This is a genomic window from Streptomyces spinoverrucosus (genome assembly GCF_006539505.1).
GTDB classification, from domain to species: Bacteria; Actinomycetota; Actinomycetes; order Streptomycetales; family Streptomycetaceae; genus Streptomyces; species Streptomyces spinoverrucosus.
The window spans coordinates 1-56,850 of record NZ_BJND01000006.1 but is presented as its reverse complement, the minus strand read 5'-3'; the positions used below and the strand labels follow the sequence as shown (position 1 = coordinate 56,850).

At 71.1% G+C, this 56,850-nt stretch carries 51 protein-coding genes and 1 pseudogene (1 of these 52 only partly in view); 32 read left to right on the top strand and 20 right to left on the bottom strand.

What is annotated here, in order from left to right:
* The 7 genes from SSP24_RS04410 to SSP24_RS04380 form a co-directional block, all read right to left on the bottom strand.
* On the bottom strand, positions 1 to 834 hold the 5' portion of the coding sequence (locus SSP24_RS04410) for an ABC transporter ATP-binding protein (protein WP_141307436.1). Its footprint begins 303 nt before the window's first position; 834 of the gene's 1,137 nt are visible here — the first part of the coding sequence; its start codon is at positions 832 to 834; its stop codon lies off the left edge, out of view.
* 18 nt (positions 835 to 852) lie between these two features.
* Entirely contained in the window at positions 853 to 2,655 is a 1,803-nt protein-coding gene (locus SSP24_RS04405) for an ABC transporter permease (protein WP_141307435.1), read from the bottom strand.
* Between the two features lie 6 nt (positions 2,656 to 2,661).
* On the bottom strand, positions 2,662 to 3,771 hold the full coding sequence (locus SSP24_RS04400) for an ABC transporter substrate-binding protein (protein WP_141307434.1): 1,110 nt from the start codon (positions 3,769 to 3,771) through the stop codon (positions 2,662 to 2,664).
* A gap of 43 nt (positions 3,772 to 3,814) precedes the next feature.
* Complete coding sequence (locus tag SSP24_RS04395; protein ID WP_141307433.1) at positions 3,815 to 4,918, bottom strand: ABC transporter substrate-binding protein; 1,104 nt, start codon at positions 4,916 to 4,918, stop codon at positions 3,815 to 3,817.
* Between the two features lie 230 nt (positions 4,919 to 5,148).
* On the bottom strand, positions 5,149 to 6,753 hold the full coding sequence (locus tag SSP24_RS04390; protein WP_141307432.1) for an ethanolamine ammonia-lyase reactivating factor EutA: 1,605 nt from the start codon (positions 6,751 to 6,753) through the stop codon (positions 5,149 to 5,151).
* Between the two features lie 40 nt (positions 6,754 to 6,793).
* Positions 6,794 to 7,912, bottom strand: coding sequence for a cupin domain-containing protein (locus SSP24_RS04385; protein ID WP_141307431.1), 1,119 nt, complete (start codon positions 7,910 to 7,912; stop codon positions 6,794 to 6,796).
* 100 nt (positions 7,913 to 8,012) lie between these two features.
* Complete coding sequence (locus SSP24_RS04380; protein WP_141307430.1) at positions 8,013 to 8,777, bottom strand: 2,3-bisphosphoglycerate-dependent phosphoglycerate mutase; 765 nt, start codon at positions 8,775 to 8,777, stop codon at positions 8,013 to 8,015.
* A gap of 149 nt (positions 8,778 to 8,926) precedes the next feature.
* On the opposite strand from SSP24_RS04380, the gene SSP24_RS04375 reads away from it, so the two are divergent.
* From SSP24_RS04375 to SSP24_RS04355, 5 genes are all read left to right on the top strand, one after another.
* Complete coding sequence (locus SSP24_RS04375; protein ID WP_444546196.1) at positions 8,927 to 9,241, top strand: 2Fe-2S iron-sulfur cluster-binding protein; 315 nt, start codon at positions 8,927 to 8,929, stop codon at positions 9,239 to 9,241.
* A gap of 77 nt (positions 9,242 to 9,318) precedes the next feature.
* Entirely contained in the window at positions 9,319 to 10,605 is a 1,287-nt protein-coding gene (locus SSP24_RS04370; RefSeq protein ID WP_141307428.1) for an aromatic ring-hydroxylating dioxygenase subunit alpha, read from the top strand.
* A gap of 1 nt (position 10,606) precedes the next feature.
* Positions 10,607 to 11,098: a 3-methyl-2-oxobutanoate hydroxymethyltransferase gene (locus SSP24_RS04365; RefSeq protein ID WP_141307427.1), complete on the top strand. Its 492-nt coding sequence runs from the start codon at positions 10,607 to 10,609 to the stop codon at positions 11,096 to 11,098.
* 11 nt (positions 11,099 to 11,109) lie between these two features.
* Positions 11,110 to 11,943, top strand: a complete 834-nt coding sequence (locus SSP24_RS04360; protein ID WP_141307426.1) for a 3-methyl-2-oxobutanoate hydroxymethyltransferase — start codon at positions 11,110 to 11,112, stop codon at positions 11,941 to 11,943.
* Positions 11,944 to 11,980: 37 nt separating this feature from the next.
* Positions 11,981 to 12,835, top strand: coding sequence for an alpha/beta fold hydrolase (locus SSP24_RS04355; protein WP_141307425.1), 855 nt, complete (start codon positions 11,981 to 11,983; stop codon positions 12,833 to 12,835).
* Between the two features lie 27 nt (positions 12,836 to 12,862).
* On the opposite strand, the gene rpiB is transcribed toward SSP24_RS04355, so the two are convergent.
* Positions 12,863 to 13,300, bottom strand: a complete 438-nt coding sequence (rpiB, locus tag SSP24_RS04350) for a ribose 5-phosphate isomerase B (RefSeq protein WP_174864589.1) — start codon at positions 13,298 to 13,300, stop codon at positions 12,863 to 12,865.
* 31 nt (positions 13,301 to 13,331) lie between these two features.
* Positions 13,332 to 14,276 (bottom strand): substrate-binding domain-containing protein, encoded by a 945-nt coding sequence (locus SSP24_RS04345; RefSeq protein ID WP_141307424.1) that lies wholly within the window; start codon positions 14,274 to 14,276, stop codon positions 13,332 to 13,334.
* Between the two features lie 81 nt (positions 14,277 to 14,357).
* Here SSP24_RS04345 and SSP24_RS04340 point away from each other — a divergent pair, with 81 nt between their 5' ends.
* The 4 genes from SSP24_RS04340 to SSP24_RS04325 are packed head-to-tail and all read left to right on the top strand — an operon-like array spanning position 14,358 to position 18,178.
* Complete coding sequence (locus SSP24_RS04340) at positions 14,358 to 15,473, top strand: zinc-dependent alcohol dehydrogenase (protein ID WP_141307423.1); 1,116 nt, start codon at positions 14,358 to 14,360, stop codon at positions 15,471 to 15,473.
* Positions 15,470 to 16,159, top strand: a complete 690-nt coding sequence (locus SSP24_RS04335) for a 4-carboxy-4-hydroxy-2-oxoadipate aldolase/oxaloacetate decarboxylase (RefSeq protein ID WP_141307422.1) — start codon at positions 15,470 to 15,472, stop codon at positions 16,157 to 16,159. The genes SSP24_RS04340 and SSP24_RS04335 overlap by 4 nt, the downstream gene beginning before the upstream one ends.
* Positions 16,156 to 17,178 (top strand): amidohydrolase family protein, encoded by a 1,023-nt coding sequence (locus SSP24_RS04330; protein ID WP_141307421.1) that lies wholly within the window; start codon positions 16,156 to 16,158, stop codon positions 17,176 to 17,178. The genes SSP24_RS04335 and SSP24_RS04330 overlap by 4 nt, the downstream gene beginning before the upstream one ends.
* 7 nt (positions 17,179 to 17,185) lie before the next feature.
* Positions 17,186 to 18,178: a substrate-binding domain-containing protein gene (locus SSP24_RS04325; protein ID WP_141307420.1), complete on the top strand. Its 993-nt coding sequence runs from the start codon at positions 17,186 to 17,188 to the stop codon at positions 18,176 to 18,178.
* A gap of 51 nt (positions 18,179 to 18,229) precedes the next feature.
* Here SSP24_RS04325 and SSP24_RS04320 read toward each other — a convergent pair whose 3' ends face one another.
* Complete coding sequence (locus SSP24_RS04320; protein WP_141307419.1) at positions 18,230 to 19,498, bottom strand: NAD(P)/FAD-dependent oxidoreductase; 1,269 nt, start codon at positions 19,496 to 19,498, stop codon at positions 18,230 to 18,232.
* A gap of 264 nt (positions 19,499 to 19,762) precedes the next feature.
* Between SSP24_RS04320 and SSP24_RS04315 the strand changes: the two genes are divergently transcribed.
* A complete protein-coding gene (locus tag SSP24_RS04315) occupies positions 19,763 to 20,785 on the top strand; it encodes a hypothetical protein (RefSeq protein ID WP_141307418.1) in 1,023 nt (340 codons plus the stop codon).
* A gap of 28 nt (positions 20,786 to 20,813) precedes the next feature.
* Here SSP24_RS04315 and SSP24_RS04310 read toward each other — a convergent pair whose 3' ends face one another.
* The 3 genes from SSP24_RS04310 to SSP24_RS04300 form a co-directional block, all read right to left on the bottom strand.
* The gene (locus SSP24_RS04310; protein WP_229864773.1) at positions 20,814 to 23,618 is read right to left on the bottom strand and encodes a helix-turn-helix transcriptional regulator; all 2,805 of its coding nucleotides are present in this window, start codon (positions 23,616 to 23,618) and stop codon (positions 20,814 to 20,816) included.
* 356 nt (positions 23,619 to 23,974) lie between these two features.
* On the bottom strand, positions 23,975 to 24,811 hold the full coding sequence (locus tag SSP24_RS04305) for an alpha/beta fold hydrolase (RefSeq protein WP_141307416.1): 837 nt from the start codon (positions 24,809 to 24,811) through the stop codon (positions 23,975 to 23,977).
* A 128-nt stretch (positions 24,812 to 24,939) separates the two neighbouring features.
* Entirely contained in the window at positions 24,940 to 25,350 is a 411-nt protein-coding gene (locus tag SSP24_RS04300) for a RidA family protein (protein ID WP_141307415.1), read from the bottom strand.
* Positions 25,351 to 25,497: 147 nt separating this feature from the next.
* On the opposite strand from SSP24_RS04300, the gene SSP24_RS04295 reads away from it, so the two are divergent.
* Positions 25,498 to 25,995 (top strand): MarR family winged helix-turn-helix transcriptional regulator, encoded by a 498-nt coding sequence (locus SSP24_RS04295; RefSeq protein WP_141307414.1) that lies wholly within the window; start codon positions 25,498 to 25,500, stop codon positions 25,993 to 25,995.
* A gap of 258 nt (positions 25,996 to 26,253) precedes the next feature.
* Here the strand turns inward: SSP24_RS04295 and SSP24_RS04290 are convergent, their stop codons facing one another.
* Positions 26,254 to 27,216 (bottom strand): alpha/beta hydrolase, encoded by a 963-nt coding sequence (locus SSP24_RS04290; RefSeq protein ID WP_167529506.1) that lies wholly within the window; start codon positions 27,214 to 27,216, stop codon positions 26,254 to 26,256.
* A 239-nt stretch (positions 27,217 to 27,455) separates the two neighbouring features.
* Here SSP24_RS04290 and SSP24_RS04285 point away from each other — a divergent pair, with 239 nt between their 5' ends.
* Complete coding sequence (locus SSP24_RS04285; RefSeq protein WP_141307412.1) at positions 27,456 to 28,133, top strand: TetR/AcrR family transcriptional regulator; 678 nt, start codon at positions 27,456 to 27,458, stop codon at positions 28,131 to 28,133.
* Here SSP24_RS04285 and SSP24_RS04280 read toward each other — a convergent pair.
* Both SSP24_RS04280 and SSP24_RS04275 read right to left on the bottom strand, forming a co-directional pair.
* A complete protein-coding gene (locus tag SSP24_RS04280) occupies positions 28,040 to 29,182 on the bottom strand; it encodes an endonuclease/exonuclease/phosphatase family protein (RefSeq protein WP_308439576.1) in 1,143 nt (380 codons plus the stop codon). The genes SSP24_RS04285 and SSP24_RS04280 overlap by 94 nt on opposite strands.
* A gap of 77 nt (positions 29,183 to 29,259) precedes the next feature.
* A complete protein-coding gene (locus SSP24_RS04275) occupies positions 29,260 to 30,330 on the bottom strand; it encodes a glycerophosphodiester phosphodiesterase family protein (RefSeq protein WP_141307411.1) in 1,071 nt (356 codons plus the stop codon).
* Between the two features lie 218 nt (positions 30,331 to 30,548).
* Here SSP24_RS04275 and SSP24_RS04270 point away from each other — a divergent pair, with 218 nt between their 5' ends.
* The 11 genes from SSP24_RS04270 (at position 30,549) to SSP24_RS04220 (ending at position 43,673) form a co-directional block, all read left to right on the top strand.
* Positions 30,549 to 31,250 (top strand): nucleotidyltransferase domain-containing protein, encoded by a 702-nt coding sequence (locus SSP24_RS04270; protein ID WP_141307410.1) that lies wholly within the window; start codon positions 30,549 to 30,551, stop codon positions 31,248 to 31,250.
* A gap of 321 nt (positions 31,251 to 31,571) precedes the next feature.
* Positions 31,572 to 33,611: an elongation factor G gene (gene fusA, locus SSP24_RS04265; RefSeq protein ID WP_141307409.1), complete on the top strand. Its 2,040-nt coding sequence runs from the start codon at positions 31,572 to 31,574 to the stop codon at positions 33,609 to 33,611.
* Between the two features lie 197 nt (positions 33,612 to 33,808).
* Positions 33,809 to 35,128, top strand: a complete 1,320-nt coding sequence (locus SSP24_RS04260) for an ABC transporter substrate-binding protein (protein ID WP_141307408.1) — start codon at positions 33,809 to 33,811, stop codon at positions 35,126 to 35,128.
* 5 nt (positions 35,129 to 35,133) lie between these two features.
* On the top strand, positions 35,134 to 36,135 hold the full coding sequence (locus SSP24_RS04255; RefSeq protein ID WP_141307407.1) for a carbohydrate ABC transporter permease: 1,002 nt from the start codon (positions 35,134 to 35,136) through the stop codon (positions 36,133 to 36,135).
* 11 nt (positions 36,136 to 36,146) lie between these two features.
* Positions 36,147 to 36,986: a carbohydrate ABC transporter permease gene (locus SSP24_RS04250; protein ID WP_141307450.1), complete on the top strand. Its 840-nt coding sequence runs from the start codon at positions 36,147 to 36,149 to the stop codon at positions 36,984 to 36,986.
* A gap of 23 nt (positions 36,987 to 37,009) precedes the next feature.
* Entirely contained in the window at positions 37,010 to 38,374 is a 1,365-nt protein-coding gene (locus SSP24_RS04245; RefSeq protein WP_141307406.1) for a GH1 family beta-glucosidase, read from the top strand.
* Positions 38,340 to 38,606, top strand: a complete 267-nt coding sequence (locus SSP24_RS45250) for a hypothetical protein (RefSeq protein WP_141307405.1) — start codon at positions 38,340 to 38,342, stop codon at positions 38,604 to 38,606. Before SSP24_RS04245 ends, SSP24_RS45250 begins: the two co-directional genes overlap by 35 nt.
* A 7-nt stretch (positions 38,607 to 38,613) precedes the next feature.
* Positions 38,614 to 39,150, top strand: coding sequence for a GNAT family N-acetyltransferase (locus SSP24_RS04235; RefSeq protein WP_174864588.1), 537 nt, complete (start codon positions 38,614 to 38,616; stop codon positions 39,148 to 39,150).
* A 3-nt stretch (positions 39,151 to 39,153) separates the two neighbouring features.
* Positions 39,154 to 40,647 (top strand): ABC transporter substrate-binding protein, encoded by a 1,494-nt coding sequence (locus SSP24_RS04230; protein ID WP_141307403.1) that lies wholly within the window; start codon positions 39,154 to 39,156, stop codon positions 40,645 to 40,647.
* A gap of 3 nt (positions 40,648 to 40,650) precedes the next feature.
* The gene (locus tag SSP24_RS04225) at positions 40,651 to 42,462 is read left to right on the top strand and encodes an ABC transporter permease subunit (RefSeq protein ID WP_141307402.1); all 1,812 of its coding nucleotides are present in this window, start codon (positions 40,651 to 40,653) and stop codon (positions 42,460 to 42,462) included.
* Complete coding sequence (locus SSP24_RS04220) at positions 42,459 to 43,673, top strand: MDR family MFS transporter (protein ID WP_141307401.1); 1,215 nt, start codon at positions 42,459 to 42,461, stop codon at positions 43,671 to 43,673. Before SSP24_RS04225 ends, SSP24_RS04220 begins: the two co-directional genes overlap by 4 nt.
* A gap of 375 nt (positions 43,674 to 44,048) precedes the next feature.
* Here SSP24_RS04220 and SSP24_RS04215 read toward each other — a convergent pair whose 3' ends face one another.
* Positions 44,049 to 44,966, bottom strand: a complete 918-nt coding sequence (locus SSP24_RS04215; protein ID WP_141307400.1) for a CDP-alcohol phosphatidyltransferase family protein — start codon at positions 44,964 to 44,966, stop codon at positions 44,049 to 44,051.
* 109 nt (positions 44,967 to 45,075) lie between these two features.
* Here SSP24_RS04215 and SSP24_RS04210 point away from each other — a divergent pair, with 109 nt between their 5' ends.
* The 5 genes and pseudogenes from SSP24_RS04210 to SSP24_RS04190 all read left to right on the top strand — a co-directional run.
* Positions 45,076 to 46,056: a zinc-dependent alcohol dehydrogenase gene (locus tag SSP24_RS04210; RefSeq protein WP_141307399.1), complete on the top strand. Its 981-nt coding sequence runs from the start codon at positions 45,076 to 45,078 to the stop codon at positions 46,054 to 46,056.
* A 125-nt stretch (positions 46,057 to 46,181) separates the two neighbouring features.
* Complete coding sequence (locus SSP24_RS04205) at positions 46,182 to 46,580, top strand: 6-pyruvoyl trahydropterin synthase family protein (RefSeq protein WP_141307398.1); 399 nt, start codon at positions 46,182 to 46,184, stop codon at positions 46,578 to 46,580.
* Positions 46,581 to 46,651: 71 nt separating this feature from the next.
* Positions 46,652 to 47,749: a glycosyltransferase family 4 protein gene (locus tag SSP24_RS04200; protein WP_174864590.1), complete on the top strand. Its 1,098-nt coding sequence runs from the start codon at positions 46,652 to 46,654 to the stop codon at positions 47,747 to 47,749.
* Between the two features lie 314 nt (positions 47,750 to 48,063).
* Complete coding sequence (locus SSP24_RS04195; RefSeq protein WP_141307449.1) at positions 48,064 to 49,008, top strand: class I SAM-dependent methyltransferase; 945 nt, start codon at positions 48,064 to 48,066, stop codon at positions 49,006 to 49,008.
* Positions 49,005 to 49,934: pseudogene (locus SSP24_RS04190) on the top strand (lysylphosphatidylglycerol synthase transmembrane domain-containing protein); the annotation flags it as partial. The gene SSP24_RS04195 and the pseudogene SSP24_RS04190, both read left to right, overlap by 4 nt.
* Positions 49,935 to 50,215: 281 nt before the next feature.
* Here SSP24_RS04190 and SSP24_RS04185 read toward each other — a convergent pair.
* The gene (locus SSP24_RS04185) at positions 50,216 to 51,004 is read right to left on the bottom strand and encodes a creatininase family protein (protein WP_141307396.1); all 789 of its coding nucleotides are present in this window, start codon (positions 51,002 to 51,004) and stop codon (positions 50,216 to 50,218) included.
* Positions 51,005 to 51,042: 38 nt separating this feature from the next.
* Here SSP24_RS04185 and ribA point away from each other — a divergent pair, with 38 nt between their 5' ends.
* The 4 genes from ribA to SSP24_RS04165 all read left to right on the top strand — a co-directional run bounded on the left by ribA (position 51,043) and on the right by SSP24_RS04165 (position 55,146).
* A complete protein-coding gene (gene ribA / locus SSP24_RS04180) occupies positions 51,043 to 51,702 on the top strand; it encodes a GTP cyclohydrolase II (RefSeq protein ID WP_141307395.1) in 660 nt (219 codons plus the stop codon).
* Between the two features lie 99 nt (positions 51,703 to 51,801).
* Positions 51,802 to 52,947, top strand: coding sequence for an NAD(P)/FAD-dependent oxidoreductase (locus SSP24_RS04175; RefSeq protein WP_141307394.1), 1,146 nt, complete (start codon positions 51,802 to 51,804; stop codon positions 52,945 to 52,947).
* Complete coding sequence (locus tag SSP24_RS04170; protein ID WP_141307393.1) at positions 52,944 to 54,005, top strand: saccharopine dehydrogenase; 1,062 nt, start codon at positions 52,944 to 52,946, stop codon at positions 54,003 to 54,005. Before SSP24_RS04175 ends, SSP24_RS04170 begins: the two co-directional genes overlap by 4 nt.
* Positions 53,998 to 55,146, top strand: coding sequence for a saccharopine dehydrogenase family protein (locus SSP24_RS04165; protein WP_141307392.1), 1,149 nt, complete (start codon positions 53,998 to 54,000; stop codon positions 55,144 to 55,146). The genes SSP24_RS04170 and SSP24_RS04165 overlap by 8 nt, the downstream gene beginning before the upstream one ends.
* Here the strand turns inward: SSP24_RS04165 and SSP24_RS04160 are convergent.
* Both SSP24_RS04160 and SSP24_RS04155 read right to left on the bottom strand, forming a co-directional pair.
* Positions 55,133 to 56,368, bottom strand: coding sequence for a serine hydrolase domain-containing protein (locus SSP24_RS04160; RefSeq protein WP_141307391.1), 1,236 nt, complete (start codon positions 56,366 to 56,368; stop codon positions 55,133 to 55,135). The genes SSP24_RS04165 and SSP24_RS04160 overlap by 14 nt on opposite strands.
* A gap of 67 nt (positions 56,369 to 56,435) precedes the next feature.
* Positions 56,436 to 56,850, bottom strand: a 415-nt coding sequence (locus tag SSP24_RS04155; RefSeq protein ID WP_141307390.1) for an MFS transporter, incomplete at its 5' end; no start/stop codon positions are given.

Below are 56,850 nucleotides of genomic sequence, written 5' to 3'. Positions count from 1 at the left end.
GTCGACCCGCACCTCGCGGCCGTCCACCGAGACCACCTTCGCCTCCATGAAGTTGGAGGTGCCGATGAACTCGGCCACGAAACGGGTCGCGGGCTTGGTGTAGATCTCGCGGGGCTTGCCGATCTGCTCGATACGGCCCTGGTTCATCACCGCGATCCGGTTCGACATCACCAGCGCCTCGGACTGGTCGTGCGTCACATAGATCGCGGTGAGGTTCAACTCCCGCTGCAGCCGCTTGAGTTCGAACCGCATCGTCTCGCGCAGCTTGGCGTCCAGGTTGGACAGCGGCTCGTCCAGCAGCATCAGCTCCGGCCGGGTCACCAGGGCGCGGCCCAGGGCGAGGCGCTGCTGCTGGCCGCCGGAGAGCTTGGTGGCGGGCCGGGAGGCGTAGGCACCGAGCTCGATCACGTCCAGGACCTGCTCGACGCGTTCCTCGATCTCCCTGCGCCCCGGCCGCTTGGTGCGGGGCAACACCTCCAGCGGGAACGACACGTTCTTGAAGACCGTCATGTGCGGCCAGATGGCGTACGACTGGAAGACCATGCCGAGCCCGCGCCGGTTGGCGCGCATGTTGATGCCCTGTTCGGCGTCGAACAGGACGCGTCCGCCGAGCGTCACGCGTCCCTCCGTCGGGCGTTCCAGGCCCGCGACGGAGCGCAGGGTGGTGGTCTTGCCGCAGCCGGAGGGGCCGAGCAGCGTGAACAGTTCCCCGTCGTGCACCTCGAAATCGACCCCACCGACGGCGTACACGCGCGTGCCCTCGTTCCCGGGCCGTCTGGACCTGCGTCCCGCCGTGTCGTCGTAGCTCTTCTTGAGGGATTCGACCGTCAACATCGCTGAAGGTCCCTTCGATCAGTTCGCGGAGTCGTTCTGCAGCCCGAAGCGGGCACCCAGGCGGTAGGCAATGGAGACGAGCAGGACGAGCAGCAGGACCATGCAGACGCCCAGGGCGGCGAGCGTGGTGAACTGGCCGTTCTCGAACTGCTCCCAGATCAGCACGGACAGCACTTCCTTGCCCGGGCTGTAGAGCAGGATCGTGCTGGACAGCTCGCGGAAGGACACGACGAGGATGTAGACCCAGCCGGCCAGGATGCCGCCGCTCATCAGCGGCAGCAGCACCCGCCGGAAGGTCTGGAACCAGGAGGCGCCGGACACATGGGCCGACTCCTCCAGTTCGGGCGACATCTGAGTCATCGCCGCCGACGAGTACTGCATGCCGTACGGCAGGTAGCGCGTGCAGTACGACACCAGCAGGATCAGCAGTGTGCCGTAGATCGGCAGCGGCATCCGCAGGTAGACGAAGGACAGCGCGAGGCCCAGGACCAGCCCGGGGATGACGATGGGCGTGAAGGCCAGCAGGTCCAGCAGCCGACGGCCGGGCGCCTTGGTGCGCAGGACGACCCAGGACACGATCGCGGTGAGGATCATCACCGCGGTCGCGGCGCCGATCCCGACGATGAGCGAGTTCTTCAGCGCCGTGAAGGCGAGCGGCATCTCGAACACCGTGCGGTAGTTGGCCAGCGTCATCTCGCTGAGCGTCTTGCGGCTCGGCGCGGCGTAGTACTTCAGCAGCGAGGCGTAGACGAGCACGGCGACCGGCAGGACGACGGTGATCAGGAAGTAGAGGATCACGCCCGCGCCGACGAACGGCCGGGCGCGGCCCAGTTCGACCGGGCGGGGCCGGAAGGCCTTGCCGGTCACCGTCTGGAAGTTGCGCGAGGAGCGCCGCAGCCAGCTGGACAGCAGCACGCCCGCCGCGGCGATGAGGAGCAGCCCGATGGCGTAGGCGCCGGCAGCCCCGTAGTCGACGGGGTAGGCGCGCAGTACGAAGTAGATCCGGCTGGTGAAGACGTAGATGCCGTTCTGCAGGCCGAGCAGGCCGGGCACCTCGAAGCTCTCCAGGGACTGTACGAACATCAGCAGCGCCGCGGAGATCATCGCCGGACGCAGCAGCGGCATCGTCACCCGCCGCAGGACGGTCAGCCGGTTCGCGCCCGACATGGCGGCGGACTCCTCCAGGGAGGGGTCCATCGCGCGGAACGCGGCGACCATGAGCAGGAAGGCGACCGGCGCCAGGTGCAGGCCCTGCACCCAGATCATGCCCCACACGCTGTAGATGTTGACCGGCGAGGTGCCGAACAGCGGCTGGAACACCAGGGAGTTGAGGATGCCGCTGGACGGGTCGCCGAGGAAGATCCACGAGGTGGCGTACAGGATGCCGGGGACGATGAGCGGCACCAGTGACGCCGCGAAGAACAGTCCCTTGAACGGGGTGTCAGTCCGCACCTGGATGTAGGCCAGCACGGTGCCGAGCACGAGCGCGAGCGCGGCCGAACCGAGCGCGAACCACAGCGAGTTGAGCAGCATCTCGCGGGACTGCGAGTTGCCTCCGTAGGCCCGGGAGAACGCGTCGAGGGAGACGCCGGTGCCGTCGGCGCTGAGGAAGGTGTCGTGGATCAGATATCCCAGCGGTACGACCGCGAGGTAGCCGACGATGACGACGGCGCCGCCGACCAGCAGGCCCTGCAGGGACAGCGGGCGCCTCAGCAGCCGGGCGAGCCGGCCCGGGCCGCCCGCCTCGGCGGGTCCGGTGACCGCGTCGGACCGGGGCTCGGGGCTGTCGTCACGGGAGGCGGTGGTGGGTACGAGGGTCATCGGTTCTCACTCCCCGACGGTGGCGGCGCCGCGGAGCAGCGCGTCGTACTTCTTGTCCCATTCGCCGTGGTCCTTGCTCAGCCCCTCCACGTCGAACGGGGCCAGGGTGAGGCCGTCGAGGCTCTTGTCGCCGGGGACCTTCGTCGACGGCGTCAGGCCGAGCTCGACCAGCTCCTTCTGGCCGTCGGTGAGCAGCCAGTCGTAGAACAGCCAGGCCGTGGCCGGGTGCTGCGCGCCCTTGACCATGGCGACGCCGTTGGGCCGGGCGAAGGCGGGGATCTTCGAGACCCCGCTGCTGGGCAGGTGGGTGACGGGGGCGCCCTGCTGTGCGGCGCGGACCGTGATGTAGGTGTAGTTCATCGCCTCCATGGGCGTCTGGCCGGCGGTGAGGAACTGCATCATCGTCGTGTGGCCCTTGGCGACCTTGGCGTTGCCGACGATGTCCTTCCACAGCTTGTCCACCTCGGCCTGCGACTTGCCGTGGTCCAGCCAGTACTTGGTGACGTTCTCGAACCAGTCGCTGTCGCTGACCTCCAGGGTCAGCTTGCCCTTGTACTTGGGCAGCGCCAGGTCCTCCCAGCTGTGCGGCTCGTCGGCGGGTTTGATCAGGTCGGTGTTCCAGGCGGGCTGGAATACGTTGAGCCGGCTCGCGGTCCAGTGCTCGAACTTGCCGGTCGGGTCCACCTTGTCCAGCGCGGAGCCGTTGAACTGTGCCAGCACCCCGTTGTCGGACAGGGCCGACATCTCCAGGAAGTTGGTCTCCACCACGTCGGCGCCCGCCTTGCCGGCCTGGGCCTCCTGCAGGGTCCGCTGGAGCACGGTCTCGGAGTTGCCGCGGAAGACGCTGACGCGGATGCCGTACTTCTTCTCGAAGGCCTGCGCGATCGGGGTGGCGATGTCCGCGGTCATCGAGGTGTAGAGGGACAGCGTGCCGCCCTCCTGTTTCGCCAGCTCCTCGGCCCTGGCGCGCTGCTGATCCTTGGGCAGACCGGCCAGCTGCGTGTAGACGCCGTCCGCCTTGTCGTTGGCGGCGGTGGTGACGGCACCGCCGCATCCGGTGGTGACGGCCGCGACCAGCAGTCCGGCCAGGGCGTATGTGCTGTGACGGGTGCTCATGCGGTGCTCTCCTGGAAGAGATGCGAGAAGGGGGAGTGTGTGGTCAGCCCGCCGCCCGGACGCCGCGCAACAGGGCATCGTAGGCGGCGTTCCACTTCTGGTGGTCGGTCTCTGCGGTCTTCGAGAGGCTGTATGTGCCGGTGCCGACCGGGATCGGGTCCTTGAAGCCCGGCACGTCCTTCGCCGCGGGGATCCGCAGGGACTCGGCGATGATCTTCTGTCCTTCGCTGAGGACCCAGTCGGTCCACAGCAGCGCGGTGGCGGGGTGCCGCGGCCGGGCCATCAGGCCCACCCCGTTCGGGCGGAGGATCACCGGCTCCACGGCGGGCCGCCAGGCCACGGGCGCGCCCTTGTCGGTGGCCTTGTCGACGGTGTGGCTGTAGACGGACAGGGCCACGGCGAACTGGCCCGCGCTGAGCAGTTCGCCCTGAACCGTGTGTCCCTTGGTGACCTTGACGTTGGCGGCGATCTTCTTGAACAGGTCGTCGACGGCCGAGGAGCTCATGCCTTTCTCCTCGGTCAGGTACGTGTGCATCGACGCGTACCAGTCCCAGTCGCCGACCTCGACGGACAGCCTGCCCTTCCACTTGGGGTCCGCGAAGTCGGTGAAGTCCCGGGGTTCCTCACCCTTCTTGACCTCGTTGGTGTTCCAGCCCACGACGAAGGCGTTGAACCGTTCGGCCGTCCAGCCGCCGAGGTTCTTCGCGGAGTCCTTCAGACCGGCCTTGGCGGGGCCGTCATAGGGGTGGAGCAGGTGCTGTGCGTCGAGCGCCCGCAGTTCGAGGTCGTTGGTGTCGATCACGTCGTTCTGCGGCTTGCCGGCCTGGTTCTCCTGGAGCGCCCGTTGCAGCACGGTCTCGGAGTTGGCCCGGAAGGCATGGACCTTGATGCCCGGGTAGGCCTTCTGGAATCCGTCGACCAGGTCCTGGATGTCGGTGTTGGAGGTGTACAGGTCGAGCACGCCGCCCTCGCTCTTGGCGTCGGCGAGCAGCTTGGTCGTGCGCTCCTCGCCGGTGAGCTTCTCGTAGGCGGCGTAGGGGTTGGTGTCGGGGGCGGAGCCGGCGGCGGTCGTGGTCGGCGAGGTGCCGCAGCCGGTGAGGAGAAGACCGGCGGTCAGGAGGCCGGCGGTAAGAGCACCTTGACGCATCGCACACTCCTTGGACGAAGCGGACGGCTCGTGGACGGGACGGAAGAGCGCGGAGCGTGGGGAGGGTGCGGTACGCGCCCGGCGGCGAGCGCGTGTGATCCGCGGGGCCCGGCGAGGCCATGAGCCGTTGGCCGGAATTCGGTCCCTGCATAAAACAGCAGGATCGGCCTTATGGTCTAACCATGGGGCGCGAGATTTACAGTTCTGTTACGCGGCGAGGCCGTCCGGGTTCATCCGGCCGTGCCGGTGTCGGCGCGCCGCTGCCGTGGATCCTGCTCGAAGACCAGGGACTTGATGGTGACCGGCACCGTGTTCGACGGAAAACGGACCCGCCCGATGTCGACGTAGTCGAAGTCCCGCAGGCTCAGCCCGTCGATGACGAGCAGCTCCCCGGAGAGGCCGAGCTCCTCGCGCAGCAGCCGGCCGAGCGTCATGGCGATGTCCCCGTCGAGCACGACGTACAGCGGTCTGCCCTGTGCCGTCCGGTCGGCGACCGCGTCCCGGATGCCCCGGGCGAACGCCAGCACCCGGTCGTGGCCCGGTGGTCCGCTCCAGGACAGCGCGAGGGCGATGTCCGTGCCGGTCCGGTCGACGTCGAGGGCGACCAGGTGCCGCCGGATCGCCGACTCGACCGCCTTCGAGTCGACCGTCTCCACGAGGTCGTAGCAGGGCCTGAGAACCTGGAGGTTGCGGCGCGGCAGCAGCGCGTCCGGGTCGGAGACGAACCCGGTGTTGCCGCTCAGCTGGACGCTGTACTCCGACGCCCCCAGCGCCGTGGCGCGGATGCACGCACCCGCGGGCAGCAGGGGGTATGGCAACGCGCCGGCGTCCACCCGCCGGCGCAGCGCCCGGCCCAGCGCCCGGCCCAGGTCGCCGAAGTCGGCGTCCTCGCGGCCGTAGACGTACTCCGCGACCCCGCCGGAGAACATCACGCCGTCGATCGGGCCGGGGTCCGGCAGCGGATCGGTGAGGTAGAGCTCGCGGACGCGGCGGGGCGGCGGATCGGCGGTGACCGCCTCGATCAGCAGATCCGCCATCGACTCGGCCACCCGCTCCAGCTCGCCGGGGCGGACGGTGTCACCGGTCTTCCAGGTGAACCCGGCGCGGGCGGCGTGCGCGCTCCCGGCCGGATCGAGCCGCACGATGCGGCCCGCCCCGTCCACCACCTGCAGCCGGCCGCCGATGTGCACGGCGGCCGTCGCGGTGACCCGGCCCCGGTCCAGCACGGCGAGTTTCGTGGTCCCGCCGCCGATGTCGACGTTGAGGATGCGTCGCCCGGTGTCGTACGACGCCTGTGCCGCCCCCGACCCGTAGGCCGCCAGCATCGCCTCCATGTGGTGGCCGGCGCTCGCGTTCACCAACTCGCCCCCGCGCTCGGCCAGCACGCCCGCGATGGCCTCCGCGTTGCGGCGGCGCAGGGCCTCGCCGGTGAGGATCACCACCCCGGTGTCCACGTCGGCCGGGTCGACGCCCGCGTCCCGGTACGCCGTGTCGATGATCGAGCCGAGCCCGGCCGCGTCGATGTACTCGTCGCTCGCGTACGGGGTGAGCTCGACCGGCGAGAGGTGCAGGGTCTCCCGGCGCACCACGAGGTAGCGGCTCGTCAGGTCCTCGCCGATGCGCCGCAGGCGCAGCCGCGAGAAGACGACTTGGGTGCCGGAGGAGCCGATGTCCATCCCGACGCTGTGCAGGGTGACGTTGTCCTGCTGCCAGATCGGGTTGTCCTCCAGCGTGCCCGGCGCGTCCTCGTCGTGCACATGGTCGTGGTCGGGGAGGTACGCCGAGTGGACCGTGCGCACCCCGTCGTGCTGGTCGTGTTTTCCGGTGTGCGGCACGGCTCGCGCTCCTTCACGGACTTGGGTCTCGGGCGGCTGACTACTTCGGCTCGGGCGGGAGCGTGGCGAACTCCGCCTCGTAGACGGCGTCCATCCGTGGCTCCATCCCGTGCTTGGCCAGCGCCTCGCGGAACGTCTCGCGCACATACGGCGACTCGTCGGCGTAGTCGATCTGGTCGCCGCCGATGCGCCGGCTGATCCAGGCCTTGGGCACGCCCTGGGCGTTGCGCAGCGAGACCGTCTCGTGCTTGAAGGCGAGGTAACGGCTCGGCTCGGGGCCGGTGTTGAAGTGCTGGTGGAACCACATGTTCGGCGGCACGATCAGGGTGCCGGGCCCCCACTCGTAGCGGCGGGGCTCCTCGCCCTCCGGCCACATCAGGCTGTATCCCTCGCCGGACAGGATGATGACGTGGGCGCCGGGCCCGTGCCGGTGGCCCTTCTTGTACGTGGCCGTGGGGAACTGCGAGATGTGGCTGTTCATCGACCCCCGGGCCATCGCGAACCGGATGTGTCCGCCGCCCGCGCCCCGTTCCTTCGCCTCGATCAGCGGCAGGTTGACCGCGTCCGCGACGAAGTTCGTGTCGAGCAGCAGGCCCTTCTGCTCGCCCTTGGGGGAGAAGTAGTCGGGCTCGCCGTCGAAGCGGTCGGGGAAGTCCCTGGAGGTGTTGAAGACGAAGTCGACGTCGTCGTAGAGGTTGATGACGGGAGGCATGTTCGTCGACGACACGAAGCGCGCCGCCTTTCGGCCCGAGCCGTTGAAGTGCTGGTGGTGGGCGTTGAGCGGGATGGCGAACATCGAACCGGCCTGCCACTCGAAGGTGACCGAGGCGCCGGTGTCGTTCCACACCTTCGTCGAGCCCTGGCCGTCGAGGATCAGGATCATCTCCTCGAACAGCTGCCGCTGCGGGGCGAGCCTGCCGCCCGCCGGGATCTCGCACACGTAGCAGTCGTTGGAGGTGCGCGTGGCCTCGTGGTTGATGAACACGCCGCGGCCGCCGCGCCGTTCCCAGGGCTTCAGCTCGACCGTGCGCAGGTCGGGGACGTAGTGGGCGGCGATGATGTCCAGGCCCTCGGCGGCGACCCAGCGGGTGTACGGGGAGTCCTTCTCCGTGGCGAACTTCGCCGCCAGGGTGTCGTTGACGATCGCATCCTTGGCCATGCGGTGGCCCTTCCTGGTCGGCTCTTGCGGCACTGCGTGCGCTGACAGGAGGCGGAGGTGGTGGGGATTGGTAGAACCATAAGTCCACCACTGGTGGCCGTCAACGAGTCGGTCGGAGCCGTCTGTTTCCCTGTTCGGCCACCTCCGCGGCGGCCGTCGCGGCGGCCCGCGGGTCCAGGTAGCGGCCGCCCCGCACCTGTGGCGCCAGGTCCTCGTCCAGGTCGTAGCGCAGCGGAATGCCCGTGGGGATGTTCAGTCTCAGCAGCTCCTGGTCGTCCAGCCGGTCGAGGTGGGCGACGAGCGCCCGCAGCGAGTTGCTGTGCGCGACCACCAGCGTGGTCCGGCCCGCGCGCAGGTCCGGTACGACGGCGTCGTACCAGTGGGGCAGCAGGCGGGCGGTGACATCGGCCAGCGACTCGGTGCGCGGCAGCAGGCCGGGGGGCAGGTCCGCGTACCGGGCGTCCCGCGACACGTCACCGGCGGTGCCGTCCGCGACCGGCGGCGGGGCGGCGTGGTAGGAGCGGCGCCAGAGCCGGAACCGCTCCTCGCCGTACTCGTGCAGTACGTCGCTCTTCTCCCGGCCCTGCAGCGCGCCGTAGTGCCGCTCGTTGAGCCGCCAGCTCCGGGTGACCGGGGCCTCGGGGCGGTCGGCCGCCGCCATGGCCAGCGTGGCGGTGCGCTGCGCCCGGGTCAGGGCGGAGGTGTGCACCGCGTCGGGCCGCAGCCCGGCCGTGCGCAGCAACTGGCCGCTGCGGCGGGCCTGCTGTTCGCCGTGCGGGGTGAGGTCGACGTCGACCCAGCCGGTGAACAGGTTCTTCGCGTTCCACGCGCTCTCGCCGTGGCGGAGAAGGATCAGCGTTGGCATGCGGCCGATTGTGACTCCTCGCCCCGTCTCTTGCTCCGTGTTCGGAGCATCTGGTCTAATGGACAGACCATCGATCGGAGTGCGGCCCACGGCGTGCCCGTCCACGGTGGATTCGCCGATCGCGAGAGGAAGTTGGGACCTTGCCCAAGGTGATCTTCGTCGGCAGTGACGGTCCCGAATACACCGTCGACGCGACGGTCGGGGACTCGGTCATGGCGGCCGCGGTGAAGAACGGCGTACCCGGGATCGTGGCCGAGTGCGGCGGCAACCAGTCCTGCGCCACCTGCCACGTCTGGGTGCGTGAGGAGTTCGCCCCGCTCGTCGGGCCGCCCGGCGAGATGGAGGACGACCTGCTCGACCTGGCCGTGGCCGAGCGGCGGGAGACCAGCCGGCTGTCCTGCCAGATCCGCGTCACCCCCGAACTCGGCGGCCTCACCGTCGACATCCCTCCGGAGCAGCCCTGAACCCGGCGCCCGGACGCACCGCTTCGCACCGATGCCCCTGACCCGTCGGCGGGTCAGTACCTGAAAGGGAGACGGCTGTGCTCAGAAAAGAACTCAACGAGCTGCTCACTCGGACGGGCCCGGGGACGCCGATGGGCGAGCTGTTCCGGCAGTACTGGATCCCCGCGCTGCTCGCCGAGGAACTCCCGGAGAACGACTGCCCGCCCGTCCGCGTCAAGCTCCTGTCGGAGCGCATGGTCGCCTTCCGCGACAGCGAGGGGCGCTACGGCCTCATCGACGAGTTCTGCGCCCACCGGGGTGCCTCGCTGTGGTTCGGCCGCAACGAGGGGTCCGGGCTGCGCTGCCCCTACCACGGCTGGAAGTACGACGTGACCGGCCAGTGCGTGGAGGTCCCCTCGGAGGCCGACAACAGCAGCTTCTGCGAGAACGTGCAGCTCACCTCGTACCCGCTGGTGAAGATCGGGGACGTGCTGTGGACCTACATGGGGGACGCGGCCACCCGGCCTCTGCTGCCGGAGTTCGAATGGGTGCACGTCCCGCCGGAGCAGACCTACACTTCCAAGCGCTGGCAGCAGTGCAACTGGCTGCAGGCCTTCGAAGGCGGCATCGACTCCAGCCACGTCACCTTCCTGCACTCCGGCGGACTGAAGAACGACCCGCTCTTCAAGGGCGCCAAGGGCAACGAGTACAACCTCAACGACACCAAGCCCTTCTTCGAGGTCGCCGACAGCGACGGCGGCCTGTTCGTGGGGGCGCGGCGCAACGCCGAAGAGGGCAAGTACTACTGGCGGATCACGCCGTGGGTGATGCCGGCGTTCACGATGGTCCCGCCGCGCGGCGACCACCCGGTGCACGGCCACTTCTGGGTGCCGATCGACGACGAGAACTGCTGGACGTACTCCTTCGACTACCACCCGGTGCGCGCCCTCACCGAGGCGGAGCGGCAGGCGATGATCGACGGCCACGGCGTGCACAGCAAGAACATCCCCGGCACCTACCGGCCCGTGGCCAACATGGACAACGACTACCTGATCGACCGCGAGGCGCAAAAGCGCGGCGAGACCTACTCCGGCGTGGCCGGGATCGCCATGCAGGACGCCTCCCTCCAGGAGAGCATGGGCCCCATCGTCGACCGCTCCAGGGAGCGGCTGGTGCCGGCCGACAGCGGGATCATCAAGGCACGGCAGAAGCTGCGCAAGGCCGCGATCGCGCTGCGCGACGAGGGCGTGACGCCGCCCGGGGTGGACCCCGCGCACCACCGGGTGCGGTCGGCGGCGGTGGTGCTGCCGCAGGCCGAGTCCTTCCTGGACTCCTGCCGCGACGCGGTCAAGGTCACCCCCGGCGTGCCACAGGCCTCGGTGTGACATGACGACGGCCACCCTGCATCTCAGCGAGAGCGCCCGCGCGGCCTCGGCGAGCGAGTCCCGGTTCCGGATCGACGTACCGATCGCCCCGGCGCGGGCCGCCCGCGTCGTCGCGCTGGACGAGCGGGCGGCCTCGGTCGCCCGCCGTCTGGCCGAACGGCCCTGGGCGCACGCCCGCTTCTACACCGGCGGCGGCGTCCGGGACGGCGGCGGTCTGCTGCACGAACTCGACGGCGCGGCGGCCCCGCTCGACGAGGTGCTCACCGGAAGCGACGTGGTCGTCGTCCTCGCCACCGAGGACGGCGGCCGGGCCGCGGCGGCCGCGATCGGCCGTTTCTGCAGCCGTCACGGCATCACCACCGCCGGCGTGGTTCTGGGCGACGGCTTCGAGGCCGACGACGCGGTCGCCGCGCTGCGGCCGTACGCGCGCGTGCTGCTGCTGTCCGCCGACGAGAGCGACGCCTTCGAACTGCTCACCGCTCTCAGGGTCTAGGAGGCCGGCCCATGCCGGACAAGGTCACGCTGCGCGAGCTGCGGCGTATGAAGGACGAGGGACGCAAGATCGTCGGTGTCGTCGCCTGGGACCACCAGATGGCGCGCATCGTGGACCGGGCCGGGGTCGACCTCGTCTCCGTCGGTGACACGGTGGGCGTCAACCTGTGGGGGCACAGCAACCCCTTCGAGGTGACGACGGAGGAGATGGTCATCGTCGCCCGGGCGGTCCGCCGCGGCGTCCAACGTGCCCTGGTCAGCGTCGACTTCCCCTTCGGCCCGCTCCAGGAGGGCACGGACAGCGCGGTCAGGGCGGCGATCCGGTTCGTCAAGGAGACCGGCGTCGACATGGTCAAGCTCGACGCCGCCGCCGACTTCCCCGAGGCGGTCACGGCGATCACCCGCGCGGGCATCCCGGTGTTCGCCCAGTTCGGGATCACCCCGCAGACCGCGCTGCGCTACGGCGTCGAGTACCGCGCGATCCCCACCGCCGCCGACCAGATGCCGGTGGAGATGAAGGACGCCCTGGTGGCGGAGGCCAAGCGGCTGGAGGAGGCCGGTGCCGCGCTGCTGAACTTCACCAACTCCGGGCCGGTGGTGGGCGCGGCGGTCGCCGAGGCCGTCTCCGTCCCCGTCGTCGGCGGGTTCGGCGGCGGGCCCTGGCTCGACGGGCGGATGCGCATGGCGCACGCGGCCATCGGCTACGCGGCCTCCGCCCTCGACGATCCGCCGGACACCTATGCCAACGTCGCCCGGATCGCGCTCGACGCGATCACGGCCTACGCCGCGGACGTGCGAGCGGCACGCCAGGTCGCCGGCGGTGTGCCCGTCCTGCCGGCGACCTGACCACCGGGCGACACGACACCACGAGAGGAACACGGCCATGCCCACCGCCGTCGTCGACGGGATCCCCACCCGCTACGAGGTCACCGGCTCGGGACCGCCCCTGCTGATGTTCTCGCCCGGCGGTTTCGACTCCAGTCTGGAGGGCTGGCGGACGGTGGGCGTCCACCGCCGCCTGCGCCTGCTCGACCACCTGACCGAGGAGTTCACGTGCGTGACCTTCGACCGGCGCGAGTCCGGCCGGTCGGGGGGACGGCTGGAGAGGCTCTCCTGGGCGCACTACGTCCGCCAAGGTGTCGGGCTGCTCGACCACCTCGGCATCGAACGGGCCCATCTGATGGGCGGCTGCGTCGGCTGCTCCACCGCCGCCGCCCTCGCCGTGGCCCACCCCGAGCGCGTCCTGAGCATGGTGCTGTACTCGCCGGCCGGGGGCGTGAAGTACCGGATGAAGCAGCACGAACGGTTCGCACGCCATCTCGCCTACGCGGACGAGCACAGCCTGGAGCAGGTCGTGACCCTGGCGCGGACCTCGGACGCCGGCTTCACCAAGGACCCCCGCGTCGGCCCCTGGGCCCAGGTGATCCGTACGAGCCCGGAGTTCGCCGACGCCTACGCACGCAGCGACTCCGGCCGCTACCGCGCGACGGTGACCGGCACGGCGCGACTGCTGTTCGACCGGGACACGGTGCCTGGCCCCGAGCCGGAGGACCTGCTGCGGCTCGACGTACCGGCGCTCATCGTCCCCGGACAGGACACCTCGCACGCCCCGTCGGCGGCCCGGTACCTCCAGGAGTGCCTGCCGGACAACGAGTACTGGGACGTGCCCGTCGCGGAACAGACGGAGGAGTCCGCGCCGGCGCGGGTGCTGGAGTTCCTGGCCGGGGTGCGGCAGTAGCGCCACCCCGGTCCGGGCCGGGGCCGGTCACCGCTCCAGCGCGGAGATCTGTTCCAGGCGCCTCGCGTGCACCCCGCCGTTGAACGGGGTGCTCAGCCATGCCCCGACGATCTCCTCGGCCGCCTCCGGCGCCAGGACCTTCGCCGCGAGGACGAGGACGTTGGAGTCGTTGTTGCCGCGGGAGATCCGGGTGCTCCACAGGTCGTGGCAGAGCCCCGCCCGGATCCCGCGGATCTTGTTGCAGGCGATGGTCTCCCCGAGCCCGCTCCCGCCGAGGACGATGCCGCGGTCGGCGGCGCCGTCGGCGACCCGGCGGCAGACGTCCACGCACAGCGGCGGGTAGTCGACGGTGTCGTCGGTGTGGCTGCCACGGTCGTCCACGGTGTGTCCGTGCGCCGTCAGCCAGGAGATGAGCCGGGCCTTGAGGGCGAATCCGTTGTGGTCGGCGGCGATGGCGATACGCATGCGGGTCCCTTCGGCAGACGGGGTGCGGCGTTCAGCCGGTCAGCGTGCGCGTGGTCTCGGCGAACAACGCGTCGAGCGGCAGCGGCCGTTGAAGGATCCGCTGGTCCACGGCATGGCGCACGAGCTCCTCCAGCACGGCCCGATTGGGCTCGATGCCGTACGGCAGCGGATCCGCGCCGGTGATCTCCATGACCCGCTGGTGCATGAGGTCCGTGGCGGTGGGGGAGCCGACGGCTCCGCGCAGACGATCCACGTAGAGCTGCTTGGCGCGGGCGAAGGCGTCGAAGACGTCCGCCCCCAGCTCGGGCCGCTCGGCGAGGAGTTCGTCCCGGATCACGATGAGATGGTTGATCGGATACAGCCGGCGCTCGCGCAGCGCGGTGAAGCCCGCCTCCGCCGCGTCGGGGATCAGCGGGGCGAGGGCCCGCGAGATGGGCCTGGGGCCGATCAGCGCGGCCAGCTCGCCGCTGAGCACCATCTCCTCCAGCGAGCGCCCCGGTTCCATCGGTACGACGTTCGTCGGCGGCCGGTACGCGGCCACGTGCTCGTCGCCCGACAGCACCCAGGTCACCTTGCCGAGGTCGACGCCGTACTCCTGTTGCAGGACCGCCCGCGCCCACACGCCGGTGGTCACCGTGTATCCCCGGCTGACCCCGACTCTGCGGCCCTGAAGCTCCTTGGGGCCGCGCACGTCCGAGGACGGGTCGTGGAAGATCGCGCCGTGGTGGAAGCCCCGAACCAGGAACGCGGGCACCGCCGTGAACGGCGCGCCGTGCGCCTTGGCCACCAGATAGGTGGTCAGCGCCATCTCACTGACGTCGAACTCCAGCCCGCGCACCATGCGCCGGAACGCGTCGACGAGCACGGGCACTTCCTCGAACGCGAAACGGAAGGTGTGGGGCGTCACCGCCCCCGTCTTGAGCGCCTCGTTGTTGCCCTGGGTGCGGGTCACTGTCCGGAGCTGAGGTACGGCCATGCCCCGAAAGGTAGCATGGTCAGTCCATAAGTCCATAGACTGTCACCTCGGCTGGACAGCCCGAACGTGAGGAGACACGTCATGGCGGAACAGGTGCTGGCTGCGGTCAGAACGGCGCCCGGCCGGACCGAACTTCGGGAGTTCCCGGTGCCGGACATACCCGACGACGGAGCCCTGCTGAAGGTGGAGGTCGCCGGGATCTGCGGCACCGACGTGAAGATGTACGGCAAGCCGCCGTTCCCCGATCCGGTGATCATGGGCCACGAGAACGTGGGCGTCATCGCGAAGGCGGGCCGCACATTCACCGAGCGCAAGGGCCTCGCCGAGGGAGACCGCGTCTTCGTCGAGCACTACGTCGGCTGCTACCGCTGCGAGTGGTGCCACCAGGGCGAGTACCGGCACTGCGAGGCCACCGACTGGCGTACGAACCCGGACGCCCGCCGCTACGGCTACACCTCCGCCGACCACCCCTACCACTTGTGGGGCGGCTTCGCGCAGTACCTCTACCTGCCGTGGAACTCGGTGACGCACCGGGTGCCCGACGGCGTCTCGGCCGAACTCGCCGGGCTCGTCACGCCGTTGTCGAACGGCATCGAGTGGGCGCTGGTCACGGCGGGCGTCGGCTACGCCTCCACCGTCCTGATCCAGGGCCCCGGACAGCAGGGCCTGTCCCAGGTCGTCGCCTGCAAGCAGGCGGGCGCCTCGCTCATCATCGTCACCGGCACCACGCGCGACGCCGCACGCCTCGCCCTGGCCCGCGAGCTGGGCGCCGACCACGTCATCGACGTGACGCAGCAGGACGCACTGGCCCGCGTCATGGACCTCACCGGCGGGCGGGGCGTCGACGTCGTCCTGGACTGCACCGCCGGCGCCGGTACGGCCCCCGTGCTGCTCGGCATCGACGCGCTCAAGCGACGCGAGGGCACCATCGTGGTCCAGGGCGAACTGGCCGCCTTCCCCGACTTCCCGATGAAGAAGCTCACGGAGAAGTCGATCGCCCTCAGAAGCGCCCGCGGCCACAGCTACCGCTCCTGCGAACTCGCCCTCGACCAGCTGGCGTCGGGCCGCTTCCCGCTGGAGAAGCTCAGCACCCACAGCTTCCCGCTCGCCGAGGCCGACCGCGCCATCCGCACCGTCGGCGGCGAGACCGGCGAGGACGCCGTGCACGTGTCCCTGCTGCCCTGGGCGGCCGCATGAGCGTCGTCGTCCGCAACCCGCCGCGCGCCGACCGGGCGACCGTCGACGCCCTCGCCGGATTCGGCGTCGCCACCGTCCACGAGGCACAGGGCCGCACCGGGCTCCTCGATCCCGCGCTGCGACCCGTGTGGCCGGGCGCGCACATCGCCGGCACCGCCGTCACCGTCAGCGTGCCGCCCGGCGACAACTGGATGATCCATGTCGCGGTGGAGCAGTGCCGCGAGGGAGACGTCCTCGTCGTGGCGCCCACCTCCCCGTCCGAGGCCGGCTACTTCGGCGACCTGCTCGCCACCGCGGTCGCCGCACGCGGGGTGCGCGGAGTGGTCATCGACGCCGGCTGCCGTGACGTCGCCGATCTGCGGCGGATGGGCTTCCCGGTCTGGGCGCGGCACATCAGCGCGTTCGGGACGGTGAAGGAGACCCTCGGTGACGTCAACACCCCGATCGTCTGCGCCGGACAGTACGTGGTGCCGGGTGATGTGATCGTCGCCGACGACGACGGTGTGGTGGTCGTGCCCCGGCGCGACGCGGCCACCGTGCTGGCCGCCTCCCGGGCGCGGGAGGAGAAGGAGGCCGCCAACCGCAAGCGTTACGAGAGCGGTGAGCTCAGCCTCGACGTGGCGGCGATGCGCGAGCGGCTCGCCCGCAAGGGCCTGACCTACGTCGACCAGGAGCCGACCGAATGATCATTGACGTGCACGGCCACTACACCACGACGCCGCCACAGCACCAGGCCTTCCGTGACGCGCAGTTGGCCCGCCTGGCCGATCCGTCCCGGCCCGCCCCGGGACCCGCGGACATCAGTGACGAGGCAATCCGTGAGAGCGTCGAGGCCAACCAGCTCAAGCTGCTGCGGGAGCGCGGCGGCGACCTGATGCTCTTCTCACCGAAGGCGTCCGGCATGGAACACCACGTCCCCGACCCCGCCACCGCCCGGGAGTGGGCCCGGGCGAGCAACGATCTCGTCCACCGGGTCGTCGAGCTGTACCCCCGGCACTTCGCGGCCGTCTGCCAGCTGCCGCAGACCCCGGGCGGCACGCTCGACGCCGCCGTCGCCGAACTGCGCCGCTGCGTCGAGGGACTCGGCTTCGTCGGCTGCAACCTCAACCCCGACCCGTCCGGCGGCCACTGGACCTCGCCGCCGCTCACCCACCCGTACTGGTTCCCCCTGTACGAGGCGATGGCCGAACTGGACGTCCCCGCGATGATCCACGTCTCGGCGTCCTGCAACCCCAACTTCCACGCCCTCGGCGCCCACTATCTCAACGCCGACACCTCGGCGTTCATGCAGTTCGTCGAGGGCGACCTGTTCGCCCGCTTCCCGACGCTGCGGTTCGTGATCCCGCACGGCGGCGGGGCCGTGCCGTACCACTGGGGCCGCTACCGCGGGCTCGCCGTACGACTGGGCCGGCCCGACCCGGCCGAGTACCTCATGAACAACGTCTTCTTCGACACCTGCGTCTACCACCAGCCCGGCATCGACCTGCTCCACCGGGTCGTCGGCGCCGACAACATCCTGTTCGCCTCGGAGATGCTGGGCGCCGTGCGCGGCGGCGACCCGGAGACCGGCATCGCCTGGGACGACACCAAACAGTACGTCGACCGGGCCGGGCTCACCGACGAGCAGCGGCACAAGGTCTTCGAGGCCAACGCCCGGCGCGTCTATCCGCGTCTGGACGCACGACTGACCGCACAAGGCAGATAGGACGGCCATGGCCCGACTGCACCTCACTTTCGCCTGCGGCGACTACGACCGCACGCGCGCCCTGGAGGAGGGCACCGTCCGCCCCGACGGCATCGACCTGACGTATCTGCGGCTGCCCGTCGAGGAGACCTTCTTCCGGATGATGCGGCACCAGGAGTTCGAGGTGGCGGAGATGTCGCTGTCCTCGTACGTCGTGTCGCTGCGCACCGAGCCCCGGCCGTTCGTGGCCCTGCCGGTCTTCACCTCCCGCATGTTCCGGCACGGCTCGCTGTACTGCCACGCCGACGCGGGCATCTCGTCCCCGGAGGACCTGCGGGGCAAGCGGATCGGCACCCCGGAGTACCAGCTGACCGCCTGTGTGTGGATGCGGGGCATCCTGGCCGACCGGCACGGGGTGCCGGTCGACTCGGTCAGCTACTTCACCGGCGGGCAGGAGACGCCCGGGCGCATCGAGAAGGCGGGCGTCGACCTGCCGGACTCGCTGCGCATCAGCCGTATCCCCGAGGACCGCACACTCGCCCGCATGCTCGCCGAGGGTGAGATCGACGCGCTGTGCACACCACGGGTGCCGAGCCCGTTCGTCGCCGGGGACCCGCGGGTGCGCCGGGTGTTCCCGGACGTGGTCGCCGCCGAGAAGGAGTACTACGCGGCGACCGGCATCTTCCCGATCATGCACGTGGTGGTGATTCGGCGGGACGTCCACGACCGCCACCGCTGGGTCGCGCAGTCCCTGTACAAGGCACTGCTGGCGGCCAAGGACGCGGCCCACCGGAACCTGTACGACACCTCGGCACTGCGCTTCATGCTGCCCTGGCTGACCCCGCAACTGGAGGAGGCCCGCGCCCTGTTGGGCACGGACTACTGGTCCTACGGCCTCGACGCCAACCGCGGCACGCTGGCGACGTTCCTGCGCTACCACCACGAGCAGGGGCTGTCCGCACGGTTGTGGCAGCCCGAGGAACTGTTCGCCCCCGAGTCGCTGGAGTCGGCCGTCATCTGACGCCCCGTCGACCACATGGCCCAGGCATGCGGGCCGGGGCCATGTGGTCGGTCAGGCAGAGCCCACCGCGTCCTGGCGCGCGGCCAGCAGGGACTTCAGGGGCGTGCCGAGGTCGCCCGCGAGGCCGGGCCGGACGGTGGCGCCCTGCGTGAGGGCCTTGCGCACCGCCATGTAGTCGCCGGGGTTGTTGACCGCGTCGATCGCCAGGAGCTCGCCCTGCCGGTAGTAGAGGACGGAGAACCGCTCGCTGTCCGGCTCGCCCCGCACGACGTACTCGTCGTAGCCGGTCGACAACCCGGCGATCTGGAGCTTCAGATCCCCCTGGTACGACCAGAACCAGGGCACCGTCCGCGTCGGCGCGGGTCTGCCGAGCAGGGCGGCGGCGGCCACGGAGGCCTGGGCGACGGCGTTCTGCACGGACTCCAGCCGCACCCTGCCCTCGCCCGTGACGGGGTGCGGTTGCACGGTGCAGTCGCCCGCCGCCCAGACGCGGGGGTTGCTCGTGCGGGCGTATCCGTCGACCACGATGCCCTGCTCGCACTCGAGCCCCAGCTGCTCGGCCAGTTCGGTACGGGGGAGTACGCCGACGGCGACGAGCACGAGATCGGCCGGCAGTACGCTCGCGTCGGTGAGCCGCACCGCACGGACGCGACCGGAGGTGCCGTCGAACCCGGCGACGGCGGCCGACAGCAGCACTCGGACGCCGCGGCGCGCATGGGCGCGCCGGTAGAACTCCGACACGACGGGCGCCACGACCCGGGAGATCAACCGGTCGGCCGCCTCGACCACGGTGACGTCCTTGCCGGCCGCGCGGGCCACCGCCGCGGCCTCCAGCCCGATGAAGCCGCCGCCGACGACGACGATCCGCGAGGCCGCGGCGAGTCGGGCGCGGAGGACGGCGGCGTCGTCGCGGTCCCGCAGGTAGCAGATGCCGTCCAGGTCCGAGCCGGGAACGGCGAGTCGCCGGGGTGCCGCCCCGACGGTGAGGGCCAGCCGGTCGAAGGGCAGTGCGCGTCCAGTCGCGGTCGTCGCGGCACCGGAGCCGGGTCGGCCCGAGGGGGACAGCGTCACTTCGGTGATCCGCTCACCGTTCACGAGCTGGATCCCGGTGTCGGCGTAGTAGGACGGGGTACGGAAGGCCAGGGACTCGGCGTCCGTGTCACCGGCGAGGAACGCCTTGGACAGCGGCGGCCGCTGATAGGGCGGATGGACCTCCTCGCCCACCAGGGTGATCGGTTCGGTGTCTCCCCACTGCCGCAGAGAGACGGCTAGTTGAAGACCCGCCTGACTGGCGCCGACGATGAGCGTTCCGCCCGCCATTGCGTGGCTCCTCTCGACTACCCCGAAAAATGTCATACCATTATACCAGCACTAGGTCCTCCCCTGGTCGAGTCCGCTTGACGGCGGGCTCGCTCTGACCTGACGTCACGTCAATTCTCGCTGTGATGGGGCGAGTTGCGTGCCTTCGGCGGCTTGCTCGAGCCGGTGTGCACTCCTGGGCGGCACACCCTATGCTCTGCTGCGGTCGGCAGCTTGTTGTGCCGTCAACTATCTCTACGACGCCACGATCCAGGAGACAGCACCATGAACCGTCCGAGAACGACGATCAAGCAGATGCGGACAGCCGTGGGCGTCCTGAGCCTGCTGCTCTTCGCCCAGACGGCGTTCTGGCTCGTGTACGACATCGCCGACCGCGGCCCGCTCGGCGCATGGGAGCTGTGGAGCTCCGGCTCCGGCTCGGGGCTGGCGGCGACGACCTCGCTCGATCTGGGGCTGGCGGCGCTGCAGTTGGCGGCCGGCTGGGCGGCGCTGGCGCGGCTGCGCGGCGTCGGAGGTCTGCTCGTGGTCTCGTGCGTCTCGACCGTCGCGTTCCGGCTGCCGGTGGTCTGGTACATGGTCCTCGACTCCCCGTCCGACCCGTGGTTCGGCGCGCTGCGCGGGCCGTCGCTCACCGCGGTCGGCGTCACCTGCCTCCTCGCCGTCGCGGTCGCTCTCGTCCTTGGCGTTCTGCTGCTGCGCGGGCGCCGCCTGGAGGCCGAGGCCCGCGCCGCGGCCGACCTGGCGGACGGCGGCGCCGGCCGGCCGGCGAAGGTCACGGCCGCGGCCTCGAGCGCGCTGGTCGCCGTACTGAACGTCTTCTACATCACCCGAAACGCGGTGACCGCCGTCCAGGTCGGCCCCGGCGCGCTGACGGACCTGCTCGTAGGCAGGGGCACCGGACGCTCGGTGCTCGGCGTGTCGTCGCCCTGGCAGTGGACCTGCCTGACCGTGCTGTGCGGGATGGGCATGCTGCTCGCCGGCCGGCGTCGGCCGGTCGCGACGGGCGTCTCGCTCGGCCTGGCCCTGCTCATGATGCCGCCCGCCTTCAGCGAGCTGTGGGGGTACCTCGTCGCGCAGACCGTGCCGCAGACGGCGGTGGACGTCACCCAGAACCTGCTGGAGCTGGTCGGTTCGGCGGCCGTGGTCGCCCTCATCGTGACGGACGGGCTCCGGGACCGTCAGGAGCGGCGGCTCGCCCCCACGCCGGACCCGCGCCCCGAGGACCCGACGCCCGACGAGGACTCCGCCGCCGGCACGCGCGGCACCCTGGCGTCGACCGACGCGTAGCAGGCCGCCCGTACCAGGCCCAGGGCGTTCAGGGGGCCGACTCGCCGGCCTCTCGCGCCGTGAGGGCATCCCTGAGCGCCGCTCGGGAGCCGATGCCGAGCTTGCGGTAGATCTGGTACAGGTGGGCGCCGACCGTGCGGTGGGATATGAAGTGCCGCTCCGCTATCTGCTTGTTCGTCAGGCCGGACGCGGCGAGCTGTGCGATCTCACGTTCCTGCGGCGTGAGTTCTCGCCCTCCGCGTTCCTCGCTCTTCGGCACCTGCCAACCGACGGCACGCAACTCCTTGGCCGCCCGCTCCCCCCACGCCCGGGAGCCCAACTGCTCGAAAGTCTTCAGCGCGGCGACGAGCGGGCTCCTGCTCTCCGTCGTCGCACGCGCCCGGCGCAGCCGCTCACCCTGCGCCAGCTGCACGCGCGCCATGTCGAAGGGCCACCGGTCCGCGCCCGGCGTCCCCAGCGCCTTCTCGAAGAGCCGCGCCGCCGCGTCGTCGTCCTCGACGGACAGGGCGGCACAACCACCGGCCAGCAACGCGAGCCGTGGCGAGAAGGCCCCGACGCGCGCCTCGTGCAGGGCACGCACATGGTCGATCGCCTCCGCCCGGCGCTTGGTGCGCACGGCGGACTCCACCAGGTCGAACACCACCCACAGCGCGTGCGGCGCGTACGCCGCCAGGCTGCCCGCGGGACTGATCGCCGTCGCATGGTGGAACGCCGCTTCGAAGTCACCGTCCGCGATGCTCGCGACGGCACGCACATGCTGGGCGAAGTGGATGGCCGACCGCACACCGCGCGGGGTCGCCCACTTCGTCATCCGGTCGGCCAGCGCGCGGGCCGTGTGGGTGTCCCCACGCGACGCGGTCACCATTCCCTTGTTGTAGTGGAAGTACCAGGCGAGGAAGCTGTATCCGGACGTCTCGCACAGCTGCAGGCCTTCGTCGGCCAGTTCCGCGACCTCGTCCCATCTGCCCGAGTGGTAGCCGTCGAGGCACAGATGCACCAGGCCGCAGAGGTGCCTGCGCGCCGGGCCGCCGTCCCGCCCCTGCCGGACGATACGCCAGGAAGGCTCGCGCACGACCGACAGCCGGTCCGGGTAGATCGACGCGGTGCCGATCCGCACGATCCGGGCGGGATCGCTCTCCTCCACGACGGTGTTGAGGATCAGATCGAGTTGTTCCAGCGCCGCCGTGCCGGTGCGAGCGGGATCCGCGACGGTCTGGCTGGCGACGGTCAACACGGGCGGAGCTTCCGGGCGGAGCCGGGAGAGCGCGGCGTGGAAGGGTGGCCACAGCTCTTCTTCGCCGCCGTAGAAGCACAGCAGAAGCAGCAGGTGCATCGCGTCGACGAGGGCGACGTTTCCGACGTCGTAGTGGTGAGTTTCGTCTTCGATGGCACCGACCAGCAGCCGGTGGGCCGTGGCCACGTCACCGTCGCCGTTCAGCAGGAGCTGGACCGCGGTCGCGGCGGAGTGCAGTGACCTGGCGTGCTTCGGGTCCGCTCGCCGCGCGTCCTCCAGCAGTTCCGACGCGCTGCGCAGCGCTCCGGTCGCTTCGGCGCCGATGTAGGCGGCTTCCCCCAGCCTGCGGGCTCGGTCCGCGCCCAGCGGGCTGAGGTCCGCGGCCCGGGTGAGCGCGGCGATCGCCGCCTCGGCGTCTCCACGCTTCAGGATGCGACGCGCGGCCTGCTCCAGTTGCAGGGCCACCTGCTCGTCGGGTTCGAGTGTCGCTTCCCCGAGATGCCAGGCCCGGCGTTGCGGTTCGTTGGTCAGTACCTGAGCCAGGGCACGGTGGGCGGCACGGCGCTGGCTTCCGGTCGAAGCCTCGACGACGACCGAACTGATCAAGGGGTGCCGGAAGACCAGCCGTCGTACCCCCTCGTCCAGGTGCACGAGCTGGTCGCGCTCGGCGGGAGCGAGATCCTCCAGGTCGGCCTCGCCGTTCATCTCCCGCGCCGCCGCATACAGGGTGCCGAGGTCGCCGGTGCCGTCCAGGGTGGCCAGGAGCAGCAGGCGTTGCGTGGCGACCGGCAGCCGCTGCACACGGGAGAAGAACAGGGACTGCAGGCGTTGGCTGAGCGGCAGGACGACGGGGAGGCTTTCGAGCGCCTTGCGCTGGCCGGCCCTCAGCGAGCTGGGAAGCTCCAGCAGGGCCAGCGGGTTGCCCTGCGCGGCATCCAGCAGGCGTCGGCGGACCTGGCGGGCGAGACCGGGAAATCGCAGGTCGACCAGGAGGGTGGCCGACTCCTCGTCCAACGGCGGCAGTTCGTACGTCGGCAGGCCGCCGCTCTCGAAGAAGCTGTCCGTGCCCGTGCGGGAGGCCGCGAGAAAGCCGACCCGGCTGCCGGAGAGACGCCGGGCGATGAAGCCGAAGACGGCGGCGCTGGCCCGGTCGACCCAGGGGAGGTCGTCGACGATGACCAGCACCGGGCTGTCCGCGGCTGCCGCTTGCAGCAGAGCCAGCGCGGCGTTGGACAGGACCAGCCGTTGCGGGGGTGCGCCGGCACCGAAGCCCAGGGCGACACGGATGGCGTCCCGGTGAGCCGTGCCGAGGTTGTCGAAGGCGTGCCGGAGGGGGAGCAGGGCCTGGTTCAGCCCCGAGTAGCTGACGTCTGCCTCGAACTGGACGCCGGCGGCGCGCAGTACGCGGGTTCCGGCCTCCGTGGCGGCCTTCGCCACCGCGTCCAGGAACGCCGTCTTGCCCACGCCCGGCTCGCCCGACAGCACCAGTGCGCCCCCGGTGTCGGGGCTTGCCAGGAACTCGCAGATGCGCTCGAGATCCTGGTCGCGGCCCACCAGGAGGCCGGCGGCACCAGTTCTCAGCGGGTCGGCGAAGTTCACGGACGTCGCTCCAATCCCGCCCACAGCCTCACCCGGTTCGGGAGACACACAACGAGTCGACATAGAGGTTTCCGAGGCGCGCGCCGTCCACGGCCCCCGAGAAAGCGCGCAATTTCCATATGGGTTGTCCGGCGCACCCACCGTACAGGCCGGAACGATTACCGCGCAGTTCATGTCCCATATTGAGACAGCCGTCCACTGGGCGCGCTCAGCAGTGAGGCCCGGTATTCCATGGGACAGATATGGGGTCTGTGCTGGAATTGCAAGAGCGAAGGAAAACCGGTTCGCCGCCGATACACGCGATCGGCGGCGAACCGGCATTCAGGAACCCGACGGACGGCTCAGTCCCCTCGCGTTCACTTCGCGAGGAAGGTGAGCAGCGCCCGGTTCACCGCCTCGGCGTGGGTCCACAGCAGACCGTGCGGGGCCCCCTCGATCTCGACGTACTCCGCGCTCGGCAGGGCCTGATGGAACGGGCGGCCGGTCGCGTCGATGGGCAGGATGTTGTCGGCCGTACCGTGCAGGATCAGCGCCGGTACGTCGATTGCCGGGATGTCCTGTCGGAAGTCCGTGAACCACGTCAGGGGCGCGGCCGCGGCGGCGTGGAAGCCGCCCCCGGCTGCCACGTTCCAGCTGTTGCGGAGGGCCTCCTCGCTGATGCGGCTGCCCAGGTTCTCGTCGAGGTTGTAGAAGTCCTTGTAGAACGCCGTGTAGTAGGCGTACCGGTCGGCCTTGACGGTCTCGACGATGCCGTCGAAGAACTCGCGGGGTGCCGCGCCGGTCGGGTTGTCGTCCGTCTTCAGCAGATACGGCTCCAGCGAGGCGAGGAACGCCACCTTGGCGATGCGCCCCGACCCGTATGTGCTGACGTAGCGGGCAACTTCGCCGGTGCCCATCGAGAACCCGACGAGCACGGCGTCGGAGAGGTCGAGGGTCTCCAGGACCGTCTTCAGGTCGGCGGCGAAGGTGTCGTAGTCGTACCCGCTCGTGGGCTGACTCGACTGCCCGAACCCGCGCCGGTCATAGGTGATCACGCGGTAACCGGCGTCCAGCAGTGCGGCGGTCTGCTTCTCCCAGGAGTGTCCGTCGAGCGGGTAGCCGTGGATGAGGACGACGGGCTGTCCCGAACCATGGTCCTCGTAGTAGAGGTCGATGTTGGTGGAGTTCTCTCGTCCCACGGTGATGTACGGCATGTGCTTCCTCTTCTCAGTGAGGCACCGGCGGTCGGCGGGGCCGGCGGTCGACCACAGCGCCGAGTGACGTATTCAGCTTCATGCGGCGGGTACGACCGCGCATCTGTGCAATGACCTAGGGAGGTTTCCTAAGTAAGTGCCTCCACGTCGAGGCGAACGACCGCGCCGATTTCGACCAGTTGGTCCGGCAGCGCGAGGTCGGAGACACCCATGAGCGTGCTGGTGGGACGGTGCTGCCCGAAGTACTCCGCGTGGAGGCGCGCGGTCGCGTCGAAGTTGTCCCGAAGGTTCCTGACCAGCACCGTGGTCTCGACGATCTGGCTGCGCTCGGCCCCGAAGTGCCTCAGGACCAGGTCGAGGTTGGCCAGCGTGGTCCTGACCTGGAGCTCGAAGTCGTCGGCGCCCACGAAGTTGCCGTCCTGGTCGTGTGACAGCTGCCCGGAGATGTACACCGTGTCGCCGACCCGCATGGCCTGGCTGAATCCGTAGAGAGACTCCCAGGGCATTCCGAAGCCGAATGCCTTCGCCTGAACAGTCATGATGCGTCCCTTGTGCAATGCCGCAGCGGAGCTGCCGGAAGGACAGTTCTCTTCTCTGAGAGAAGTTAGGACCTGTATATCTTCTGTGCAAGAGGATCGTCGGTGAGGCAACCCCTAAACTGGGCTGACCGGTGGAGGAGGGGGCGTGTGAGCAGCCAGAACGACGCGCAGGGCGCGCCCGCGCCCCTGTCGCACGAACAGGACGAGGACGACGAGATCGTCACGTGGTGGGGACTGGTCATCGAGGGCTACCACGCCACGCACAACGGCCTCATGGACGAGATCGCGGACCGCACGGGCCTGGCGCCGAACTCGTTCGACATCCTGATCCGCCTGCTGCGCTCTCCCGAGTGCCGGCTGCCCATGACGCGACTCGCGAAGGAAGCGGCTCTCAGCAGCGGGGGCTTCACCAAGGTCGCCGACCGGCTGGTCGCGGCGGGATTGATCCGCCGTGAGCCGTGTGACACCGACCGAAGGGTCACGTACGCGGCGCTCACGGACCGGGGGTTGGTCACGGCCAAGGAGGCCCGCAAGGTCTGCGCCCAGAGTCTGCGGACCCGCCTGCTGGACCCGCTCGGCCATGAGCGGGCGCTGATGCTCGCCGAAGTCATGAGAACGCTTCGGGCGGTCAACCGCACCGACTGAGTCACCCGGCGGCCGGCCCGGGGTGCTGTTCGCTGTCGCGAAGTCTTCGACCGGGCGTGGACAAGTGCACCCACTGGAACGAGACGGTGGCATCAATTTCCACTCGCTCTTACGCATTACGGAGCCGTCCCCGCCTTCGGGCGAGATGGAAAGGTGAGCCGATATGAGCGATGACCATCACCGAAGAACGCGGACTCGAAGTCGTTCACCTGCCATTCCGGAGCCATCCGGAAATCCCTCCCACCGGACCTCGGTTATTCACCGACCGTTGAGCCAGGAACTGCTGAGGCGTTCGCGGAGCAGGGCGAACACCTCGGCCTGCGCGGCCGGAGCGATCTGCGTGGCCAGCCAGAGCAGATGGAAGGCGCCCCTCAGGCGCCGTACCCGTACGTCCACCCCTGCCGCGCGCATGGCCCGGGCGTACTGCTCGCCTTCGTTGCGCAACGGATCGAGACCGGCCGTGATGACCGTGGCGGCGGGGAGCCCGCTGAGATCCGGGGCCAGGGCCGGCGCGGCGCGCGGATCGGTGCGGTCGGCGACATCGGGAACGTAGCACTCCGCGTACCAGTCGAGCAGTTCACCGGTCAGGTAGTAGCCGTCGGCCAGTTCACGGCGGCTGAGAGTGTCGGCCTTCGGGGGCCACAGGGTGAGCGGTGTGATCAGTACCTGGTGCACGAGATTCGGCCCGCCCTGCGTACGGCACAACTGGGCGGCCACGGCGGCCAGCGTGGCCCCGGCGCTGTCCCCGGCCACCGACAGGCGTGCCGGGTCGATGGAGAACTCCTCGGCGCGCGCCGCGACATGGCGGGTCGCGGCGTCGGCATCGAGCACCGCCGCCGGGAACGGATGCTCCGGCGCAAGCCGGTAGTCGACCGCGACGACGACGTGCTGGGTCGTATTGGCCAGCGCGCGGAGGGCCCCGTTGTGGCTCTCCGGGCCGCCCAGGACGAATCCACCGCCGTGGAAGTAGACCAGTCCTGGGCCGGGGGCACCGTCATCGGTGGGCCGGTACACCCGGAGCGCGAGCGGCCCGGCGGGACCGGGGATGGCGGTGGCGGTCACGGAAGCGACCGACGGTGGAGGCCCTGCCAGCGCCGCGACAGCGGTGTCCGCCCGCGCCTGCCGTACGTCGGCCGGACGGCGTCCCGTCTGTCCACGGGCAGCCATCACCGCCAGAGCGGACTGGGTCCCCTCGGTGTAGTCCGCCGCGGAAAGTTCCACGTCCGGTTGCTTCAGTGGCTGTCCGAAACCTGACTCGCTCTCGGCCATCACTGCTCCTGTCCGTTGCGATCGCCGCCCAGCAGGCCATGCCTTCGGAGATTACATTACACGTAATAGCTGTAATGCGACGGGTCGACGTCGACGCCAACGGATCGTCGGCTCACGGCCGCCCTTCAGAACGACATGAGCCGTTTGGGAAATCCGGTGCTGACTAGCATGTCTGTCGGGAAGGGCATGAGATGACGAGTGCGAACAGGACCCGCCCGAACGAGTCGAAGGGCGAGCGCGGCCGCCGCGTTGCGGCGGAGTCGGCGGCGAACGCCGTCGGCCGGCCGCGGGATCCGGCGATCGAGGAGGCGATCATCCAGGCCACGCGCAGACGGTTGGCCACTGACGGTTACTCGTCGATGACGATCGGCGACATCGTCGCGGACGCGGGCGTCACCCGGCCCACCCTGTACCGCCGGTGGGCCAACAAGTACGACCTGGTCATCGATGCTCTCCAGTACGGTCTGCGCAAGCAGCGCGAGGCCTATCCGCCGCTGGACATGGAGCAGTTGGCCCCACGTGACGCTCTCGTCGAAGCGGTGCGGCGGCTCGATCCCCGCTATCACAACGAGCGGGCCATGGCCCTGCACGGCAATTTCATGGCCGAGGTGGAGCGGGCGCCAGGTCTGCTGGAGCAGCTGCGCGAGCACGGCGTGCGGCCCCGCTGTGAAGAGCTGCTGATGACGCTCGTCTCGCTTCAGCGGCGCGGTGCCGTACGCGAGGACGCCAACCTCGACATGATCGTCAGCCTGTGTTTCGGCAGCTACTTCGCCGACTATCTGCGGATCGGCCGGGAGGTCCCGGCCGACTTCGCGGAGCAGGTCGTGGCGACGATCTGGCCGGCTGTCGCCGTCGTGGGGCAGGGGTGACCGAGCGGGTGGCAGGGACCCGGTTGGACGGCGCCCGCCCCAGGGTGACACGCCGCCGCGTGGGAGCGCTCGCCCCCCAGCCTGATCCGCGCCACGACAGGCAGGTGATCGCTTCCGGTCTCCGGGAGAGTCCGTACGTCGACGACGGCGGCGCCACGCGTCATCACCTGGTCGATCCTGGCGACGGGGAAAGCTGTGGGCCAGCTGAACTCGAAGTCCTCGGCCGCCGAGTCCAGTTGTGAGGTGAGGGGCGTGAGACCACGGTCCCGGGTCGTGCCGTTGAGGTCGCCCGCCAGGATCACCGTGGTCGAGTCCTCGTCGGCGATCTTCTCGCCCAGCAGCGCCGCGCTCTCGTCACGCCACCGAGTGTCGAATCCGCTGCCCGGTCTGATTCTGACCGACGGCAGATGCGCCACATAGACGGCGATGTCGCGCTGCGGCGCGACCCGCACCACCGCCCGGAGCCCTCGGCTCCATTCGCCTGTGATCGCCCCGGGTCTGATGTCCGCCGCCGCCGTTTCCGTCAGCGGATACCGAGACCAGAGACCGACCGTCCCGACGACCACGTGATGCGGGTAGGGACCCCGCAACGCCCTTTCGTAGGCCGGGAGCGCGCGCCGCGTCAGCTCTTCGAGGGCGATGAGGTCGGGATCGGCGTCGATGAGCGTGCGCGCGGTGGCCGCTGGATCCCTGTTCACGTCGCTGACGTTGTGCTGCACCACCGTCAGGTCGTGTGCCCCGGGATCGCGGGGCAGCAGGGACGGGCCGAAAACGGCGACCCAGACCACCACCGCCACGAGGACCGCCGACAGCGCGCTCGCCGAGCGGCGCAGGACCGCCAGAGCGAGCAGAGGCAGAATCGGCACCCCGAGCCACGGCAGGAAGTTCTCGATCAGACCACCCGGGTTTCCCAGGGCGCTGGGCACGAGGGAAGGGAACAGCAGGAGGAGAGCGACCAGGAGAGCCAGGATCGCGGTGACGCGTCCGCGGGTCCACGCCGTCCGTTTCAGGAAACGGACCACCGCGACATCGGCTTTTCTGATGGCCACCCTCCACACTGCCGTACGGCCCACCGGCCCACCCACCCGAGCGACGCTACGCCGCCGCAGGGTGAGGGTCTCACGGGTCAGTGGCGAGGAGAGTACGCCTTCGGCAGCCGCATCCCGCGGTCCGCCATGATCTTCCGCACCCGGTCCGGGTAGTTCGTGATGATGCCGTCGACGCCCATGTCCATCAGCGCCTCCACCGTGGCCGGGTCGTCGCAGGTCCACGGGACGACCTTCAGGCCCCGGGCGTGCGCCTCGCTGATCATCGTGCGGTCGGGGTAGAAGCGGAAGCCGGGGTCGCCGATCTTGCCGTTCTGCGGGAAGCCGTAGTTGGGGGAGAGGGCCTTGACGCCGGGGATGGTCGCGGCGGCCTTCACGAAGTCGCCGTCGTAGTCGTCGGCGTCGATCCCGCCCAGCCAGGGGGAGGCGCCGGGCTTGCCGACCTGGAGGAAGTCGTAGTTGGTCAGCGCCACCAGCGGCCACCTCGGCGCCAGCTTGTGCATCGCCTTCAGCGCGCCCCAGTCGAAGGACTGGATGGTGACCTGACGCTCCAGGCCCGAGGCGCGGATCTCCTCGAACACCCGGCGCACGAACAGCTCACGCGGGGCGGTCTGCTCGGGCGCGCCCGCCTCGACCTTCGTCTCGATGTTGAGGGTGACCTGCCGGGCCTTGTAGCGCTTGACGAGGTTCAGCACGTCCCGGAGCTCGACCATCCGGGCGCCCTTGATCTGCTCCTGCTCCGGGTAGCCCGGCAGCTGCTGGTAACCGCAGTCCATCGTTCTGATCTGCGCCAGCGTCAGATCCTTGATGAACTTGCCGACGTACGGGTACATCGGGTCGCCCGGTACGACCGGCGCCGTGTCCCGGCACTTCTGGGCGCTGACCTGCCGGTCGTGCGTGACGACGACCTTGCGGTCCTTGGTGACCTGGGTGTCCAGCTCCAGCGTGGAGACCCCCAGCCGCAGCGCCTTGCCGAACCCTTCCAGAGTGCTCTCGGTCGTCATGCCGAGGCCGCCGCGGTGGGCCTGCAGGTCGAAGCGCGCCTTGTGGGGGTAGGCGCCGGGGGCGTCCGTCGGCGTCGCGTGCGCGGCCGTCGGGACGGCGAGCACCGGCACCAGGACCAGGCCCGCGAGGACATGTCGTACGGACATCGAAACCTCACTCGTTCGCGTTGGGGCGATCCCAGGACGCTAGTTCGGCACCGGGGCGCGCCCGAAGACCTGGATGTGATGCGGCTGTGAACGCTGGAGGAACCCGAGGGTGACGCCGCCCGGAAAATAGCGAGCCGCCCGCCCGCCGGACGCTGCATCATGACGGTCCGCCACCCGTCGTACCACCGGGCGCGCGTTTCGAACACCGGGGGGCTCCAGTGACCGTGACCAACATCCTGCTGTCCGGCGTCGTCGGCTCGACCGCGTACGGACTCGCCCACGCGGGCTCCGACGTGGACCGGCTCGGCCTGTTCGCCGCCCCCACCGAGGCCCTGCACGGCCTCCATGGCCCGCAGGAGTCCCACGTCACCACGGCACCCGACCGCACCCTGCACGAGGCGGCGAAGTGGTGCCGCCTCGCGCTCGGCGGCAACCCGACGGTCATGGAACTCGTCTGGCTGCCCGAGGAGTTGTACGAGGTGAGGACCCCCCTCGGTGACGAGCTGATCGGCATCCGGTCGTCCTTCCTCAGCGCCCGCCGGGTCCGCGACGCCTACCTCGGATACGCCACACAGCAGTTCCGCAAGCTCGTCAGCCGCGGCGACGGCTCGTTCTCCGCGGACACCCGCAAACGCACCGCCAAGCACGCCCGCCACCTCAAGCGGCTGTGCACCCAGGGCTACGAGCTGTACACCGCCGGCCGGTTGACGATCCGGGTCGACGACCCCGAGAGCTACCACGCCTTCGGTGAACGGGTCGCCGCCGACCCGTCGACTGCCCTGCCGCTGCTGCGCCACTTCGAGGCGACCTTCGACGACACGCGCGGCGTGCTGCCCGAACAGCCCGACGACAGGGCCGCCGAGGCATGGCTGCGCCGCGTCCGGCAGCACTTCTACACACCGGACGCCGTGCCCGCCTAACCCCAGGCGCGAGTGCTCGGAAAATCCCGTGCACCGCATGAACCCGCCTCCCTACACTCGGCTCGTTGTCGAACAGCGAGTCGAGTGAGGGGAGCCGGGCCGTGCGTGACCGCACCGCTGTCGTCGTTCCCCGCTCCCGCTACGAGGTGATCCTCGTGTCTCCGGCCGCCCGGTGCCCGCTGCGCGGCCGGCACCGGAGGACGGTGACGAACGTCTGAGCGCAGGCAAGAGTCAGTACTTCACGCACGCCTGCCTGTTGCCGTTTCGTCCGGAAAATCGCGCCGCCCTCTCACACCGCATCACCTCGAAAGGCCAAGGGCCGTGCGCACCGCACTGAACCGACACCTCACCACCGTCCGCAACCTCGGCATCCTCGCCCACGTCGACGCGGGCAAGACCACCCTCACCGAGCGGATCCTCTACGCCACCGGCACCACCCACCGGCGCGGCGAGGTCCACGACGGCACGACCGTCACCGACTTCGACCCACAGGAACGCGACCGGGGCATCACCATCTTCGCCGCGGCCGTCAGCTGCGCCTGGGACGGGCACCGGATCAACCTGATCGACACGCCCGGGCACGTCGACTTCGCCGACGAGGTGGAGCGTTCGCTGCGGGTGCTCGACGGGGCGGTCGCGGTGTTCGACGCCGTCGCGGGCGTCGAGCCGCAGAGCGAGTCCGTGTGGCGGCAGGCCGACCGGCACGGCGTACCGAGAATCGCGTTCGTCAACAAGCTGGACCGCGCGGGCGCCGACCTCGACGCCGCCGTCGCCTCCATCCGAGACCGGCTGCACCCGGCCCCGCTGGTCGTGCAGCTGCCGATCGGTGCGGAGGACGGCTTCACCGGCGTCGTCGACCTGGTGCGGATGCGGGCGCTGATCTGGGCCGACGACGCGGAGACGGTCGTACCGCAGCCGGTTCCGCCGGATCTGCGCGACGAGGCGCACCGGCGGCGACGGCTCCTGGAGGAAGCGGTCGCCGAGCTGCACCCGGACGCGCTGGAGGAGTTCTGCACGGCCGGGGCGCTGTCCGAACAGACGCTGGCCGCGGCACTGCGCGACGTGACCCGCACCGGCGACGGCGTCGTCGTCCTGTGCGGCTCGGCGTACCGCAACCGCGGCATAGAGCCGCTGCTCGACGCGGTCGTGGCGTATCTGCCGTCGCCGCTGGACGTGCCGCCGGTGCGCGGCACCGGCGGAGAGGAGCGCGCCGCCGACCCGGAGGCGCCGCTCGCGGCGCTGGCGTTCAAGGTGAGCGCCACGCCGACGGGACGGCTGACGTACGTCCGGCTGTACTCGGGCACGATCGAGAAGGGAGACACGGTGTGGGACGCGGGTGCGCGGCGCGCCGAGCGGATCGGGCGGATCCTGCGCGTGCAGGCCGACCGGCACGCCCAGGTGGACCGGGCGGTCGCGGGGGACATCGTGGCCGTGGTCGGTCTGAAGTCCGCGCGCGCCGGGTCGACCCTGTGCGCGCCGGACGCGCCGATCGTCCTCGAACCGCCCGGCGCGGCCGAACCGGTCGTCACCGTGGCCGTCGAGGCCCGTACGTCCACCGACACCGACCGGCTGGCCACGGCACTGGCCCGGCTGGCCGAGGAGGATCCGTCGCTGGTCGTGCGGACCGACCCCGAGACCGGGCAGACCGTGCTGTCGGGCATGGGTGAACTGCACCTGGAGGTGGCGGTGGAGAAGATCCGGCGCGGCCACGGGCTGGACGTGGGCGTCGGCCGGCCGAGGGTGACGTACCGGGAGACGGTCGTGCGCGGTGTGTCCGGGCATGTCCACCGGCATGTCAAACAGGACGGCGGGGCGGGCCAGTTCGCCCATGTCGTCCTGGACGTCGAGCCGCTGGAGGCCGGGTTCGAGTTCCGCTCGACGGTCGTCGGCGGGCGCGTACCCCAGGAGTACGTCCGTGCCGTCGAGGCCGGCTGCCGGGACGCCCTGACCGAGGGGCCGCTCGGCGCGCATCCGGTGACCGGGGTGCGGGTGACGCTGACCGACGGGGCGACGCATGTGAAGGACTCCTCCGAGATGGCGTTCCGGACGGCGGCCCGGTTCGGTCTGCAAGGTGCCCTGCGCGGCTGCGCGATGGCCCTGCTGGAGCCGGTCGTCGAGGTCACGGTCACCGTGCCCGAGGACGCCGTGGGTGGTGTCCTCGGTGACCTCGCCGCCCGGCGCGGCCGGATCTCCGGCTCGGTCACCCGGGCGGGCTCGGCGGTCGTCACCGCCACCGTGCCGCTGGCCGAACTGTTCGGCTACGCGACCCGGTTGCGCAGCCGCACCCAGGGTCGCGGCACCTTCACGGCCCGGCCGACCGGCTACGCACCGGCGCCGGTGACGGCAACGGCCGCCCGGTAGCGCGGTCGGCGGCCCCCTCCTCATGCGGGCGGGGCCGCCATGGCCGTAGACCTGTTGTGGTGTTCAAACCCTTGACGTACCTCGCCTGCGAGGTTTAACTCACGTCCTAAATTAAGCCATGAGGGGCCTTGGCCTTGGGCGGGCCCTTCGCCGGTCCTTCCTTTCCCGAGGCCTTCCCTGAAGGGACACCTGGAGCCATGCGCAGCATCCGAGCCGCGGCCATAGGCGCCGTCACCCTGTCACTCGCCCTTGCGGCCACGGCCTGCGGAGGCGGTTCGGCGACGGGCGGCGGCGGGTCCAACGATTCGCCGAAGACGCTCACTTACTGGGCGTCCAACCAGGGCGCGAGCATCGAGGTCGACAAGAAGGTCCTCCAGCCCGAGCTCGACAAGTTCGAGAAACAGACCGGCATCAAGGTGGAGCTGGAGGTCGTCCCCTGGTCGGACCTGCTGAACCGGATCCTGACCGCGACGACCTCCGGCCAGGGCCCCGACGTGCTGAACATCGGCAACACCTGGAGCGCCTCGCTCCAGGCGACCGGCGCGCTGCTGCCCTGGGACGAGAAGAACTTCGAGAAGATCGGCAGCCGGGACCGCTTCGTCGACTCGGCACTGGGCTCGACCGGTGCCCAGGGCCAGGACCCCGCCGCCGTACCGCTGTACTCGATGGCGTACGCCCTCTACTACAACAAGAAGATCCTCGCCGACGCGGGTGTCACCGAACCCCCCGCCACCTGGGACGAGTTGGTCGCCGCCGGGGAGAAGATCAAGGCGGACGGCAAGCAGGTGCTGGGCGCCGAGGGAGCCAACCTCGCCGAGAACATCCACCACGTCTACGTCTTCGCCCAGCAGCACGGTGCCGACTTCTTCACCGCCGACGGCAAGCCCGACTTCACCTCCGAGGGCGCGGTCGCGGCGGTCAAGCAGTACGTCGACCTGATGGCGAAGGACGAGGTCATCCCGCCGGGCAACGCCGAGTACGCGCAGAACCAGTCCGTCAGCGACTTCGCCAAGGGCCGTACGGCGATGCTGCTGTGGCAGTCCGCGTCCGCCAACCTCAAATCCCAGGGCAGGAGCGAGGACGACTACGGCATCGCGCCCGTGCCCGTCCAGTCCGGCACCCCGGGCAGCGGCAAGCAGGTCAACTCGATGGTCGCCGGTATCAACCTCGCCGTCTTCAAGAACACCGACAACCTCGACGGCGCGACCGAGTTCGTGAAGTTCATGACCAGCGACGAGGAACAGAAGATCCTCAACAAGGCCTACAGCTCCATACCGCCGGTCAAGGCCGCCCAGTCCGACCCCGCGTTCGACACCCCGGCCAACGCGGTCCTCAAGGACACCCTCGCGCAGAGCGCCGTAGCGCTGCCGCAGGTCCCGGACGAGTCGCAGTTCGAGACGGCGGTCGGTACGGCCGTGAAGGACCTGTTCGCCGACGCGGCCGCCGGACGCCCGGTCACCACGGAGTCGGTGAAGGCGGCGCTGGAGAAGGCCCAGCAGCAGATGCCGGCGAAGTGAGCCCGATGACGACGACCACCGCACCGGCGGAGGCCGTGCGCAAGACATCCCCCGGAGCGGCGGACGGCCACCCCCGCCGCCCCGGGCGGATCCGCCGCGCAGGCCTGCCGTACCTGCTCCTCCTGCCCGCCCTGCTCCTGGAACTCCTGGTCCACTTGGTGCCGATGGTGATCGGCATCGTGATGAGCTTCAAGGAGCTCACACAGTTCTACATCCGCGACTGGACCACGGCCCCCTGGACCGGCCTTCGCAACTACGCGATGTCGGTGGACTTCAACGCCCCCGTCGGCGAGGCCCTGCTCCACTCCTTCCTCGTCACCTGCGCGTTCACGGTGCTGTCGGTCGGCCTGTGCTGGCTGATCGGCACGGCGGCGGCGGTGTTCATGCAGGACACCTTCCGGGGGCGCGGCGTGCTCCGGGCGCTGTTCCTCGTCCCGTACGCCCTGCCCGTGTACGCGGCCGTCATCACCTGGGTGTTCATGTTCCAGCACGACAACGGCCTGGTGAACCACGTCCTGCACGACCAGCTCGGCCTCACCGACAAGCCGTCGTTCTGGCTGATCGGCGACAACAGTTTCTACGCCTTGCTGACCGTGTCGGTGTGGAAGGGCTGGCCGTTCGCCTTCCTCATCGTCATGGCCGGACTGCAGAACATTCCCAGGGAGCTGTACGAGGCCGCCGCCCTGGACGGCGCGGGCATGTGGCAGCAGCTCCGCCGGATCACCCTGCCGTCGCTGCGCCCGGTGAACCAGGTGCTGGTCCTGGTCCTGTTCCTGTGGACGTTCAACGACTTCAACACGCCGTACGTCCTGTTCGGCAAGGCCGCACCCGAGGCGGCCGACCTCATCTCCGTGCACATCTACCAGGCGTCCTTCGTGACGTGGAACTTCGGCACCGGGTCGGCGATGTCCGTCCTGCTGCTGCTGTTCCTGCTGGTGGTGACGGGCGTGTACTTGCTGCTCACGTCGAGCGGATCCACGCGTGGACGACGGAGGGGTGCCGCATGACCAGGTCCCCGATGGCCCCGCCGCGTTCCTTCCTCTGGTCCCGGCGGATCTTCCTCACCCTGCTCACCGGTTTCGTCCTGGTGCCGGTGTACGTGATGATCTCCAGCTCACTGAAGCCGCTGGCGGACGTCACGGGCGAGTTCCGCTGGCTGCCGAGCGAGTTGACGATCCGCCCGTACATCGACATCTGGTCGACGGTCCCGCTCGCGAAGTACTTCGTGAACTCGCTCATCGTCGCGGGCGCGGCGACGGTCTGCTCGGTGGTGATCGCGGTCTTCTCCGCGTACGCCGTCAGCCGCTACGACTTCCGCGGCAAACGCGTCTTCACGGTCACCGTGCTGTCGACGCAGATGTTCCCGGGCATCCTCTTCCTCCTCCCGCTGTTCCTGCTGTACGTCAACATCGGCAACGCCACCGGGATCGCCCTGTTCGGCTCGCGCGGCGGCCTGATTCTCACGTATCTGACCTTCTCGCTGCCGTTCTCGATCTGGATGCTGATCGGTTACCTCGAATCGGTGCCGCGGGATCTGGACGAGGCGGCGCTCGTCGACGGCTGCGGACCGCTCGGCGCGCTGTTCCGCGTCGTCGTACCCGCCGCGATCCCCGGCATCGTCGCCGTCGCCGTCTACGCCTTCATGACCGCCTGGGGCGAGGTGCTCTTCGCCTCCGTGATGACCAACGACACCACCCGCACGCTCGCCGTCGGCCTCCAGGGCTACTCCACCCTCAACGACGTGTACTGGAATCAGATCATGGCCGCCTCGCTGGTCGTCAGCGTGCCCGTGGTCGCCGGCTTCCTGCTCCTGCAGCGCTATCTCGTCACGGGCCTGACGGCGGGCGCCGTCAAGTGACCGACACCTTCGAAGGGACTTCCGTGTCCGAACGCATCGACCTCGCCGCACTTCCGCACGACTTTCTGTGGGGCACGGCCACATCGGCGTACCAGATCGAGGGAGCCGTGGCGGAGGACGGCCGTTCGCCGTCGATCTGGGACACCTTCTCCCACACCCCCGGGAAGATCGACGGCGACGACCACGGTGACGTCGCCTGCGACCACTACCACCGCTGGCGCGAGGACATCGGCCTGATGCGCCAACTGGGCACGAACGCCTACCGGTTGTCGATCGCGTGGCCGAGGGTCGTACCGGGCGGAGACGGCCCCGTGAACCCCAAGGGCCTCGACTTCTACGACGAGCTGATCGACGGCCTGCTCGCCGCGGGCATCACCCCCTCCGTCACCCTCTACCACTGGGACCTGCCGCAGACGCTCCAGGACCGGGGCGGCTGGCCCGAGCGGTCGACCGCCGAGCACTTCGCGGCGTACGCCTCGGTCGTCGCGGAGCGCCTGGGTGACCGCGTCAGCCACTGGGCCACCCTCAACGAGCCCCTGTGCTCGGCGTGGATCGGTCACCTGGAAGGCAAGATGGCACCCGGCCTGACCGACCTGACGGCAGCGGTCCGGGCCTCGTACCACCTGCTGCTGGGCCACGGTCTCGCCGCGCAGGCCGTCCGCGCGGCCTGTGCGGGCGCCCAGGTCGGCATCGTCAACAACCTCTCGACGATTCACGCCGCGACGGACCGGGCGGAGGACGTGGCGGCGGCCCGCCGCATGGACGGCCACACCAACCGCTGGTGGCTGGACCCGGTGCACGGGCGGGGGTTCCCCGAGGACATGCGGGAGCTGTACGGAGTGGAACTCCCCGAACGTGAAGGCGACTTGTCGACGATCGCCGCGCCGCTCGACTGGCTCGGCCTGAACTACTACTTCCCGGCGACCGTCACGGACGACCCCACCGGCCCGGTCCCGCACGCGCGCACCGTCCGCCGCCCCGGCGTCCCGCGCACCGGCATGGACTGGGAGATCGACGCGAGCGGCATCGAGGCGCTGCTGCTGCGCCTGACGTCGGAGTACGGCGCGCGCAAGCTGTACGTCACGGAGAACGGCTCCGCCTATCCGGACGTCGTACGCCCCGACGGCACGATCGACGATCCCGACCGGCAGGAATACCTCATCGAACACCTCGCGGCCTGCGCCTCCGCCGCGCGCAAGGGCGCCCCGCTGGCCGGGTACTTCGCCTGGTCACTGCTCGACAACTTCGAGTGGGCGTACGGGTACGCCAAGCGGTTCGGCCTGGTGCATGTCGACTACCGCACACAGACGCGGACGATCAAGGGGTCGGGGCGGCGCTATGCGGAGATCATCCGTGGGCATCGGGGAGGGGCGCGACGGGCTGCGTGAGACGGGGCTGCACGGCTGCCGTCCCGGCGCCTCGGAGCTGCGCTCCTGGGAGCGGAGCATCCCCGCCCTGAGTGCCGCGCTCAACGACGCGGGCCTGGGCGACGTGGAGGTCATGCTGAAGTACGCGCTCCCGCTGAACAGCAAGCGCGTGCGGACTCTGCTCCGTACCCTCCGGGAAGGTGCGCAGCGCTCGACAACCCTGGCGCAGACGGCAGAGCCCTACTGCATATGATGTGCAAGTGCGCGACTACTGCATCCGAACCGCAACCCCCGAAGACCTCGACGGTGCGCGAGCCGTGATGCTCGACACCGTGTATCGGGACTTCGGGACCGGATACGTGCCCCGGTGGCACGGGGACATCATCGACCCGGTCGCCGCCTATCTCGGATCCGCGCGGCACACCCTCCTCGTTGCCGTCGAGCCGGTGGAGGGAGACGTCGTCGCCACGGCCGCGCTCGACTCGCGCGGGCCGGCGTACCCGCCGAACCCGCGGCATGTCGCCGAGCGGTTTCCCTCCGGGCGGACCGCTCAGTTGCGGCGGGTCTACGTCCGGCCCGAGCACCGGCGGCGTGGGCTGGCGCGGCGGCTGGTCGAGGAGTTGATGGCGTTCGCCGAGGCCGATGGGGGATATCGGTCCGTCTATCTGCACACCGACCCGAGCGTGCCGGGCGCCGAGGGGTTCTGGCGGTCGCTCGGGAAGCTCGTGCACGACGAGCGAGAGGACGCCGGCGGCGGGCAGGGGATCGTGCACTTCGAGATACCGATGGGGAAGTAGTCGATGCGTTCACGTTCGTCCGTCCGGCTGCTCTCCGCGCTGCTCGCCCTGCCGCTGCTCGCCGGGTGCTTCTCCGCCGACCCCGAGACGGAGGGCGCCGCCGCCGACGGCGCCCGCCTCCGTGTCGCCCTCGCCTTCCCGCCCGCCGAGAACCTCTCCCCGTACGGCGCCGACGCCACCATCCTCAGCCGCCTCGGCGTCACCGAGGGCCTGACCGCGCTCGACGCCAACGGCGCCGCCGGTCCCGCGCTCGCCGCCTCCTGGCAGCGCGAGGACGACCGGAGTTGGCTGTTCACCCTGCGCGAGGCCACCTTCCAGGACGGCACGGACGTCACCGCGTCCGCCGTCGCCGCCTCCCTCACCCACGCCACCCGGGCCAAGCCCGAGCCCGCCGCCCTCACCGGCGTCACCCTCACGGCGAAGGCCGAGGGCAGCCGGAAGGTCAGGATCACCACCGAGGAACCCGACCCCGTACTCCCGTTCCGGCTCGCCAGTCCCAGCCTCGCCATCCTCTCGGGCAAGGCCTACGAGGAGAAGGGTCGCGTCGATCCCGTCGGAACCGCCACCGGGGCCTTCCTGATCACCAAGGTGGGCGGCACCAGCTCCGCAACCCTCGCCCGCTACGACGACTACTGGGGCGGCCTCGCCCACGCCTCCGGTATCGACGTGAAGTTCATCGCCGACGGCACCGCCCGCTCCGCCGCCCTGCGCACCGGGCAGGTCGACATCGCCGAGGCGATTCCCGTCGCGCAGGCCGCAAGTCTGGAGAAGGACACCCTGCGGGAGACCGCGACCACCCGCACCACCAGTCTGCTGCTCAACAGCAAGTCCGGGGTCTTCAAGGACGCGGGGCTGCGCGCCGCCGCGCGCGCCGCCGTCGACAACTCCGCGCTGGCCGACGGGGTGTACGAAGGACACGCCGACGCCGGTGTGGGGATTTATGGGCCTGCCGTCACCTGGGCGGAGGGCAGGCGGCAGCAGCCCGTCGGGCGGGCGAAGGCAGGCAAGCCCGACGGCACGTCCATCACCCTCGCCACCTACGACAACCGGCCCGAACTGCCCGAGGTCGCCCAGGTGCTCAAGCAGCAGCTGGAGAAGGCCGGGTTCAGGGTCAGGCTCGACGTCCGCGAGTACTCGCGGATCGAGAGCGACGCGCTGGCCGGGAAGTTCGACGCCTTCGTGCTCGCCCGCAACAGCCTGGTCGACACCGGCGACCCGGTCGCCGTCCTCGCCAGCGACTACACCTGCGACGGCGGCTACAACCTCGCGCTGCTGTGCGACAAGGACGTCGACCGGGCTGTCGCCAAGGCCGAGGGCACGGCGGACACCGGCAAGCGGCAGGACGCCGCCATGGCCGCCGAGGCGGAGATCCTCGGCACCGACGCCGTCGTGCCGCTGGTGCACCAGCGCATCCTCACCGGCGTCGGCACCTCCGTACGCGGTGTACTCCTCGACCCGTACGAGCGCACCCTCGTCGACACCGGGACGCGGCGCTGAGTCATGCCCCACCACCGACGGGCGGTCCCGCTCCTGTGGCGGGCCGCCCTTGCCGCCGCCCTCCTCTGTGTGATCGGCCTGCTGCCCTGGCTCGCGCACACCGACCCCGCGCTCACCGTGCTCAAGGCGCGGTCGATGGACCGCGACCCCACGCCCGAGGTGCTGGCGGACATCCGCACACAACTCGGCCTCGACGCCGGGCCGCTGCACCTGCTCGGGCAGTGGCTGGCCGGACTGCCGCGCGGCGACGCCGGCCGGTCGTGGATCTCCGGCGCCGAAGTGACGCCCGCCGTCCTCCAGGCGTTCGGCGTGTCCCTGCTGCTCACGGGCGTGGCGCTGGTCGTCGCGGTCCTCACCGCCGCGCTGGTGTGCGCCCGTACCCTCCGCGCCGGCGCACACCGACGGCTCGGCGCGCGGAAAACCGGTGGCACCCTGTCCGCCGTACTCGCCGCGCTCCCCGAGTTCCTCACCGCGTCCGTACTCGCCACCGTCGTAGGAGTGCAGCTCGGCTGGCTGCCCGCGCTCGGCTGGTACGGGCCCCAGTGGACGGTGCTGCCCGCGCTCGCCCTCGGGCTGCCCGCCGGGGCCGTGCTCGGGCGGATGCTCGACGATCTGCTGCCCGGCGCCTTCGCCGAGCCGTGGGCGCTGGCCGCGGCGGCACGAGGGTTGCCGGGTCGGCGGATCGCGGGTCAGGCGGTACGGCGCTGTGTGCCCGCCCTGTTGCCGAACGCCGGGCTGTTCGTCGTCGGCATCACCGGCGGTGCCGTCGCCGTCGAGCAGATCTTCGACATCCCCGGTCTCGGCCGCACCACCCTCCAGGCCGCCCTCGCCCAGGACCTGCCCGTCCTGCAGGCCGGCACCCTCGCCCTACTGCTGCTCGCGGCGGCGGCCACCGCACTGGCCCGGCTCGGCGTCCGGCTGCTGATCGGCCCCGCCCTGCGCGACAACGCCCTGCCCACCCTGCACCGGCCCATCCCGCCCGCGCGCCGCGTGCTGCCCCTGGTCATCGCCGCCGTGCTGCTCGGCGTGATCGCCGTCGGCCTGCCCCGCGATCCCCTCGCCCTCAACACCGCCGAACGCCTCCAACCACCCTCCTGGACCCACCCGTTCGGCACCGACGCGCTCGGCCGGGACCTGCTCGCCCGGGTCGGCCACGGCGCCCTCGACACCCTGCTGCTCGCCCTCGCCATCAGCGCGGCCGCGCTGCTCACCGGCGTACTGCTCGGGCTGCTGCCCCGGCTGTCCGGGCCGCTCGTCGACACCGTCAACGCGGTGCCGCCCGTCCTCGGCGCCCTCCTCGTCACCGCGCTCGCGGGCCGCGGGCCCGGCACGCCCGCGCTCGCCGTGAGTGTCGTCGCCTGGGCGCCGCTCGCCGCGCACACCTCCGCACTGCTTCGGCAGGAACGCGCCGCCCTGCACATCACGGCCACCCGCGCCCTGGGCGCCGACCGCTGGTACCTGCTGCGGCACGAATACCTGCCCGCCGTCCTCCCGCCCGTCACCCGCCACGCCCTGCTGCGGCTGCCCGGCGTCGCGCTCGCCCTGGCCTCGCTCGCCTTCCTCGGCCTGGGCGCGCAGCCGCCGTCACCGGAGTGGGGCCTGCTCCTCGCGGAGAACCAGCCCTACGCCGAGCGCGCGCCCTGGGCCGTCCTCGCCCCCGCCGCCGTACTCGCCCTGCTCGGGGCGCTGGCGGTGACCGCGGCGGGCGGGGTGCGGTGGCCCGGCGGGCGGCCGGGGCGACAGCGCACCGTGGGGACCGAACAGCCGGTGGAGAAGAGTCAGTTGGTTCCGGTGGGAGTAGGGGAGAGCCGATGACCGTGATCGCCGCGGCCCCCGTACGTACGCGCTTGTCGCCCCTGCTCCGCCTGCTCATCCTCACCCAACTCGCCTTCAACATCGGCTTCTTCGCCGTCCTGCCCTTCCTCGCCGAGCACCTGGGACAGGCGATCGGCATGGCGGGCTGGCTGGTCGGGTTCGTGCTGGGGCTGCGGACGTTCAGCCAGCAGGGGCTGTTCGTGGTGGGCGGGGCGCTGGCCGATCGGTACGGGATCCGGCCGGTGGTGCTCGCCGGGTGTGCGCTGCGGATCGTGGGGTTCGTGTGGCTGGGGTACGCCGAGCAGACCTGGGCCGTGATCGGGGCGGTGCTGCTGATCGGGTTCGCCGCGGCGCTGTTCTCGCCGGCCGTGGAATCGGAGGTCGCCCGGCAGGCGGTGCTGTGGGAGGAGGAGAGCGGGGGTTCGCGTACCCGGGTGCTGGCGTTGTTCACGGTGGCCGGGCAGGCGGGGGCGTTCGTCGGGCCGCTGCTGGGCGCGTTGCTGCTGGCGGTGGACTTCCGTACGGCGTGTCTGGCCGGGGCCGGGGTCTTCGTGCTCGTCCTCGCCGGGCACGCCTGGCTGCTGCCACAGCGGGTTCCCGGCCGGGAGCCGACCCGGATCAGCGGGGGTGTTGGGGCCCTGATACGCAACCGGCGCTTTCTGGCGCTGTGTTGTGCCTACGGCGCGTATCTGCTGGCGTACAACCAGCTCTACCTCGCCCTCCCGGAGGAGGTGGAACGCGTCGCGGGTTCGCAGGCGCCGCTGGCCTGGCTGTTCGCGCTGTCGTCGCTGCTGGTGGTGACCACGCAGTTGCCCGTGACCCGCTGGGTGGGGGACCGGCTGGCGCTGCGCCGGTCGATGGCGGCGGGGCTGGTGCTGATCGCCGCCGGGTTCGCGGTCGTGGCGCTGGCGCGGCCCGCGGAGTGGACCGGCGTCGTGGGTCTGTTGCCCGCGGCCGGGTTCGTCGTCCTACTCACCATCGGACAGATGCTCGTCGCACCGGCCGCCCGGTCCTGGGTCCCGGACCTCGCGGAGCCCGGCCGACTCGGCCTGTACACCGGTGCCCTCTCCTCGGTCTCCGGCCTGATCGTGCTGGCGGGCAGCGTGGCCACGGGCATGCTGCTCGACGCGGGGTTGCCACCGGCGGTGCCGTGGCTGGTGCTGGCCGGGGTGTCGGGGGCGGCGGTCGCACTGCTGCCTCGGCGGTCGTGAGCGGGGTGTGGGGTTGCTGCCGCGTGGTGCCTGGGCGGGTTGTGGGGTGGTGCTGGGCTGCCCTGGTCGTGACCGGATTCTGGGGTTGTCGCCGCGCCGTTCGCGAGCGGGCTGTGGGGGTGGTGCCACCCGGGCCGGGACCGGGCTGGGGCTGCCGCCCAGTCGCGCCTAAGTGGAGTGTGAGGTTGCTGCCGTGGCGTTCGTGAGTGGGCTGTGGGGCTGGTGCTGCCACCCTTGCCGGGACCGGGCTCTGGGGTCGCCGTCGCGTCGCGCCTGAGTGGACTGTGGGCTTGCTGCCGCCCCGGCCGCCGTGGCTGGCCGTCGGCTTGTTGCCGCGCCGTTCATGACCAGGCTGTGCCGCCCCTGACCAGGGCGTCACCCGGCGACCGGCTCCAGCACCCGCCCGGCCCGCTCGGCCTTCCCGCCCTGCCTGGCCTTCTCGGCCGCGGAAGCCGCCCTGGGAGTGGCCTCGGCGGACCCTCCGGAAGTCGCCTCGGAAGCCGCACCGGGAACCACCTGGGCAGCCGCCCCGGAAACCACCTGCGCAGCCGCCCCAGAAGCCCTCTCCGCCCCCCGCCGACCCCGCGACGACCGCCACAGCCACAGCACATCCCGGCCGAACGACCACACCAGCGACCCCAACGCCAGCCCAACCACCGCCGCGTTCGCCGCCCACGGCAGCAGGTCCGCCCCCGCCACCAGCAGGAAAACCCCCTGCACCGCGGCCACCGTCTTGCGTGCCGTGCTCGGCGGTAGTGGTGTGTTCAGCCACGGCAGGAATCGGGCCGCGGCGACGAAGGCGTACCGCATGGCGCCGATCATCAGCACCCACGGTCCCAGCGACATCGACACGTACACACTCAGGACGAGGATCAAGAACGCGTCGACCTCCATGTCGAACCGCGCCCCGAGCGCCGACGACGTGCCCGTGCGCCGCGCGACCTTGCCGTCCACCCCGTCGAGGATCAGGGCGACCGCCGTCAGGCCGACCAGCAGCGTGACGGGCGGGGCGCTTTCGAAGGAGTCGGCGACCAGCGCGGTCACCCCGCCGACCAGGGTGGCCCGGCCGAGGGTGACCCGGTTGGCCGGGCCGAACGACCGCAGCCCCGACCGGTGCAGGGCCCGCGAGAGCACCGCCCAGGTGGCGATCGCGAAGGCGAGGCCGGTCAGCCAGCCCGCCGGTCCCATGCCGATCGCCGATCCGAGCAGAGCCAGCAACAGGATCTGCACGCCCGCGCCTACGGCAGTCTCCTGCTGGACCAGCCTCGCGTCATACGTGTTGTTCAGGGCCACCGCACATTCCTCCGGCCAGGTGACAGAGTCGATCAACGCCGCGTACTGTGCGCGGCCTGTGCACACCTCGGTACGTGAACCACTTCCCGATCGTTCAGGAGGCCCGCCGATGATCCGCGCCGCACGTGCGTTCTGGCTGAGTTCCCCGGGGCGGGGAGAGCTGCGGGACGTCGAGCTTCCGGACCCGGCCGAGGGCGAGGTGCTGGTCCGCACGCTCTACTCCGGCGTCAGCCGGGGCACGGAGACGCTGGTCTTCCGGGGCGGGGTGCCGCAGAGCCAGTACACGGCCATGCGGGCACCGTTCCAGGAGGGCGACTTCCCGGGGCCGGTGAAGTACGGCTACCTCAACGTCGGGGTGGTGGAGGAGGGACCGGCGGACCTGGTGGGCCGTACGGTCTTCTGCCTGTATCCGCACCAGACGCGGTACGTCGTCCCGGCCGCCGCCGTGACACCGGTACCGGAGCACGTGCCCGCCTCCCGCGCCGTACTCGCCGGCACCGTCGAGACCGCCGTCAACGCCCTGTGGGACGCGGCGCCGCTGATCGGCGACCGGATCGCCGTGGTCGGCGGCGGCATGGTCGGCTGCTCGGTGGCCGCGCTGCTGGCCCGTTTCCCCGGCGTGCGCGTGCAGTTGGTGGACGCCGACCCCGCGCGGGCCAAGGTCGCCGAGGCGCTCGGCGTCGACTTCGCCGCACCCGCCGACGCACTCGGCGAGTGCGACCTCGTCGTGCACGCCAGCGCGACCGAGCAGGGCCTCGCCCGGTCACTGGAACTCCTCGCCGCCGAGGGCACGGTGATCGAGCTGAGCTGGTACGGCGACCGGCGCGTCGCCCTCCCGCTGGGCGAGGCCTTCCACTCCCGCCGCCTGACCATCCGCAGCAGCCAGGTGGGCACCGTCTCCCCGGCCCGCGCCGGCCGGACGTACGCCGACCGGCTCGCCCTCGCCCTCGACCTGCTCGCCGACCCGGCACTCGACGCGCTCGTCACCGGCGAGTGCGCCTTCGAGGAACTCCCGGACGTACTGCCCCGGCTGGCCTCCGGTGAGATCCCGGCGCTCTGCCACCGGGTGCGGTACGCCGAGGACGCCTGACCCGAACAGACATCGCCTGTCCTGAAACCGCCTGGCCTCGGAAAAGACGTACGAGCCGCTGAACAAGGGAAGGACAGCAGCCGTACTACTCGGCATCCATGCCCCGCACCTGGAGGGTCGTTTCGTTGTTCAGTGTCACCGTCCGCGATCACATCATGATCGCCCACAGCTTCCGCGGCGAGGTCTTCGGCCCCGCGCAGCGCCTGCACGGAGCGACGTTTCTGGTGGACGCCACGTTCCGGCGGGAGCAGCTGGACGACGACAACATCGTCGTCGACATCGGACTGGCCACGCGGGAACTCGGCGCCGTCGTCAGCGAGTTGAACTACCGCAATCTGGACAGCGAGCCCGATTTCGCCGGGATCAACACCTCCACGGAGTTCCTGGCGAAGGTCATCGCCGACCGGCTCGCCGAGCGCGTGCACAAGGGCGCGCTGGGGGAGGGGGCCAAGGGGCTCGCGGGCATCTCGGTCACCCTGCACGAGTCGCATGTCGCCTGGGCGAGTTACGAGCGTGGCCTGTGACCGACACGACCGTGGCGAAGCTCTCCTACGTGCCCGCCCAGGCGGCCCCCAGGAACGGCGAGATCATCCCCATGTCCCTGCGCACCGTGCACTTCGTCATGCCGGGCGGCGTGGACGACCCTGCCACCCCCAGCGGCGGCAACGCCTACGACCGGCGGGTCTGCCTCGACCTGCCCGGCTTCGGCTGGCGGGTCCACAAGCAGCTGGTGGACGGCTCCTGGCCGCGACCGGGCGCCGCCGCCCGTACCGAACTCGCGCGCACGCTGCGGGACCTGCCGGACGGCGCGGTGGTGCTGCTCGACGGGCTGATCGCCTGCGGCGTACCGGAGATCGTCGTCCCCGAGGCCGAACGGCTGCGCCTCGCCGTCCTGGTGCACCTGCCGCTCGGCGACGAGACGGGACTGGACCCCGCGGTGGCCGCCGACCTGGACGCCAGGGAACGTACGGTCCTGCGGTCCGTCGACGCGGTGATCGCCACCAGCGACTGGGCGGTCCGTAGACTCGTCTCCCACCACGGCCTCGACCCCGACCGCGTCCATGTCGCCGCCCCCGGCGCCGACATCGCACCCCTCGCCTCCGGCACCGACGGCGTTTCACGCCTGCTGTGCGTCGCCGCCGTCACCCCGCGCAAGGGGCAGCACCGGCTGGTGGAGGCCCTCGCCGGGGTGACCGACCTGCCGTGGAGCTGCGTGTGCGTCGGCGGACTCGGCCAGGACCCGCAGTACGTTGCTGATCTGCGGGACCGGATCAGCAAGTACGGCCTGGAGAACCGCATCCACCTCGCGGGCCCCCAGTCAGGCGCCGAACTCGACGCCAGCTACGCCGCCGCCGACCTCATGGTCCTCGCCTCCTACGCCGAGACCTACGGCATGGCGGTCACCGAGGCACTCGCGCGCGGCATCCCCGTGCTGGCCACGGACGTCGGCGGCGTCCCCGAGGCGGTGGGCCGCGCGCCCGACGGTGGCGTCCCCGGCATCCTCGTCCCGCCGGAGGACCCCGCCGCGCTCGCCGCCGAACTGCGCCACTGGTTCGGCGAGGCCGACGTACGCCGCCGCCTGAAGTCCGCCGCCCGCAGCCGCCGCGCGGCGCTCGGCGGCTGGGCCACCACCGCGAAACACCTGGCCGGCGTGCTGAGCCGGCTCCCCGACGAACCCCGGAGGGCGGCATGAACGGAACGACGACGGCTGCACAGGACACGGGGAACACCGGAAGGGTCCCACCCCAACCGGGGGCGAGGGATACGGCGAACGGGGGGAAGGGCTCGGCGAACGTGCCGCTGACCGCGCCGGTCGCGAGCGGCTCGGAGGAGGGCGGACCGGCGGGTGGGCGGGAGCAGCGGCCTGCCGTTGCCGAGAGCGCCCCACCAGCCGGGCCTCGCCAGGGGCAGCCGGAGGCCGAGGCCGTGCGCGGCTCGGGCCCGCAGAACACCCCGGTCGGCTCCCGGGCCGGTCGCCAGGGGACTGTCGTTGGTTCCGGGCTCGCTGTGCACGCCGCCGAGCCCGCTCCCACCCCGGTTATCCCCGGTGCCGGTCCCGCCTCTGCCCGTCCGGGCGAGCGGCCCACCGTGCGGCTGCGTGACTCGGAGCCCGGTGACGAGCAACCCCGGTACGCCCCCGAGTGGCTGGAGCTGCGGGAAGGGGCCGATGCGGCCGCCCGGGCGCACGAGTTGCTGGATCCGTTGCGGATCCGGTTGGCCAATCTGCCCGGGCGGGCCGGCGGACTCGTCGTGCACGACCTGGGGTGTGGCACCGGGTCGATGGGACGGTGGCTCGCGCCCCGGATCGACGGAGCCCAGCACTGGATCCTGCACGACCGCGATCCCTACCTCCTGCACTTCGCGGCCGTCGCGTCCCCGCGGACCGCCGCCGACGGCAGCCGTGTCACCGTCGAGACGCGGCGTGGTGATGTCGCCCGCCTCACCTCGGACGCCCTCGTCGGCGCCTCCCTGGTGACCGCCTCCGCACTGCTCGACGTCCTCACCCGCGAGGAGGTCGACACGCTCGCCGCCGCCTGCGCCGAGGTCGGTTGCCCGGCGCTGCTGACGCTCTCCGTGGCGGGCCGGGTCGACCTCACCCCGGAGCATCCGCTGGACGCGGAGATCACCGAGGCGTTCAACGCCCACCAGCGCCGCACCGGCCTGCTCGGACCGGACGCGGTCACCGCGACGTGCGAGGCGTTCGCGGAACACGGCGCGACCGTCCACGTACAGCCGAGCCCCTGGCGGCTCGGCCCGGGTGAGGCCGAGCTGACCTCCCAGTGGCTGCGCGGCTGGGTCGGCGCGGCCGTCGAGCAGCGCCCGGAACTGGCGGCGCCGGCCGAGAAGTACCTGGCCGCCCGCCTGGCGGCCTGCGCGGCGGGCGAGTTGCGCGTCACCGTCCACCACAGCGACCTGCTGGCGCTGGCCCGCCCGACGGGCGGAGCGTCATGAGCGCGCCGACGGTGAGCGCCGGTACGGCGAGCAGGGCGGCCTACGTCCCCCCGCGCACCCGCCCCCGCCTCACCGCCCGCGCCCTGCGCACCCACCTCGGCACCCTCGCCGGTGTTGCCATCCTCGCCGTCCTGCTGTGGCGCATGGGCACCGGCGTCTTCCTGGACGGACTGCGCCGCATCGACGCCGCCACGCTGCTGGCGGCCCTCGGTATCGGTTTCGCCACCACCGCGTTCAGCGCCTGGCGTTGGCAACTGGTGGCGCGCAGCCTGCACATCCGGCTGCCGCTGGGACCGGCGCTGGCCGACTACTACCGCGCCCTGTTCCTCAACGCCGCCCTCCCCGGTGGCGTCCTCGGCGATGTGCACCGGGCGGTGCGGCACGGGCAGAGCGCAGGCGACCTCGGCCGTGGCGTCCGCTCGGTCGTCCTGGAACGGACCGCCGGTCAGGTCGTACTGGCCCTGGTGGGCTTGGCGGTCCTGCTGACGTTCCCGTCCCCGGTGCTCGCCGAGACGCGGCACATCGCCCTGCTGCTGATGTTCGCCGTGGTCGGCGCCGTCGCGATCGCTCTCGCCGTGCGCATGAACCGGACGCCCGCTGCCCGCCGGCGCCGCGCCCTCCTCGCCGAGGCCCGCGAGGCCCTGCTGTCCCGCCGCAACGGGCCCGGCGTCATCGGCTCGTCCGTCGTGGTCCTCGCGGGTTACGTGGCGATGTTCCTGCTCGCCGCCAGGGTCACCGGCACCACCGCCTCCGCCACCGTACTGCTGCCGCTCGCGGTACTCGCCCTCCTGGCCATGAGCCTGCCGCTCAACGTCGGCGGCTGGGGCCCGAGGGAGGGCGTCACCGCCTGGGCCTTCGGCGCGGCCGGCCTGGGCGCGGCCAACGGCCTGACCGTCGCGGTGGTCTACGGCGTCCTCACCTTCACAGCAAGCCTCCCCGGCGCCCTCGTCCTGACGGCCCGCTGGTACACGACCCTGAGGACCACCCCAGCCCACTCCGTCTCGCCCACTGCCGCTTCGGACGTCGACGGCGCGAGTTGGTCGGTTGCCGTTTCGGACGGCAACGGCTCTCGCTCGTCCGCTGCCGCTCACGTCCGCGATCAACCCCGCCCGACCTCCGCCGCACCGGACCGCCCCCACCCCCGCTCGCCTTCCGCCGCCCCCCACCGCGCCAACCCCCGTCCACCCACCGCCGCCCCCCACCCCGACTACGCCCGCCCACTCCCCGCCCCCTCCCCCGTGAGCAGCGAGAAATACGCCCCGAACGATTCCGCCAGACTCCCCAGCAGCACCTTCCCCTTTTCCGCATCACCCAGCGAAGGACGGCCTATGACCCCCGAATCCGTATAGCCGGACATACCCAGGCTGAGCAGATGACGCCGGTCGTCCGCGACGTAATCGGCGGTCTCATGGCCGGGCCTGACCAATTCCGGATGAGTGTGCAGAAGGATGGAGGTCTCGATTTCCCCCGCGTGCATGTCGGTGAGCAGCGAGGTCCGCACCCCGGCCCGCTCCCGTGCCGTCTCCCAGTCCTCCGCGGCCGGGAACAGCGCCATTCGCTCACCGCGCGCGGAGGATTCCTGAACGACGTTTCCCAGGACATAGTTTCCGCCGTGCCCGTTGACGAGGACCAGTGCCTCGACGCCCGACCGGCGGAGCGACTCGGCTATGTCCCGTATCACCGCGTGAAGGGTCACCGAGGAAATGCTGACGGTCCCCGGCCAGGCAGCGTGCTCGTGCGAGCAGGAGATCGTCACCGGAGGAAGGAGGTGCACCGGGTACGTGTCGGCGATCTCCCGCGCGACGGCGCAGGCGACCAGCGTGTCCGTCGCCAACGGAAGGAACGGACCGTGCTGTTCGAAGCTCCCCACGGGAAGGACGGCGATCTGCCGTGAGACATCGGCCCCCCGCGTCCGTACGTCCTCCGTGGTGTCACCGGGCACCAGTCCGTGCCGCACCGCACCGGATCCCGCCGGCCGAATTCCCGAACCACTCATTTCTTCACGGCCTTTCGTCTCTGCTTAGGAACCAGATCATGACAGAAAACATCGGCGTCATAGGCAAGAAGTCAGCGCAGCGCACCGGCGTGGAACGCGTCGTGAATGCCCCCCTGCCCACGGTGTACGGGCAATTCCGGGCGGTCGGCTACCTCGACCACGACCGCGGCGACGAACAAGTGGCCCTGGTCTACGGCGACATCGGCACCGACGACGTCCTCACCCGGCTGCACTCGGAGTGCCTCACCGGCGACGCCTTCGGCTCCCAGCACTGCGAGTGCGGCGACCAGCTCGCCTCCGCGCTGCGCGCCGTCGCCGCCGAAGGACGCGGCGTGGTCGTCTACTTGAGAGGGCACGAGGGCCGCGGCATCGGCCTGCTCGCCAAGCTGCGTGCGATGGCCCTGCAGGCGGAGGGCCTGGACACCGTCGAGGCCAACCTGGCGCTCGGCCTGCCGGTGGACGCCCGCGACTACGGCGTCGCCGCGGAGATCCTGCGCGATCTGGGGGTGGCGAGCGTCCGTCTGATGTCGAACAACCCGCGCAAGCGTGAGGCGCTGCTGCGGCACGGCATCGAGGTCGCCGAGCAGGTGCCGCTGCTGATTCCGCCGTGCGAGAACAACATCACGTATCTGCGGACGAAGCGGGAGCGACTGGATCACCATCTGCCCCACCTGGACGCGGTCGCGCACTGGTCCTGACCCGGAACGGGAAGTGTCCTGAGGGGGTAGGCGGGGGACACGGGAGAGCAGCCCCGGCGGACCGGGCCGGGGCGACCCCCGCTGCCGGAAGGAGCGCGCGTGGTGAATCAGGCCTCGGTCGTCGTCATCGGCGGCGGCGTGATGGGCACCAGCATCGCCTGCCACCTCGCCCGCGCCGGCGTCCCCGACGTCGTGCTGGTCGAGCGGGACGAACTGGCCTCCGGCTCCACCTCGAAGGCGGCCGGCGGGGTGCGGGCGCAGTTCTCCGACGAGCTCAACATCCAGCTCGGCGCACGCAGCCTGGAGGCGTTCGGCCGCTTCGAGGAGGAGACGGGATACGACATCGGACTGCACCGGGTCGGGTATCTCTTCCTGCTGTCGACGCCCGAGGAGGTCGCCGCGTTCGAGGCGGGCGTACGGCTCCAGAACGCCCTCGGCGTGCCGAGCCGGCTGACCGACCCGGCCGAGGCCCACCGCCTGTCGCCGCTGATCACCACCGACGGGCTGCTGGCCGCCGCCTACTCGCCCGACGACGGCCACTGCACGCCCGAGGCCGTCGTCCACGGCTACGCGGCCACCGCCCGCCGCCACGGGGCGACGATCCTGCGGCACTGCGAGGCCACCGGCATCGAACTGCACGGCGACACCATCACCGCCGTCACGACCAGCCGGGGCCGGATCGCCACCGACACGGTGATCTGCGCGGCCGGCGCCTGGTCCAGGCAGGTCGCCGCGACGGTCGGCGTCGACCTGCCGGTGGAGCCGCTGCGCCGCCAGATCGCGGTCACCGAACCGGTCCCCGGACTCCCGCCGACCCTCCCCATGACCATCGACTTCACCACCAGCCTCTACTTCCACACCGAGGGCCCCGGCCTGCTCGTCGGCATGTCCGACCCGGAAGAGACCCCCGGCTTCGCCACCGACACCCACGACCGCTGGATCCCCGCCCTGTGCGAGGCCATGGCCCGCCGCGCCCCCGCCCTGCTCGACCTGCGCCGCACCGGCGGCTGGGCGGGCCTGTACGAGAACACCCCGGACCACAACGCCCTGATCGGCGAGGCCCCTTCACCGTCCCGCTTCCTGTACGCGACCGGCTTCTCCGGCCATGGCTTCCTCCAGGGCCCGGCCGTCGGCGAGGTCGTCCGCGACCTGTACCTCGGCCGCGTACCCTTCGTGGACGTCCGCCCCCTGAGCGCCGACCGCTTCGCGGCCGACGCCCCGCGCCCGGAGGCCAACCTCGTATGACCGAGCTCCACCTGTGGCTGCGCCACGAGACCCGCCCCACCGAACGCCGCACGCCGATCGTGCCCACCGACGCCGCCCGGCTGATCGCGAGCGGGGTCGCCCTCACGGTCGAGGAGTCAGCCGAGCGGGCCTTCCCGATCGAGGAGTACGAGGCGGTCGGCTGCCGTGTCACGGCCCCGGGCTCCTGGGTGTCGGCGCCGCCGGACGCCGTGATCCTCGGTCTGAAGGAACTCCCCGAGCAGCCGCACGCCCTGACCCACCGGCACATCTACTTCGGCCACGCCTACAAGAGCCAGCCCGGCGCGGCCGAGCTGCTGCACCGCTTCACCGCCGGCGGCGGCACCCTGCTCGACCTGGAGTACCTGGTCGACGACCACGGCCGCCGCCTGGCCGCCTTCGGCTTCTGGGCGGGCTACCTGGGCGCCGCCCTCGCCGTCCTCCACCACCGTGGGCGGCTCACCGCACCCCTGACGCCCACGCACAAGGAGGCGCTGGACGAGACCCTGCGTCCCGCCGCCGGGGATACCGACTTCACCGCGCTCGTCATCGGCGCCCTGGGCCGCAGCGGCCGCGGCGCGCGCGTCGCCTTCCTCACCGCAGGCATGGAGCCCACCTGCTGGGACCTCGCCGAGACCCGCGCCCTGGACCGGCGGGCCCTGCTCGCCCACGACGTCCTGGTCAACGCCGTGCTCGCCACCACCCCGGTCCCGCCATTCCTGCGCGAGCAGGACCTCGACGACCCCGAACGGCGGCTGCGCACGGTCTGTGACGTCACCTGTGACGTCGGCTCGCCGCTCAACGTCCTGCCGGTCTACGACCGCGTCACCGACTGGGCCGAGCCCGTACGGCAGCTGCGCAAGGAGCCGCCGCTCGACCTGATCGCCATCGACAACCTGCCGTCGCTGCTGCCGAAGGAGTCCAGCGAGGACTTCTCGGCCGCGCTCACGCACCAACTGCTCGACTTCCACGCGGGCGGGCCGTGGGGGCGCTGCCGGGAACGGTTCCATGCGGCGATCCGCGAACTGGCTATCGTAGAAGGGGAGTCCCGAGGTGACTGAGCAGCGCGTTCCCGCGAGCGGCACCGTCCACTGGGTCGGCGCGGGACTGTCCACCGGCAGCGGTCTGGCCATGCTGTGCGACGCCGCCGAGCGGGTACGGCTGTGGCACCGTACGCAGGACCGCGCCGCCGGGGCCCTGGCCCGGCTGGGCCTCACCGGCCGCGCCGAGCCCCGCGCGTTCACGCTCCCCGCGCTCACCGCCGAACTGGCGCCCGGCGATGTCGTCGTATCGATGCTGCCCGCGCCCGAACACGCCGGGCTGCTCGGGGCCTGCGTCGCACAGGGCGCCCATTTCGCCTGCTCCAGCTATGTGTCCGAAGCGGTGCTGGAGCAGGTGCCCGCGGCCACGCGGGCCGGGCTGGTCGTGCTCACCGAGGCGGGTCTGGACCCGGGGATCGACCACCTGTTCGCGCACAGCCTCGTCGCCCGGGCACGTGAGGCGATCGGCGCGGCGACCCCGGCGTCGTACCGCCTCACCTCGTACTGCGGTGGACTACCGGCGGTGCCGAACGACTTCCGGTACCGCTTCAGCTGGGCACCTGCCGGGGTCCTCAACGCCCTTCGGGCTCCCGCCCGTTACATCGAGGACGGTGTGGAGACCGTCGCCGAGCGGCCCTGGGAGGTGACACGGCCGCATGCCGTCGGCGGCGAGACCTTCGAGGTCTATCCCAACCGGGACAGCGTGCCGTTCATCGCCCAGTACGAGCTGCCGCCCGCCTGGACGCCGACGACCTTTGTGCGGGGCACGCTGCGGCTGGAGGGCTGGCTGAAGGCCTGGGCGGAGGTGTTCGAGGAGCTGAAGGGCGGTGACGACGACCGGATCGGGGCGCTGGCGCGGGAGTTGGCGCAGCGCTATCCGACCACGGACGCCGACCGGGACCGGGTCGTGCTCGCCGTGTCGCTTCAGGTGCACGGCGCGGAGGGACTGACCTGGTCGGGCGGTTACCTCCTGGACCTTGTGGGGGACGAGGAGGAGAGCGCGATGGCCCGGTGCGTCTCCCGCCCGCTGGCCGTGGGTGTGCGGCACATCCTGGACGGCTCGCTGCCGCCGGGCCTCAGCCGTGCGGCCGGGACGGCGGCCCGGTCCGAGGAGTGGCTGGACGAACTCGCGCGCGAGGGGATTCCGTTCACGCGTCCTTGATCGCGTCGTGGACCAGTTGCTTGAGGTCCCGGAACATCGTGTGCGAGGTCCGTGGCCGCACCTGCGTCATGAACTGCACGGTCAGATCCCGGCTCGGGTCGACCCAGAACGTCGTGGTCGCGACCCCGGTCCAGCCGAAGGTGCCGAGCCCGGCGGGCGCGAGCGTGCGGGCCGGGTCGATCACCACGGAGACGCCGAGCCCGAAGCCGACGCCGTCGTTGCCGGGCTCGTCGTGGGCCGGGCGGCTGCCGAAGGAGCGCAGGTCGGCGCCGCCGGGCAGCTGGTTGGTGGTCATCAGGTCCACCGTCTCGGGCGTGAGCAGCCGCACCCCGTCGAGTTCGCCGCGGCGGCGCAGCAACTCCATGAAGCGGTGCATGTCGTACGCGCCCGCCACCATGCCGCCACTGCCCGACAGAAACCGCGGTCGGCCCCGCAGCGGCAGGCCGGGAATCGGCTCGATCCCGGTGCCGTTCTCCTTCTCGCCGTACATCTCGGCGAGCCGGGCCGCCTGTGCGTCGCCGACCTCGAATCCGGCGTCCGGCATTCCGAGCGGGCCGAAGATCCGCTCGGTGAGGTGCACGTCGAGCGGCTGCCCCGACACCACCTCGATCACCCGGCCGAGCACATTGCTGGCAACCGAGTAGTTCCACTGCGTGCCCGGCTCGAACTGCATTGGCAGGCGCGCGTACACGTCGATGGTCTCGGCCAGGTTCGCGCCCGGTGGCACCGACGACTCCAGACCCGCCTCGCGGTAGAGGGCGTCGACGGGGTGGGTGTGGTAGAAGCCGAAGGTCAGGCCCGAGGTGTGGGTCATCAGGTGCCGGACGAGTATCGGCCCGTCGGCCGGGCGGGTCCGGGTCTGCGCCCCGGAGCCGCTCTCGTACACCCGTGCGTCGGCGAAGGCGGGGAGATGCCGGGCGACCGGGTCGTCCAGCGACAGCCGTCCCTCCTCCATGAGCATCAGCGCTGCGACCGAGGTGACCGGCTTGGTCATCGAGTAGATCCGCCACAGCGTGTCGGGCTGGACGGGCAGTTGGGCGGCGATGTCGCGGTGGCCGTGCGTGGCGAGGTGCGCGACCCGGCCGCCGCGGGCGACGGAGACGAGGTAGCCGGGCAGGCGGCCCTCGTCGACGTAGTGGGCGAAGTGCTGGTCGAGCCGGTCCAGCGCCTTCCCGTCCAGCCCCACCTCGCGCGGGTCCACCTCTTGTCGCAGCAGTGCCATCGCTCTACCTCCGCCTTCTTTCGTCGAGGTGCGATCGGAGATACCCCCGCCCCTGTGCCCTCAGACCTCATCGTCGCGCAGGAATACGCAAAGGGTCGGCAGGGTGATCAGGATGTGCCCGACCCGCGCTCTTCGTCCCGGCGCGGCCCGGCAGCAGGAGAGCCGCCACCGCACCGGCCACGGCGACTCCGGCGAGGACGAGCAGCGGCGCACGGCCCGCGCCCATGAGCGTCGTCGCCAACGCCACGCCGAGCACCGGCCCGACGTTCATCGCCGTCTGCTGCAGACCACCCGCCACTCCGGCCGACTCCACGGGCGCCTGCCGTACGACGACATGGGTCGCCGCCACCATCACCGTGCCGAACCCGGCCCCGAGCAGCGCGAAACCGACGCCGAGGGGCAGCGGACGGGCGGCGGGGACGAGCACGAGGATGCCCGCGGCGAGGACGGCCATCGCCGCCACGGTCGTACGGCGGGCGCCC

Coding starts and splice junctions, on each gene's coding strand:
- SSP24_RS04405 (WP_141307435.1), bottom strand. CDS start 2,655: ATGACCCTCGTACCCACCACCGCCTCCCGTGACGACAGCCCCGAGCCC.
- SSP24_RS04400 (WP_141307434.1), bottom strand. CDS start 3,771: ATGAGCACCCGTCACAGCACATACGCCCTGGCCGGACTGCTGGTCGCG.
- SSP24_RS04395 (WP_141307433.1), bottom strand. CDS start 4,918: ATGCGTCAAGGTGCTCTTACCGCCGGCCTCCTGACCGCCGGTCTTCTC.
- SSP24_RS04385 (WP_141307431.1), bottom strand. CDS start 7,912: ATGGCCAAGGATGCGATCGTCAACGACACCCTGGCGGCGAAGTTCGCC.
- SSP24_RS04380 (WP_141307430.1), bottom strand. CDS start 8,777: ATGCCAACGCTGATCCTTCTCCGCCACGGCGAGAGCGCGTGGAACGCG.
- SSP24_RS04365 (WP_141307427.1), top strand. CDS start 10,607: ATGACGACGGCCACCCTGCATCTCAGCGAGAGCGCCCGCGCGGCCTCG.
- SSP24_RS04360 (WP_141307426.1), top strand. CDS start 11,110: ATGCCGGACAAGGTCACGCTGCGCGAGCTGCGGCGTATGAAGGACGAG.
- SSP24_RS04355 (WP_141307425.1), top strand. CDS start 11,981: ATGCCCACCGCCGTCGTCGACGGGATCCCCACCCGCTACGAGGTCACC.
- rpiB (WP_174864589.1), bottom strand. CDS start 13,300: ATGCGTATCGCCATCGCCGCCGACCACAACGGATTCGCCCTCAAGGCC.
- SSP24_RS04345 (WP_141307424.1), bottom strand. CDS start 14,276: ATGGCCGTACCTCAGCTCCGGACAGTGACCCGCACCCAGGGCAACAAC.
- SSP24_RS04340 (WP_141307423.1), top strand. CDS start 14,358: ATGGCGGAACAGGTGCTGGCTGCGGTCAGAACGGCGCCCGGCCGGACC.
- SSP24_RS04335 (WP_141307422.1), top strand. CDS start 15,470: ATGAGCGTCGTCGTCCGCAACCCGCCGCGCGCCGACCGGGCGACCGTC.
- SSP24_RS04330 (WP_141307421.1), top strand. CDS start 16,156: ATGATCATTGACGTGCACGGCCACTACACCACGACGCCGCCACAGCAC.
- SSP24_RS04325 (WP_141307420.1), top strand. CDS start 17,186: ATGGCCCGACTGCACCTCACTTTCGCCTGCGGCGACTACGACCGCACG.
- SSP24_RS04320 (WP_141307419.1), bottom strand. CDS start 19,498: ATGGCGGGCGGAACGCTCATCGTCGGCGCCAGTCAGGCGGGTCTTCAA.
- SSP24_RS04315 (WP_141307418.1), top strand. CDS start 19,763: ATGAACCGTCCGAGAACGACGATCAAGCAGATGCGGACAGCCGTGGGC.
- SSP24_RS04305 (WP_141307416.1), bottom strand. CDS start 24,811: ATGCCGTACATCACCGTGGGACGAGAGAACTCCACCAACATCGACCTC.
- SSP24_RS04300 (WP_141307415.1), bottom strand. CDS start 25,350: ATGACTGTTCAGGCGAAGGCATTCGGCTTCGGAATGCCCTGGGAGTCT.
- SSP24_RS04285 (WP_141307412.1), top strand. CDS start 27,456: ATGACGAGTGCGAACAGGACCCGCCCGAACGAGTCGAAGGGCGAGCGC.
- SSP24_RS04275 (WP_141307411.1), bottom strand. CDS start 30,330: ATGTCCGTACGACATGTCCTCGCGGGCCTGGTCCTGGTGCCGGTGCTC.
- SSP24_RS04260 (WP_141307408.1), top strand. CDS start 33,809: ATGCGCAGCATCCGAGCCGCGGCCATAGGCGCCGTCACCCTGTCACTC.
- SSP24_RS04255 (WP_141307407.1), top strand. CDS start 35,134: ATGACGACGACCACCGCACCGGCGGAGGCCGTGCGCAAGACATCCCCC.
- SSP24_RS04250 (WP_141307450.1), top strand. CDS start 36,147: ATGGCCCCGCCGCGTTCCTTCCTCTGGTCCCGGCGGATCTTCCTCACC.
- SSP24_RS04230 (WP_141307403.1), top strand. CDS start 39,154: ATGCGTTCACGTTCGTCCGTCCGGCTGCTCTCCGCGCTGCTCGCCCTG.
- SSP24_RS04225 (WP_141307402.1), top strand. CDS start 40,651: ATGCCCCACCACCGACGGGCGGTCCCGCTCCTGTGGCGGGCCGCCCTT.
- SSP24_RS04220 (WP_141307401.1), top strand. CDS start 42,459: ATGACCGTGATCGCCGCGGCCCCCGTACGTACGCGCTTGTCGCCCCTG.
- SSP24_RS04210 (WP_141307399.1), top strand. CDS start 45,076: ATGATCCGCGCCGCACGTGCGTTCTGGCTGAGTTCCCCGGGGCGGGGA.
- SSP24_RS04200 (WP_174864590.1), top strand. CDS start 46,652: ATGTCCCTGCGCACCGTGCACTTCGTCATGCCGGGCGGCGTGGACGAC.
- SSP24_RS04185 (WP_141307396.1), bottom strand. CDS start 51,004: ATGAGTGGTTCGGGAATTCGGCCGGCGGGATCCGGTGCGGTGCGGCAC.
- ribA (WP_141307395.1), top strand. CDS start 51,043: ATGACAGAAAACATCGGCGTCATAGGCAAGAAGTCAGCGCAGCGCACC.
- SSP24_RS04170 (WP_141307393.1), top strand. CDS start 52,944: ATGACCGAGCTCCACCTGTGGCTGCGCCACGAGACCCGCCCCACCGAA.
- SSP24_RS04160 (WP_141307391.1), bottom strand. CDS start 56,368: ATGGCACTGCTGCGACAAGAGGTGGACCCGCGCGAGGTGGGGCTGGAC.